Origin of the sequence: Pseudomonas fluorescens (assembly GCF_005938625.1) — a bacterium.
Taxonomy (GTDB): Bacteria; Pseudomonadota; Gammaproteobacteria; order Pseudomonadales; family Pseudomonadaceae; genus Aquipseudomonas; species Aquipseudomonas fluorescens_BD.
In genome coordinates, this window is sequence record NZ_VCNJ01000023.1 from 1 (window position 1) to 57,671 (window position 57,671).

At 58.3% G+C, this 57,671-nt stretch carries 50 protein-coding genes (1 of these 50 running past the window's edge); 20 read left to right on the forward strand and 30 right to left on the reverse strand.

Annotation, left to right across the window (positions count from 1 at the left end; genetic code table 11):
- The first annotated feature begins 356 nt into the window (after nucleotides 1-356).
- Nucleotides 357-665 carry a YecR family lipoprotein gene (gene yecR, locus FGA82_RS14545; RefSeq protein WP_008082757.1) on the forward strand — a complete coding sequence of 103 codons (309 nt, stop codon included), beginning with the start codon at nucleotides 357-359 and terminating at the stop codon, nucleotides 663-665.
- Nucleotides 666-772: 107 nt separating this feature from the next.
- Here the strand turns inward: yecR and FGA82_RS14550 are convergent, their stop codons facing one another.
- On the reverse strand, nucleotides 773-2,395 hold the full coding sequence (locus FGA82_RS14550; RefSeq protein WP_141127591.1) for an ATP-binding response regulator: 1,623 nt from the start codon (nucleotides 2,393-2,395) through the stop codon (nucleotides 773-775).
- A 114-nt stretch (nucleotides 2,396-2,509) separates the two neighbouring features.
- Here FGA82_RS14550 and FGA82_RS14555 point away from each other — a divergent pair, with 114 nt between their 5' ends.
- Nucleotides 2,510-3,112: a LuxR C-terminal-related transcriptional regulator gene (locus FGA82_RS14555; RefSeq protein WP_141127592.1), complete on the forward strand. Its 603-nt coding sequence runs from the start codon at nucleotides 2,510-2,512 to the stop codon at nucleotides 3,110-3,112.
- A 93-nt stretch (nucleotides 3,113-3,205) separates the two neighbouring features.
- Here the strand turns inward: FGA82_RS14555 and FGA82_RS14565 are convergent, their stop codons facing one another.
- A complete protein-coding gene (locus FGA82_RS14565) occupies nucleotides 3,206-4,204 on the reverse strand; it encodes a bile acid:sodium symporter family protein (protein ID WP_141127593.1) in 999 nt (332 codons plus the stop codon).
- Between the two features lie 84 nt (nucleotides 4,205-4,288).
- On the opposite strand from FGA82_RS14565, the gene FGA82_RS14570 reads away from it, so the two are divergent.
- Nucleotides 4,289-5,077: an AraC family transcriptional regulator gene (locus FGA82_RS14570; protein WP_141127594.1), complete on the forward strand. Its 789-nt coding sequence runs from the start codon at nucleotides 4,289-4,291 to the stop codon at nucleotides 5,075-5,077.
- On the opposite strand, the gene FGA82_RS14575 is transcribed toward FGA82_RS14570, so the two are convergent.
- Entirely contained in the window at nucleotides 5,078-6,022 is a 945-nt protein-coding gene (locus tag FGA82_RS14575) for a Dyp-type peroxidase (protein ID WP_141127595.1), read from the reverse strand.
- Between the two features lie 164 nt (nucleotides 6,023-6,186).
- On the opposite strand from FGA82_RS14575, the gene FGA82_RS14580 reads away from it, so the two are divergent.
- Nucleotides 6,187-7,161, forward strand: coding sequence for a TerC family protein (locus tag FGA82_RS14580; RefSeq protein WP_141127596.1), 975 nt, complete (start codon nucleotides 6,187-6,189; stop codon nucleotides 7,159-7,161).
- A 126-nt stretch (nucleotides 7,162-7,287) separates the two neighbouring features.
- On the opposite strand, the gene FGA82_RS14590 is transcribed toward FGA82_RS14580, so the two are convergent.
- A complete protein-coding gene (locus FGA82_RS14590; RefSeq protein WP_141127597.1) occupies nucleotides 7,288-8,388 on the reverse strand; it encodes a polyamine ABC transporter substrate-binding protein in 1,101 nt (366 codons plus the stop codon).
- 249 nt (nucleotides 8,389-8,637) lie between these two features.
- Nucleotides 8,638-10,044: a purine-cytosine permease family protein gene (locus FGA82_RS14595; protein WP_141127598.1), complete on the reverse strand. Its 1,407-nt coding sequence runs from the start codon at nucleotides 10,042-10,044 to the stop codon at nucleotides 8,638-8,640.
- Between the two features lie 324 nt (nucleotides 10,045-10,368).
- Between FGA82_RS14595 and FGA82_RS14600 the strand changes: the two genes are divergently transcribed.
- Nucleotides 10,369-10,854 (forward strand): flavin reductase family protein, encoded by a 486-nt coding sequence (locus tag FGA82_RS14600; protein WP_016987069.1) that lies wholly within the window; start codon nucleotides 10,369-10,371, stop codon nucleotides 10,852-10,854.
- A gap of 152 nt (nucleotides 10,855-11,006) precedes the next feature.
- The gene (locus FGA82_RS14605) at nucleotides 11,007-12,050 is read left to right on the forward strand and encodes an LLM class flavin-dependent oxidoreductase (protein WP_077573303.1); all 1,044 of its coding nucleotides are present in this window, start codon (nucleotides 11,007-11,009) and stop codon (nucleotides 12,048-12,050) included.
- A 115-nt stretch (nucleotides 12,051-12,165) separates the two neighbouring features.
- On the opposite strand, the gene FGA82_RS14610 is transcribed toward FGA82_RS14605, so the two are convergent.
- The 14 genes from FGA82_RS14610 to FGA82_RS14670 form a co-directional block, all read right to left on the reverse strand.
- Nucleotides 12,166-12,657: a hypothetical protein gene (locus tag FGA82_RS14610; protein WP_141127599.1), complete on the reverse strand. Its 492-nt coding sequence runs from the start codon at nucleotides 12,655-12,657 to the stop codon at nucleotides 12,166-12,168.
- 37 nt (nucleotides 12,658-12,694) lie between these two features.
- Nucleotides 12,695-13,018, reverse strand: a complete 324-nt coding sequence (locus tag FGA82_RS14615) for a hypothetical protein (RefSeq protein ID WP_141127600.1) — start codon at nucleotides 13,016-13,018, stop codon at nucleotides 12,695-12,697.
- 218 nt (nucleotides 13,019-13,236) lie between these two features.
- Nucleotides 13,237-13,473: a hypothetical protein gene (locus FGA82_RS14620; protein WP_141127601.1), complete on the reverse strand. Its 237-nt coding sequence runs from the start codon at nucleotides 13,471-13,473 to the stop codon at nucleotides 13,237-13,239.
- 70 nt (nucleotides 13,474-13,543) lie between these two features.
- Nucleotides 13,544-13,939 (reverse strand): hypothetical protein, encoded by a 396-nt coding sequence (locus tag FGA82_RS14625; protein ID WP_141127602.1) that lies wholly within the window; start codon nucleotides 13,937-13,939, stop codon nucleotides 13,544-13,546.
- A gap of 224 nt (nucleotides 13,940-14,163) precedes the next feature.
- Entirely contained in the window at nucleotides 14,164-14,697 is a 534-nt protein-coding gene (locus tag FGA82_RS14630) for a hypothetical protein (protein ID WP_141127603.1), read from the reverse strand.
- The gene (locus tag FGA82_RS32105; protein ID WP_171057290.1) at nucleotides 14,694-14,864 is read right to left on the reverse strand and encodes a hypothetical protein; all 171 of its coding nucleotides are present in this window, start codon (nucleotides 14,862-14,864) and stop codon (nucleotides 14,694-14,696) included. The genes FGA82_RS14630 and FGA82_RS32105 overlap by 4 nt, the downstream gene beginning before the upstream one ends.
- Before the next feature lie 152 nt (nucleotides 14,865-15,016).
- Nucleotides 15,017-15,550, reverse strand: coding sequence for a hypothetical protein (locus FGA82_RS14635; RefSeq protein ID WP_141127604.1), 534 nt, complete (start codon nucleotides 15,548-15,550; stop codon nucleotides 15,017-15,019).
- Nucleotides 15,547-16,887, reverse strand: a complete 1,341-nt coding sequence (locus tag FGA82_RS32450; protein ID WP_249384247.1) for a hypothetical protein — start codon at nucleotides 16,885-16,887, stop codon at nucleotides 15,547-15,549. The genes FGA82_RS14635 and FGA82_RS32450 overlap by 4 nt, the downstream gene beginning before the upstream one ends.
- A 203-nt stretch (nucleotides 16,888-17,090) precedes the next feature.
- Nucleotides 17,091-17,624 carry a hypothetical protein gene (locus tag FGA82_RS14645; protein ID WP_141127605.1) on the reverse strand — a complete coding sequence of 178 codons (534 nt, stop codon included), beginning with the start codon at nucleotides 17,622-17,624 and terminating at the stop codon, nucleotides 17,091-17,093.
- Nucleotides 17,621-28,195: a filamentous hemagglutinin N-terminal domain-containing protein gene (locus FGA82_RS14650; protein WP_141127606.1), complete on the reverse strand. Its 10,575-nt coding sequence runs from the start codon at nucleotides 28,193-28,195 to the stop codon at nucleotides 17,621-17,623. The genes FGA82_RS14645 and FGA82_RS14650 overlap by 4 nt, the downstream gene beginning before the upstream one ends.
- A gap of 24 nt (nucleotides 28,196-28,219) precedes the next feature.
- Nucleotides 28,220-29,926 (reverse strand): ShlB/FhaC/HecB family hemolysin secretion/activation protein, encoded by a 1,707-nt coding sequence (locus tag FGA82_RS14655; protein ID WP_141127607.1) that lies wholly within the window; start codon nucleotides 29,924-29,926, stop codon nucleotides 28,220-28,222.
- 155 nt (nucleotides 29,927-30,081) lie between these two features.
- Nucleotides 30,082-30,492 (reverse strand): lipocalin family protein, encoded by a 411-nt coding sequence (locus FGA82_RS14660; RefSeq protein ID WP_095050056.1) that lies wholly within the window; start codon nucleotides 30,490-30,492, stop codon nucleotides 30,082-30,084.
- Nucleotides 30,493-30,540: 48 nt separating this feature from the next.
- On the reverse strand, nucleotides 30,541-31,089 hold the full coding sequence (locus tag FGA82_RS14665; RefSeq protein ID WP_141127608.1) for a hypothetical protein: 549 nt from the start codon (nucleotides 31,087-31,089) through the stop codon (nucleotides 30,541-30,543).
- A 97-nt stretch (nucleotides 31,090-31,186) separates the two neighbouring features.
- Nucleotides 31,187-31,636 (reverse strand): winged helix-turn-helix transcriptional regulator, encoded by a 450-nt coding sequence (locus FGA82_RS14670; RefSeq protein ID WP_141127609.1) that lies wholly within the window; start codon nucleotides 31,634-31,636, stop codon nucleotides 31,187-31,189.
- A 176-nt stretch (nucleotides 31,637-31,812) separates the two neighbouring features.
- Between FGA82_RS14670 and FGA82_RS14675 the strand changes: the two genes are divergently transcribed.
- The 6 genes from FGA82_RS14675 to argE all read left to right on the forward strand — a co-directional run bounded on the left by FGA82_RS14675 (nucleotide 31,813) and on the right by argE (nucleotide 36,904).
- Nucleotides 31,813-32,631, forward strand: coding sequence for an alpha/beta fold hydrolase (locus FGA82_RS14675; protein ID WP_141127610.1), 819 nt, complete (start codon nucleotides 31,813-31,815; stop codon nucleotides 32,629-32,631).
- A 62-nt stretch (nucleotides 32,632-32,693) separates the two neighbouring features.
- Entirely contained in the window at nucleotides 32,694-32,960 is a 267-nt protein-coding gene (locus FGA82_RS14680) for a FecR/PupR family sigma factor regulator (protein WP_141127611.1), read from the forward strand.
- Between the two features lie 206 nt (nucleotides 32,961-33,166).
- Nucleotides 33,167-34,486 carry a flavin-containing monooxygenase gene (locus FGA82_RS14685; protein WP_141127612.1) on the forward strand — a complete coding sequence of 440 codons (1,320 nt, stop codon included), beginning with the start codon at nucleotides 33,167-33,169 and terminating at the stop codon, nucleotides 34,484-34,486.
- Nucleotides 34,487-34,544: 58 nt separating this feature from the next.
- The gene (locus tag FGA82_RS14690) at nucleotides 34,545-34,961 is read left to right on the forward strand and encodes a RidA family protein (RefSeq protein ID WP_099758743.1); all 417 of its coding nucleotides are present in this window, start codon (nucleotides 34,545-34,547) and stop codon (nucleotides 34,959-34,961) included.
- A gap of 120 nt (nucleotides 34,962-35,081) precedes the next feature.
- Nucleotides 35,082-35,759: a DUF1028 domain-containing protein gene (locus tag FGA82_RS14695; RefSeq protein WP_141127613.1), complete on the forward strand. Its 678-nt coding sequence runs from the start codon at nucleotides 35,082-35,084 to the stop codon at nucleotides 35,757-35,759.
- Nucleotides 35,756-36,904, forward strand: coding sequence for an acetylornithine deacetylase (argE, locus tag FGA82_RS14700; RefSeq protein WP_141127614.1), 1,149 nt, complete (start codon nucleotides 35,756-35,758; stop codon nucleotides 36,902-36,904). Before FGA82_RS14695 ends, argE begins: the two co-directional genes overlap by 4 nt.
- A gap of 18 nt (nucleotides 36,905-36,922) precedes the next feature.
- Here argE and FGA82_RS14705 read toward each other — a convergent pair whose 3' ends face one another.
- Nucleotides 36,923-37,834 (reverse strand): LysR family transcriptional regulator, encoded by a 912-nt coding sequence (locus FGA82_RS14705; RefSeq protein ID WP_141127615.1) that lies wholly within the window; start codon nucleotides 37,832-37,834, stop codon nucleotides 36,923-36,925.
- Nucleotides 37,835-38,069: 235 nt separating this feature from the next.
- Here FGA82_RS14705 and FGA82_RS14710 point away from each other — a divergent pair, with 235 nt between their 5' ends.
- Nucleotides 38,070-39,485 (forward strand): purine-cytosine permease family protein, encoded by a 1,416-nt coding sequence (locus FGA82_RS14710; protein WP_108226402.1) that lies wholly within the window; start codon nucleotides 38,070-38,072, stop codon nucleotides 39,483-39,485.
- A gap of 66 nt (nucleotides 39,486-39,551) precedes the next feature.
- On the opposite strand, the gene FGA82_RS14715 is transcribed toward FGA82_RS14710, so the two are convergent.
- Genes FGA82_RS14715 through FGA82_RS14725 form a run of 3 tightly spaced genes read right to left on the reverse strand, consistent with a single transcriptional unit; the run spans nucleotide 39,552 to nucleotide 41,756 of the window.
- On the reverse strand, nucleotides 39,552-40,415 hold the full coding sequence (locus FGA82_RS14715) for an NmrA family NAD(P)-binding protein (protein ID WP_141127616.1): 864 nt from the start codon (nucleotides 40,413-40,415) through the stop codon (nucleotides 39,552-39,554).
- A 34-nt stretch (nucleotides 40,416-40,449) separates the two neighbouring features.
- Entirely contained in the window at nucleotides 40,450-40,986 is a 537-nt protein-coding gene (locus FGA82_RS14720; RefSeq protein ID WP_141127617.1) for a carbonic anhydrase, read from the reverse strand.
- A 26-nt stretch (nucleotides 40,987-41,012) separates the two neighbouring features.
- Entirely contained in the window at nucleotides 41,013-41,756 is a 744-nt protein-coding gene (locus tag FGA82_RS14725; protein ID WP_141127618.1) for an SDR family NAD(P)-dependent oxidoreductase, read from the reverse strand.
- Between the two features lie 165 nt (nucleotides 41,757-41,921).
- Here FGA82_RS14725 and FGA82_RS14730 point away from each other — a divergent pair, with 165 nt between their 5' ends.
- Nucleotides 41,922-42,830: a LysR family transcriptional regulator gene (locus FGA82_RS14730; protein ID WP_141127619.1), complete on the forward strand. Its 909-nt coding sequence runs from the start codon at nucleotides 41,922-41,924 to the stop codon at nucleotides 42,828-42,830.
- 1 nt (nucleotide 42,831) lies between these two features.
- Nucleotides 42,832-43,455, forward strand: coding sequence for a glutathione S-transferase family protein (locus FGA82_RS14735; RefSeq protein WP_141127620.1), 624 nt, complete (start codon nucleotides 42,832-42,834; stop codon nucleotides 43,453-43,455).
- Nucleotides 43,456-43,516: 61 nt separating this feature from the next.
- Here the strand turns inward: FGA82_RS14735 and FGA82_RS14740 are convergent, their stop codons facing one another.
- The 3 genes from FGA82_RS14740 to ptrR all read right to left on the reverse strand — a co-directional run bounded on the left by FGA82_RS14740 (nucleotide 43,517) and on the right by ptrR (nucleotide 45,709).
- Nucleotides 43,517-43,945 (reverse strand): TOBE domain-containing protein, encoded by a 429-nt coding sequence (locus tag FGA82_RS14740; RefSeq protein WP_077573316.1) that lies wholly within the window; start codon nucleotides 43,943-43,945, stop codon nucleotides 43,517-43,519.
- Nucleotides 43,946-44,084: 139 nt separating this feature from the next.
- On the reverse strand, nucleotides 44,085-44,747 hold the full coding sequence (locus FGA82_RS14745) for a M24 family metallopeptidase (protein ID WP_141127621.1): 663 nt from the start codon (nucleotides 44,745-44,747) through the stop codon (nucleotides 44,085-44,087).
- Nucleotides 44,748-44,830: 83 nt separating this feature from the next.
- The gene (gene ptrR, locus FGA82_RS14750; protein WP_134174387.1) at nucleotides 44,831-45,709 is read right to left on the reverse strand and encodes a putrescine utilization regulator PtrR; all 879 of its coding nucleotides are present in this window, start codon (nucleotides 45,707-45,709) and stop codon (nucleotides 44,831-44,833) included.
- 103 nt (nucleotides 45,710-45,812) lie between these two features.
- Between ptrR and FGA82_RS14755 the strand changes: the two genes are divergently transcribed.
- Nucleotides 45,813-47,204: an aldehyde dehydrogenase family protein gene (locus FGA82_RS14755; RefSeq protein WP_141127622.1), complete on the forward strand. Its 1,392-nt coding sequence runs from the start codon at nucleotides 45,813-45,815 to the stop codon at nucleotides 47,202-47,204.
- A 314-nt stretch (nucleotides 47,205-47,518) separates the two neighbouring features.
- On the opposite strand, the gene FGA82_RS14765 is transcribed toward FGA82_RS14755, so the two are convergent.
- Nucleotides 47,519-49,063 carry an MFS transporter gene (locus FGA82_RS14765; protein ID WP_141127624.1) on the reverse strand — a complete coding sequence of 515 codons (1,545 nt, stop codon included), beginning with the start codon at nucleotides 49,061-49,063 and terminating at the stop codon, nucleotides 47,519-47,521.
- Between the two features lie 130 nt (nucleotides 49,064-49,193).
- Nucleotides 49,194-50,024 (reverse strand): oxidoreductase, encoded by an 831-nt coding sequence (locus FGA82_RS14770; RefSeq protein ID WP_141127625.1) that lies wholly within the window; start codon nucleotides 50,022-50,024, stop codon nucleotides 49,194-49,196.
- A 130-nt stretch (nucleotides 50,025-50,154) separates the two neighbouring features.
- On the opposite strand from FGA82_RS14770, the gene FGA82_RS14775 reads away from it, so the two are divergent.
- Complete coding sequence (locus tag FGA82_RS14775) at nucleotides 50,155-51,045, forward strand: LysR family transcriptional regulator (protein ID WP_141127626.1); 891 nt, start codon at nucleotides 50,155-50,157, stop codon at nucleotides 51,043-51,045.
- Between the two features lie 3 nt (nucleotides 51,046-51,048).
- Here FGA82_RS14775 and FGA82_RS14780 read toward each other — a convergent pair whose 3' ends face one another.
- Complete coding sequence (locus tag FGA82_RS14780; protein WP_141127627.1) at nucleotides 51,049-52,218, reverse strand: DUF1624 domain-containing protein; 1,170 nt, start codon at nucleotides 52,216-52,218, stop codon at nucleotides 51,049-51,051.
- Nucleotides 52,219-52,436: 218 nt separating this feature from the next.
- Between FGA82_RS14780 and FGA82_RS14785 the strand changes: the two genes are divergently transcribed.
- A complete protein-coding gene (locus FGA82_RS14785; protein ID WP_141127628.1) occupies nucleotides 52,437-53,033 on the forward strand; it encodes a paraquat-inducible protein A in 597 nt (198 codons plus the stop codon).
- Nucleotides 53,030-53,716 carry a paraquat-inducible protein A gene (locus tag FGA82_RS14790; protein WP_141127629.1) on the forward strand — a complete coding sequence of 229 codons (687 nt, stop codon included), beginning with the start codon at nucleotides 53,030-53,032 and terminating at the stop codon, nucleotides 53,714-53,716. The genes FGA82_RS14785 and FGA82_RS14790 overlap by 4 nt, the downstream gene beginning before the upstream one ends.
- On the opposite strand, the gene ydiJ is transcribed toward FGA82_RS14790, so the two are convergent.
- Complete coding sequence (gene ydiJ, locus FGA82_RS14795) at nucleotides 53,649-56,675, reverse strand: D-2-hydroxyglutarate dehydrogenase YdiJ (RefSeq protein ID WP_141127630.1); 3,027 nt, start codon at nucleotides 56,673-56,675, stop codon at nucleotides 53,649-53,651. The two genes, FGA82_RS14790 and ydiJ, sit on opposite strands and share 68 nt — an antisense overlap.
- A 157-nt stretch (nucleotides 56,676-56,832) precedes the next feature.
- On the opposite strand from ydiJ, the gene FGA82_RS14800 reads away from it, so the two are divergent.
- Nucleotides 56,833-57,671, forward strand: the 5' portion of a protein-coding gene (locus FGA82_RS14800; protein ID WP_141127631.1) for a LysR substrate-binding domain-containing protein. The gene runs 46 nt beyond the window's last position; the window shows 839 of its 885 coding nt (coding positions 1-839); it begins with the start codon at nucleotides 56,833-56,835; the stop codon falls past the right edge of the window.

Here is a 57,671-nt window from a genome sequence, read left to right on the forward strand (position 1 = left end):
TGACGGGGCCGATCATGTCGGCGCGGGCGCGCTGGCGGCTGATGGCGCTGATCGTACCGGGGTCAACCGGGTGGCCTATTCGCGGGTCGGCGTTGGCTCTGACCGGGTCGCCTCCGCATTGATGACAGGCAGTTATTCCGACCAGTTCAACAGCCCTCAGTGATCTTCCCTTGGCCCAACGGGCGGTTCCCACGAGCCGCCTGTTGAGCATCGCACTAGCACATTTGTGCTAATCGACCGCCCTGCCACCTGGCGTTATATTCCCCCGCAACCCCCGATGCTCCTCAACGTTGCCTGTTCGCAACGTGCGGGATCGTTGTGCCTGGAAATCAGAACGACACCAAGGAAGAAACACCATGAAATCCCTAATCGCCACACTCACTCTCAGCGCCTTGTTCCTCACCGGCTGCGCCACGCCAAAACAATGGGAAGCCACCGGCGGCAGCAAAAACGATGGCGTCGTCCAGGTCTCCTATGAACTAGGCCAATTCGAAAGCGGCCAGACCAGCGCCGAACAAGGCCTGACCGTCGCCGCACAACGCTGCAAGACCTGGGGCTACAAAAACGCCGAGGTCACCGGTTCCGAGAAAAACATCTGCCGCACCATGGGGCAATACAACTGCCTGCAGACCACTATCACGCAGGACTACCTCTGCAAACGCTGAACACGCACTAACCCTGTAGGAGCTGTCGAGTGCAACGAGGCTGCGATCTTTTGATTTTGATCCTGATCCTGAAAAGAAGATCAAAAGATCGCAGCGTGCCGCAGCTCCTACAGGGGTTGGGTTTGCGGTTGGTGATCGCGCAAGTCTCGCAAAGTTGAGCGCAGCTCGGCCGGCCGTACCGGTTTGGACAGGATGGCGATATCGCGGTCGTGCAGGGCTGCCTGTATTTTTTCGACGTCATGCCCGGTGATGATCATTGCCGGAACCGCCCAGCCCCGTTGGCTGCGCACATCATCGATGCATTCGATACCAGTGGCGTGGGTGCCAAGGTCATAGTCGGCAACGATGATGTCGCAGTCGGTGAGCAGATTCCGCGCCGTCAGCTCCGCCTGTACCACACAGCCCCAGCGTTCCAGCAACGCTGACGTCGCCAGCAGCACGTTGCGATCATCCTCCACCAGACACACCTTCAGCCCGGTCAGCAAACCGACCTGACGCGCCTCATCCCGATTGACCGCCAAATGCGGCGCAGCAGCGATCGGCAACCCGTACAAGCTCACCGCCGTTCCCCGCCCGAGCCGCGAGCGCAGGGCCACGTTCACACCGATCAACTCACCCAAACGCTTGACGATCGACAGCCCCAACCCAACGCCTTCGACGTCTTTGTCGCGCACTTGCCGCACCCGGTAAAACTCCTCGAACACCTTGCCCAGATGCTCCTCGGCAATGCCGTTGCCTTGGTCATAAATCACGATGGCCAGCCCTGCCCCGCACCGGCGCACGCCGATCAATACTGGCCGCTGCGCACCGTATTTAAAGCAGTTGGAAAGCACGTTCTGCACCATGGTCGCGAGCAACGCCGGATCTGTGCGCACCCAATATTCACAGGGGCGCAAACGCAACTCCACTCCAGCCCAACGCGCTGCTTCAGCGTTCTGGCGGATCAGCTCCGCCAGCCATTCGCCCAGATTCACACTCTGCAGTTTGGGTAGAACCCGGCCGTTATCGAGGGTGTACAGGTCGAGAATCGAGCGAAACAACTGCGAGACGTTAAGCAACGAACGGTCGATATTGTCGACCAGCCGCCGCTCCTCATCACCCAAGCGTGACTCACGCAGGCAAGCGGTAAACAGGCCAATCGAATGAATCGGCTGACGCAGATCATGACTGGCCTGGGCAAGAAACCGCGACTTCTCCAGATTCGCCGCGACCGCTTCTTCGGAGGCTTTACGTGTGCGCTCCAACAGCAGATGCGCATAGAACGGGATCACCGTGCTGGTGAGCATCAGCATCAACACCATGAACGGTTGTGCCTGCCACACCGGGGTCAGGCGATAAACACACAGCAGCGCCAGCAACGCCAATGCCGTGGCGATCGCCAGATAACGCGAGCCATAGCGCATGCCGTTACCAAGGTTGACCCAAATGATCACCGCATACAGTGGCAACGCCATCTCGCCGCCCACCACCAGACCAAAGCAGGTGCCGGTGTAATCGTGGATCATGGCGAAAATCCGTCGCGCCGGGTAATGCCCAGGCCAGTGCGCAATCGCCTGACGCAGGGCGATCGAGGCCAACAAAAACAGGATGATGTAGGTAATGATCGGCAGGTACGTATCGAAGCGCTGGCCCGGCAAAAAGCCCAGTATCAGCATATAAACCACGGCGATACTGGCGATGATGATGCGCAGATTGGCCTGGTCGAGTTCGGTGTTTTTCTCGAACTTCATGGGAAACGTCCTTGTGCGGCAATCGTCAAAATCAGAAGGAACCTACAGGCAACCCTTGCGCTCGGTGCTAATGTGCAGGCCTTAAGCAACGCCTGACCCAGGGAGGGTCATGCCATGACATGCCGAATTATCATAGCCGACGATCACCCGTTGTTTCGCGAGGCGATGCTGCGCACGGTTCAGCATTTGTTGCCCGAAGCCGTTATCGACGAAGCCGGCGATCTCGACGCCGTGATGACGCTGCTGCCTTTGGGTGATGAACCGGACACATTGATTCTCGACCTGCGCTTCCCCGGACTCACCTGTGTGAGCCAGCTCGGCGAACTGCGTCGGCGCCTGCCGCGCACCACGTTGATCGTAGTGTCGATGGTCGATGATGAGTCGCTGATCAGTGAAGTCATGGCCTGCGGTATCGACGGTTTCATCGGTAAGAACATTGCCCCGGATGAAATCGGTCCGGCGATTCTGGCGATTCGCGAAGGTGAAGTATTGGTGAAGTTCGCGCCGTCAGGCCTGCTGCCGCTGGAAACCGGCGCCGCCCTCACACCTCGTCAGCAAGACGTACTGCGCTTGATCGCCCAAGGCAAGACCAACAAGGAAATCGCCCGTGAACTGGATATCTCACCGTTCACGGTGCGCATTCATGTGTCTTCGTTGTTGCGCACGTTAAACGTGCCCTCGCGGGCGGCAGCCGTGAAATACGCAGGAACTCTGTAGGAGCTGCCGCAGGCTGCGATCTTTTGACTTTGTTTTTAAAAGACAAGATCAAAAGATCGCAGCCTTCGGCAGCTCCTACACGTAGACGGTGTGTTATGGGTCGACTTGCGCCATCAACTCTGGCACCGATTCCGGCCGTTTCGCATAGCGCTGAGCGAGCACCGCACAGACCATCAACTGAATCTGATGGAACAGCATCAACGGCAGAATCAACACGCCGATGGTGCCGCCGGCAAACAGTACCTGCGCCATCGGCACGCCGGTGGCCAGACTCTTTTTCGAGCCGCAGAACAGAATGGTGATGCGGTCTTCCTGGCTGAAGCCGAACGCCTTGCCCAGCAACGTCGAGGCCAGCAGCACCAGCGCCAGCAGAATGCAGCAGACCACCACCAGCCCGAGCAGATCGACCAGCGGAATCTGATGCCAGATGCCTTCGTTGACCGCCTCGCTGAACGCGCCGTAAACCACCAACAGAATCGAGCCCTGATCGACGAACTTCAGCCAGTTCTTGTTGCGCCCGACCCACGCGCCGATCCAGCGCCGAGCGATCTGCCCGGCAATGAATGGCAGCAGCAATTGCACGCTGATTTTCAGGATCGCATCCAGCGTCGAACCGCCATCACCGTGAACGTCGAGCAGCAGCGTCACCAACAACGGCGTGAGGAAAATCCCGAACAAACTCGACGCCGCCGCGCTGCAGATCGCCGCCGGAATATTACCGCGCGCCAGCGATGTGAAGGCGATCGCCGACTGTACCGTGGCCGGCAACGCGCACAGGTAAAGCATGCCCATATACAGCTTGTCGCCGATCAGTGGTGACAGCAGCGGTTTCAGCGCCAGGCCCAGTAACGGGAAAAGGACAAACGTCAGGCCGAACACCAGCAAATGCAGGCGCCAGTGGCCGGCGCCGGCAATGATCGATTCGCGGGATAGCTTGGCGCCGTGCAGGAAAAACAGCAGGGCGATGGCGATGTTGGTCAGCCAGCCGAAGCCGACGGCGACCTGGCCGCTGGCCGGCAGGAAACTGGCCAGCAGCACGACGCCAATCAGCGTCAGGGTAAAGTTGTCGGGCAAAAAACGTGGGCGAGTCATGGTCGGTTCATCCGGGGGTTGCCAGTGCGTGTCGACGACTCTAACGTGACTGCCAATTACCGACTAACGCCGAAGGGCCACAAGATGCCGCCTAAAGGACATGACAAAAGCGTGCGCCGCAGCATTCCCGGGCTGCCCAGTTTGCCGCGTCCACTGTACGGGCGCACCGAATCGCTGCCCAATCGCGCCCTGACCCGACGCCACAGTCACCCATGGGTGCAGTTGTCCTATGCGATTCAGGGTGTGCTGGAAATCCAGACCAGCGCCGGCCGCTTTGTCGCCCCGCCGGAGCGCGCCGTGTGGATCCCGGCGGGCGTGCCGCATCGCGTGTTCAGCTCGCCGCACACGGAAATGCGCAGCCTGTACATCGATTGCAGCGTCGCCGGATGGGCGCTGGAGCGCTGTCATGTGCTCGGCGTCAGCGATCTGCTCAGGGAGCTGATCCGCGCGTTCAGTCAGGTTCCGGTGGAATACGACCAGAGCGGCCCGCATGGACGCCTCGCCCAAGTGATCCTCGATCAACTGGCCGAAGCACCGAAGATCGACCTGATGCTGCCGCTGCCGCAAGACGCCCGCTTGAAGCAGATCTATCAGAGCCTGGAACAACATCCGGAACAGCAGACCACGTTGAGCCATTGGAGCGAGAAGTTCGGCGTCACCGAAAAAACCCTCACGCGCCTGTTTCTACGCGACACCGGCCTGACCTTCCGCGCTTGGCGGCAGCGCTTGCGCCTGCTTGGCGCACTGACGCCGCTGGAAAAAGGTGAACGCGTCACCGACGTCGCGCTGGCATGCGGTTACGACTCGACGTCGGCGTTTATCGCGGCGTTTCGTCAGCAGTTTGGCGAAACACCGGGGGAGTTTTTTCGCTGATCAGCGATCCGCCAGTTCTTCCAGCAAATCGGCCGACGGCACGAAATACAGGCTGCCGGTGACCGCCGTGCTGAAGTCCAGCAACTTGTCGTAATTGCCCGGTGGCTTGCCGACAAACATGTTTTCCAGCATTTGCTCCATCGGCTCCGGCGAGCGCGCATAGCCGATGAAGAACGTGCCGAACTCCCCGGCTCCCGGCCGGCCGAACGGCATGTTGTCACGGAGGATTTTCACTTCCTCGCCATCAGCGTTGGTGATGGTGGTCAGCGCGCTGTGCGAGTTGCTCGGTTTGACCGCGTCATCCAGTTCGATATCGGAGAGCTTGGTGCGACCAATCACGCGTTCCTGAGCTTCAACACTCAAACCGTTCCACGCGGTCATGTTGTGCAGGTATTTCTGCACCAACACATAACTGCCGCCGCTAAAATCCGGATCTTCGTCACCGACGATGGTGAAGTTGACCGCTTTGCGCCCGACCGGGTTTTCCGTGCCGTCGACAAAACCGATGATGCTGCGCATGTCGAAATAGCGGAAACCCTGCACCTCATCGACCACCGTCACTGCATCGCCGAGGGCCGCCATGATTTGCGTGGCCAGTTCAAAACACAGGTCCATTTGATCGGCGCGAATGTGCAGCAGCAGATCACCCGGGGTTGCCGGGGCATGGCGCCCTTCCCCGCCAAATTCGCGGAAACCGTGCAGCGACGCGGGGCGCGGATTGCCAAACAGGCGATCCCAAGCGTTCGAGGAAAAGCCGCAGATGCACGTCAGATTGCCTGTCGGTACGCGCTTGCCAACCGAGCGCACCAGCCCGGCGACATCGCCGCACCAGTCTTTGACGGTTTGCGCAGCATCAGCCCCCGCATTCAGCGTCGCGACGATGAAAATTGCGCTACTGGTGATCGGGCTGCACACCGCTTGAGGTTCGAGAATGTCGGTATTCATCGCTGGAAATGTTGCTCCGTAAAAATTGCCCGAGCTGTTAACGAGGGCAGATAGTTCGTTTTTAACGAACTGTTGCGCAGAAATAAACGATTTTTCTTTGCCGCAAACTCGTCGCTAGCATGGCCTCGTCTGACCCCAATCCAAGAATAGACAGGGAGCGTGACATGCCAGCCACCAACATCAATATCGGCGAACCATGGATGTGGGGCGCCTTCATCGTCTTCGTACTTGCCATGCTGGCATTGGACCTGTTTGTCTTCGGTGGGCGCAAGGCGCATCGGGTCTCAGTGCGCGAAGCCTTGTCTTGGGTCATCGCCTGGTGCCTGTTGGCGCTGAGTTTCGCGGCACTGCTCTGGTGGTACCTGCACGGTGCGTTCGGCGCCGAGATCGCCCGGGAGAAGACCCTCGAATTCCTCACCGGTTATCTGATCGAGCAGTCACTGTCGATCGACAACATGTTCGTTTTCGTGATGATCTTCAGCTACTTCGCCGTACCGCCGGAGTTGCAGCGCCGAGTGCTGCTGTACGGCGTACTCGGAGCGATCGTGATGCGCGCGGTGATGATTTTTGCCGGGGTGTGGCTGGTGTCGCAGTTCGAATGGCTGCTGTATGCGTTTGGGGTGTTCCTGATCTTCACCGGGATCAAGATGCTGGTGTTTGCCGACCACCAGCCGGATCTGGACAAGAATCCGTTGCTGCGTTGGGTGCGCGGGCATATGCGCATCACCAGCAGCTTTCATGGCGAACGCTTTTTCGTCCTGCAGAACGGCGTGCGCTGGGCCACACCAATGTTTTTGGTGCTGGTGTTGATCGAGGCCAGTGATTTGATGTTCGCGGTCGACAGCATCCCGGCAATCTTCGCCGTGACGACTGATCCGTTCATTGTGTTCACTTCGAATATCTTCGCGATCATGGGATTGCGCGCGCTGTATTTCCTGCTGGCGGACATGGCGGACCGCTTTCACTTGCTCAAGTATGGGCTGGCGATTGTGCTGGTGTTTATCGGCGGCAAGATGGTGTTGATGCCGTGGTTGCACATGCCGGTGGAATGGTCGTTGGCGGTGGTGGGTGGGGTGATTCTAAGTTCGGTTTTGCTGAGTCTGGTGATGACCAAAGATGCCGAACGCCGCACTGAATGACACCCTACATAAACCTGTGGGAGCGAGCTTGCTCGCGAAAGCGCTGTGTCATTCAACGATGATGCTGAATGATCCGACGCCTTCGCGAGCAAGCTCGCTCCCACAGGGATTTCATTTGGTCGATAGTTATTTATCGGACTTGATACTGGTCCACACCCGTGTGCGCACACGCTCAAGTTTCTGCGGCAATGGCTGCACGACGTAGAGGTTTTTCAGCGCTTCCGGGGTCGGTGTCAGGTTCGGGTTGTCGGTGATTTCCTTGTTGATCAGCGGTATCGAATCCTTGTTCGCATTCGGGTAGCCGAGGAAGTCACTGATCGGCGCGATCACCTTCGGATCGAGCAGGTTGTTGAGGAATTCATGCGCCTCGGCGACGTTCTTCGCGCTCTTCGGAATGGCGAAGGTATCGAACCAGATCGGCGCGCCCTCCTTCGGCAAGCGCCAGTCAACTACCACACCGTTACCGGCCTCTTTGGCGCGGTTGCCGAACTGATAGAAGCTGCCGGAGTAACCGATGGCCACGCAGATGTCACCGTTGGCGATGTCGGTCATGTATTTGGCCGAGTTGAAATAGGTCACATACGGGCGAACCTTAAGCATCAACTCCTTGGCCTTTTCATAATCGGCGGGGTTCTGGCTGTTCGGGTCGAGGCCCAGATAATGCAGAGCCAGCGGGAGGATTTCCGTCGGCGAATCCAGCATCGCCACGCCACAGGATTTGAGCTTTTCCATGTTCTCCGGTTTGAACACCAGATCCCAGCTGTCCACCGGCGCGTTATCGCCCAGTGCGGCTTTGACTTTGGCCGGGTTGAAGCCAATCAGCACGGTGCCGACCATGTAAGGCACGCCGTACTGGTTGCCCGGATCGTTCTTGCCCAGCAGTTTCAACAACTCCGGATCCTGGTGACTCCAGTTCGGCAGTTTCGATTTATCCAGTTTCTGAAAGACGCCAGCCTTGATCTGCGTTTCAAGGAACTGGTTCGACGGCACCACCAGGTCGTAACCGGAGTTGCCGGTCAGCAGTTTGGCTTCCAGGGATTCGTTGGTGTCGAAGGTGTCCCAGGTCACTTTGATGCCGCTTTTTGCAGCGAAATCCTTGGGCACGGACGGCAGGATGTAATCCGCCCAGTTGTACACGCGCAGTTCGCGTTGCTCAGCCTGGACGGCGCCGGCCAGCAGCGTCAGTCCACACACAGTGGCACCCAGAATGCGTTTCATCGTGACCATGGTTATTCCCCAAAAGGCAGCGTGAGATCGATGGTTTTTATGTTCTGTACACGGCAGCGGCTGTAAAGGTAGCCAAGGGTAAAAAAGGTTCAGCGTCTGGTTATGGTTTTGATTCTTGCTGACAGCGTAGCTGGAGCCCAGTGGGGGATGGGCCAAAAGGGGATCGATATGGCCAATTTGATTGACCGCCGGGATGCGGAAACAACAATGCCCGGCGAATGGCCGGGCATTGTGGTGAAGCGGATCAGGTCAATCGGTGTAACCCAACCTCGCCGCCCTGCTCTGCTGAGTCTGGCCGCGTGTCGCCAGGCAGTAATACAACGGAACGGTGACCACCAGGCCGACCAGCCAGGACAGGTCCGCACCCTCAACCAGATTGGCGTAAGGCCCGACGTACAGCGAGGTATTGGCGAATGGCAGTTGCACGAGGATGCCGATGAAATAAGCAATGATCGCGTGCAGATTGAAGCGCCCGTAAACCCCGCCATCGGCGCGGAAGATCGAGGTGATGTCGTAGCAGCCGCGCTTGATCAGGTAGAAGTCGATCAGGTTGATCGACGCCCACGGCACCAGCACCAGCAACAGCGCCAGAATCAAACCGATGAACTCGGAAATGAAATCCGCCGATGCGCCCAGCGCAACCACGCAGCAACCCGCGAGTACCACGCTCGACAACGCTACGCGCACCTTGATGCTCGGCGTCCATTGGCTGGCGAAGGTCTGGATCGAGGTGATGATCGAGAGTACCGCGCCATACAGGTTCAACGCGTTGTGACTGATGATATTAAGCAGAAACAACACCATCAGAATCGGCCCCAGCCAACCAGTCGATTGCTTGACCGCGACCATCGCTTCGGTGCCTTCCGGGGTCGCCAGCACGGCCACCGCGCCGAAGCTGAACGACAGAATCGTCCCCAGCGTCGCGCCCAGATAAGTCGCCCAGAACGGCTTGGCAATGCCGATATCCGCTGGCAGGTAACGCGAGTAATCGGACACGTACGGCGAGAAACTGATCTGCCAGATGATCCCCAGCGACACCGTCGCCAGCCAACCGGACAAGTTGAAACTGCCGCGAGTGAGGAAGTCCGCCGGCAAGTCATGGGCAAAGATATAGATGAAACCGGCGAGCAACGCACTGCCCATCACCCAGGTGCCAATGCGGTTCAGCGTGTGGATGAAGTTGTAGCCGATCACACCAATCGCCGTGGCCGCCAGTGCGCCGATCAGAATGCTCAACGGCGCCGGCACCGACGGCGCAATGCCGACGATGGATTTACCCGCCAGGACGATGTTGGAAATAAAGAAACCGATGTAGATCAGTGCGGCGAAAAACACGATCAACAGCGCACCATAACGCCCAAACTGGCCACGACTCTGGACCATCTGCGGAATGCCCATGCGCGGGCCTTGCGCCGAGGCCAGCGCAATCACCACACCACCGATCATGTGCCCCAGCGCAATCGCCAGCAGCCCCCATAACAAATCAAGATGGAACACCTGAACCACCATGGCGCCGGTGACGATGGGCAGGGGCGCAATGTTGGTGCTGAACCAAAGAGTGAATAGGTCGCGGGCCTTCCCGTGGCGTTCCGCGAGTGGGACGTAGTCGACCGTATGGTTCTCGATCAACGGATCTTGCCGGGACATCTGGGACATATGCATGAACTCGAGTTTGTCTGTTCTTATCGTTGTATGAAGCCAAACCGGGGGGACTCTCTGGCCGCCCCTCAGATGAAGACCATATTATGGTATTCCAAACAATTCACAAGACTGATCCGTAGTTTGCGACGTCAACTGATACGCCATCCTTACTGAAACTGCGGCTTGCAGACCAGTCGAAAGCCCCGTAAATGCTGAGTTTCCGACGAACGCGGCACGTTTATCGGTTCAGCTGAAAAGCCCTTGCAAAGATTGAATACTGGTATACCATCAGACCAACAAGCACATAAAAACAGCAACACATCACCCGAGGACCGACCAATGATCGATGCCGCCATCTACAAACAAGTCATGGGCTCGTTCCCGTCCGGCGTAACCGTTATCACCACCTTGGACGATGACGGTCAGATCGTCGGCCTGACTGCCAGCGCATTCAGCTCGCTGTCGATGGACCCGGCGCTGGTGCTGTTCTGCCCTAACTACAGCTCTGATTCCTACCCGGTACTGATCAAGAACAAGCGCTTTGCCATTCACGTTCTGTCCGGCGGCCAGCAAAGCGAAGCCTACGCCTTCGCCCGCAAAGGCAAGGACAAGGCGCAAGGCATCGAATGGACCTTGAGCGAACTGGGTAACCCGATACTGGCCAACGCGACAGCTATCATCGAATGTGAGCTGTGGCGCGAATACGAAGGTGGCGACCACGCCATCATGGTTGGCGCGGTGAAGAACCTGATCGTCCCCGAGCAAATCGCCGGGCCGCTGGTGTACTGCCACGGCAAGATGGGCGCCCTGCCCGTCCTGGCCTGATCGTCAGCCCCGCACAATTCAACTGTAGGAGTGAGCCTGCTCGCGATAGCGATTTATCCGATGTCGATATGTTTTCTGACACACCGCCATCGCGAGCAGGCTCGCTCCTACAAGTTTTGTAGCCTCAACAACAAAAGATCCGAGGAAGCGTCATGAAATTTTCCCTGTTCATCCACATGGAACGCTGGGACGAAAGCGTCAGCCACCGCCAACTGTTCGAAGACCTCACCGAACTGACACTGATGGCCGAGGCCGGCGGTTTCAGCACCGTGTGGATCGGCGAACACCACGCGATGGAATACACCATCTCGCCAAGCCCGATGCCATTGCTCGCCTACCTCGCCGCGAAAACCACCACCATCCACCTCGGCGCCGGCACCATCATCGCGCCGTTCTGGCACCCGCTGCGGGTCGCCGGTGAATGTGCGCTGCTCGACGTCATCAGCAATGGCCGCATGGAAGTCGGCCTGGCCCGTGGCGCCTATCAGGTTGAATTCGATCGCATGGCCGGCGGCATGCCCGCTTCATCTGGTGGCCAGGCTTTGCGCGAAATGGTCCCGGTGGTCCGCGCCCTGTGGCAAGGCGACTACGCCCACGACGGCGACATCTGGAAATTCCCCACCTCGACCAGCGTACCGAAGCCGATCCAGCAGCCGAACCCGCCGATGTGGATCGCCGCCCGCGACCCGGATTCGCACAACTTCGCCGTGGCCAACGGCTGCAACGTGATGGTCACGCCGCTGATGAAGGGCGACGAAGAAGTCCTCGACCTGAAGAACAAGTTCCAGACCGCGCTGGACAACAACCCCGACGTGCCGCGTCCGCAATTGATGGTGCTGCGCCATACCCACGTGCACACCGCCGATAATCCGGACGGCTGGAAAGTCGGCGCGAAAGCCATCTCACGTTTCTATCGCACCTTCGATGCGTGGTTCGGCAACAAGCAGACCCCGGTCAATGGCTTTCTCGCGCCGAGCCCGGAAGAGAAGTTTGCCGGGCGCCCGGAGTTTGAACTGGAGAGTTTGCACAAGACGGCGATGATCGGGACGCCGGAAGAGATCATTCCGCGGATCAAGTACTACCAGGAACTGGGGGTGGACGAGTTCAGTTTCTGGTGTGACAACAGCTTGCCGCATGAGGAGAAGAAGAAATCGTTGGAGCTGTTTATCAAGCATGTGGTGCCGGCGTTTCGGTGAATCACTGCTGATTGTTTGTCCCAAATAAAAAAGCCCCGAGCAGTTCGGGGCTTTTTATTTTAAATGGGGAAAATGCATATTCCTGCCTGCGAACTCAACCATTTTTAAAGCAACTTCACACTCGCGCCAATAAACGACGTGCACGCTCGGACATTTCAGCGTTATCAACTTTGGCCAGCAATCGCAATTTTTCTCTAGCCTTATCGGTACCAATCTCGTGTAAAGCATAAATGCATTTCACACCCAGAGCATGCTCGGAAGCGATATACGGATAGCAGGTCAGCGCCGTCTTGAATAAATAGTCGACCGCCCCAGGGTATCTGAAACCCTTCAATTCCCTTGCAATATTCTCGTGACTGATGTGCCAGTCTTCAACGAGTAAACGGCATAACACATCCGCACAATCCTGAGTGAAACCGAAAACCGCACCGAATATCAGCAAGCATTCCACACTGTCTGCGTCTTCAAATTCAAGCGCAGTTTCCAGTTCAGCACGCAGGTAATCTTCGGGGATCTCCCCACCCTCAAATAGAGACTCAAGAAAACAGTCTTTTGAGATCCGATGCGACACCAGATCAATCATCAAGTCCTGCTGTTGTTGATTCATAGCCCGCCTCCGAAAAACTGCTCTCATCGCCAGATTTCTATTCATATCCAGGAAAATCAGGCGTGATTTCACAAACAACACCCGCTGACACAAGAATATTTCTAGCCTGTAAGACCTCCTGCGCCTGACCGCTGAATGCCAGAGTGTCACCTTGCTGGAGTGTAATCCTGGATAGTAAATAATTTTTACCTGTCACCTCGGAGACAGCCTTTACCTGCGCTTGATTCCGATAGTCGCCGCGACAGCGAACTTCATACCTGCACCTATCCAGCTGGATGCCAGGCATATTCGTTGTCACCACCGCCCAGTCACACTGATCGCAGCGTGTTCCCTGGGTGCCACCTTCTTTGATGACGATCAAGTTGCCTCCACACTGCTCGCACTTCACTCCATAGGACTCATTCATTAGGGGCTACTACAGTCAATAATCCGAAGATTCGCCTCTTCTGCAGATCCGCATCGCCTATCCACCGTTCATCGGCTTGAAGTCATCAATGGCTGGTGTTTTGCGTCGGTCCTTACTGTATCGGCGTCCTGCACATCAACTCCACCAAAACGTTGCACACGTTGCTTTTTCTATCAAGACGCCCACTGGGTTTTTTCAGGAAACTCGCCACTCACGAAAAAACGAGCCAATTTCATACCGACCCTATCTGACCATTGACCTTTCGCATCGAATGGACACTCCTTTAGAATAGCAATAGTTCCCTTTATTTTATCCAGCCTTATCAAACCCACCTCCATCCCCCGGCCAAACGTATACTCAACATATTCCTCAGTCTCTGCAGTTCTATCCATCTCTATATAAAACGCCATATCGGCTACTCGACTCAACAACTGAACAATAAACAGGTAAAAAACAAAACTAACACCCCCACTTTTACCTCTATCCTAAACAAGCTTTATATTTCAGCAAAACAGAACGACAGGAAAGAACAGCGTCGTCTACGTCATATAAAATACAAGACCAAGCTTTGGCAAAGTTCAAAAAAACCTTCAAGTACATTAATTTGGCATGCTCAGTATGATCAAGATTAATCTCCACCATCACCTGCGGCACGCTCCCCAAGACATCCTTCCATTCTTGAAGATCGTCGGCATCATAAAATTCTTCAACAACATCCTTTGAATGAAGAGCCAACCAAATATCTGAATCACCCTCACTGATGCCGCCCCGAAAAGGCATGCCGGAACTTACATACCCACCACTGGACAATATGACTTCTTTAAAGTCTTCAATGGTCAATTGCGTTGATGAAAAAATCATTGCCGACAAGGACATGATACTCCCCCCAAAAAAGATCAGACCAGGGGACAGAACACGTTTTTGGAGTACTTTCCAAACGTGGTCAATCCCCATCTATCCCCATTTATCTCCTCATAAATGGTCACTGTTGGAGCTTCAAAGCGTGCGGGCAACGTTACTTCGACATTTTGGAAAAACGGGGACAGACCATGTTTTTGGAGTACTTTCTTAACGTGACCTGTCCCAATTTATCCCCGCAGCTAATAACGAATCCACTTTCCAGTAGAAATCAACTGCGGACTATTCGGATCAACCAAATAAAGCCACTCTGGATCATGCCCTACGGTTCCAACCAAAACACCTAGTGAATTTGGATGCTCGGGCATCGCACCTGAATGTACAGCGCCTATATAACTGCCTTCGCCATAAGGATTGTGCAACTGAAAACGCAATGCACCATCAACATTGTAGATCGCAGCGTTGTGAGGACACCCGAAGAACCAAGGTGCTTCAGAATAGTTAAACCTGGATGGCTCTTCATTAAAAACGACCAGCACTCCAGTCCTATCTGGCAATATGCATGGGATGCCCGCAGCAGAAAACAAAACTTCCGAACCGGCATCAGAAACTATGTATTTTCTTATCTCTACAACCTTACTCACACGCACATACTTAACTTGCGCCATTCCAACTTCAAAATCAGTTCTACGCCCCTGCCAATCGTAAAAATCTTCAAAGATCGTTCCATCAGCATGCACCACCTCATTCCTTATACACGCAACAAGATCAATCATTTCAACAACCTCAAACTATCAATATTGACATTATAAAGCTCAGGATTCGTACGAGGGGTTTTATCCATAAAGTTAACTTGATGCGCTCCGCCAGCGAGACGCTTCTCTTGCGTGGCATCCCACATATCGCCCGCAGTCCCTTCACGAATGCCTACACCCGGTTTCACGGTAAATTCCAATAAAAAGGGGACAGACCACGTTTTCGGAATGTTTTCTAAACGTGGTCTGTCCCCATTTTATCCTCATCAGGCGCAGAGCCTGGAGTAGGTTTGTGGGGATCCCTCAGGGTCTGTCCCCATTTACCCCATTTACCCTCCAACTAATAACGAATCCACTTTCCAGTAGAAATCAACTCAGAGCTATTCGGATCAACCAAATAAAGCCACTCTGGGTCATGCCCTACGGTGCCAACCAAAACACCTAACGCCTTTGGGTTTGCGGGCGTTGAAGTATAGTGCACAGCACCAATATAGCTTCCCACACCATGAGCGCTTTTTAATTGAAAGCGTAAGGAACCATCAGAGTTATAAATCGCCGCATTATTTGGACAGTTAAAAAACCAAGGAAATTCAGACATTCCAAATTTTGATGGCACCTCATTGAAAACGACCAAAACCCCTGTTCTATCAGCAAGAATATAAGGCATCTCACTGACCGGAAGACGTAGTTCAACTCCGTTTTCAAAGGCCAAATATCGCTCAAAACGTACGACGGCGTGCTTTTGCGCATACAGCATTATATTTTTAGTATCTTCGAAACTGGTACATACCCCGTCCCAGCTGACAAACTGCTCAAAAAGTAGTCCATCATCGAATTCCCATTTTGTTCTAATTTCACTAATCAACTGACTCACTGCAACGACCTCACCGACCCCATGTTAACCTCATACAATTCTGGATTAGTTCGGGGGGACTTATCCATAAAGTTCACCTGATGCCCACCACCAGGCAAGCGAGCTTCGTTCTTCGCATCCCACATATCACCAACAGTTCCTTCACGAATTCCGACTCCTGGTTTCACCGTAAATTCGACTTGGAATAATGGACCCTCTTTGAACTCTTCAGAAACTGCAAGTTTATTTCGAACGTCTGCCACAGATTTTATAGGAGTTTCCGTGGCCCAACCTCCAAGAAGGGAGGACGGATTCTTGCCTTGAGCGACCGCCTCCTGCATCCGATCATATTGTAGTTTGTTTATAGTCATCGTCATGGTGCGCGGCTGATCCACTACCCTATCCGTCACCATTGTCCCCTCCATCCAAGCCGGACGCTGTGTTCCCCAGTATGGAAGATCAATTCCGTCGGCCTGCTGACTCAAGAGGCGATCATTCGCTACCTTCTCACCATCAACACGCGGAAGACCATCACGATCCGTTACCTGTCCAGCGTTGATATTTTCCGCACGATGCTCTTTCCCTGGGACAAAGTCACGCTGGGCAGACAACCCAAAACCTTCTGCATCGCGAGTCGCATTGAATTCAACTTTATCGACTGCCGAGGTGCTGCCTGGGAGGCTCCCTCCCTTCTTGCCACCTGAAGTCAACAGAAGCTCCCCACTTCCCTCCAGGTATTTTCCGGCGCCCTTGAGCAGCGCTATTTCCATTGCAGCCTTTGCAGCTTCCGTTCCGTAATCTCGAAGCGGATTCACGTCACCCGGGTAGGTCGCACTGCTGAAAGAGTCGAGTACTTTGCTTCCCTGGCTGTATTCATATGGCGCAAACAACTCCCCGGTGGCTTGCCATCCATCAGCGAACGATGCAACGCCTCCCAGCCCGGACAACGCCGGAATCGCGCAACCAACGGCGGTTACACACGCCGGGCTGGACACTATCGCGCCGCCAAATCCTGCGGCAGCCCCTATAGCACCCAGTACCGCTCGACTGGCATTTGCCGATTGCCTGAGATTTTTGTCGTTGAGCAACAAGTCGTCGTTGACCTGATCCCATTTCGAATACTCGTCAAAGGCTCCCGTAGCGAACAGCGCACCCTGAGCATCTTTGAAACCTTTACCATCAGTTTCCAATGCTTTGATGGTTTCATACTGCGGATCATCGGGCGGAACCGAAGCACTGCAATGAACCAAGGCACAGGCCGCCTTGAGTTGATAAGCTTTATCAGGGTTCTCTTTCTGCAGTTTTTCCAATGCCAACGTTTCTTTTTGATGAAGCTGACGGTTGTATTCGTCAGCCATCAAAGCGACCCACGATGCCTTGTTGACATCTCCGCCGGCCAGTCCAGCGGCGGTCAAACCGACAATCTGGGAAAATGCCTGGCGTAGCTCAGGTTGAATAAAACGGGGACAGACCACATTTTCAGAGCGCTTTCTAAACGTGGTCTGTCCCCATTTATATGTGTCCCCATTTATATGCTAAATCAATAGAACCAACTCATTGACTAATAGCGAACCCACTTCCCCGTAGATATCAGTTTCGGACTATTGGGATCAATCGAACAAAGCCATTCTGGCTGATGTCCTAACGAACCGACCAAGACACCTAAAGATTCAGGATAATTTTGCGATGCGGAGTGGTGTACCGCACCAATATAACTACCTATTCCATACGGACTTTGTAGTTGGAATCGCAATGAACCGTCAGCATTATAGATAGCTGCATTATTAGGACACTCAAAAAACCAAGGAGCAATGGAGCAGCTGAGTTTTGTTGGTTTCGCTTCAAAAATCACCAGTACGCCAGTCCTATCTGAAAGAATATGGGGAATCTCCTCCACTGGGATGCTAATTTCAACGTCATCATCCAGAATCAATAAGCGCTTAAAGCCTTTAAGCGTAAGATTTTTCGTAATCGCCATATTTTTTTTAATTTCATCAAAACTGGTTCGCGCACCATCCCAGCGGACAAATTGTTCAAAGCCCGCCCCACCCTCGAACTCCCAAATCGTTCTAACCTCTTTAATTAGTTGTTTCATTGCAACGCCCTCACTGACCCCATATCAACTTGGTATAACTCAGGATTAGTTCGAGGTGACTTATCCATAAAATTCACCTGATGCCCGCCACCAGGCAATCGAACACCATTGGTCGCATCCCACATATCGCCGACTGTTCCCTCACGAATTCCTGGTCCTGGCTTAACAGTAAATGTAACTTGATACAATGGACCTTCTTTGAACTCCTCGGACACCGCGAGTTTATTTCTAACGTCTGCTACAGAATTTATAGGCGTATCCGTGGCCCATCCGCCTAGAGAGGTGGCCGGATTCCTGCCAAACGCCTCACTTTCTAGCATTTTCGCATACTGATCTTCATTTATAGTCATCGTCATAGTGCGCGGCTGATCCACTACCTTATCTCTCACGATCGTCCCCTCCTTCCAAGCTGGACGTTGTGTACCCCAATAAGGAGGTTTTACGCCGCCTGCCTGCTCAGTCAGTAGCAGATCATTCGCCGTTTTCTCACCATCAACACGCGGAAGACCATCACGATCCGTTACCTGTCCAGCGTTGATATTTTCCGCACGATGCTCTTTCCCCGGGACAAAGTCACGCTGAGCAGACAGCCCAAAGCCCTCTGCATCGCGAGTAGCATTGAATTCAACTTTATCGACTGCCGAGGTGCTGCCTGGGAGACTCCCTCCCTTCTTGCCACCTGAAGTTAACAGCAGCTCCCCACTTCCCTCTAGGTATTTTCCGGCGCCCTTGAGCAGCAACATCTCCACTGCAGCTTTCGCAGCTTCCGTACCGTAATCACGAAGCGGGTTCACATCGCCCGGATAGGTTTCACTGCTGAAGGACGCGAGCACCCTGTCGCCCTGGGTGTATTCATATGGTGCAAACAGTCTTCCAGTAGCTTCCCAGCTCTCCAGAAAGGAGGCTGCACCCGCTGCCGCGGACATGCCAGGCAGGGCGCAACCAACAAGAGTCACGCAGGCCGGGCTTGTGATTATCGCGCCGCTGTAACCTGCAACAGCGCCCGCGGCTCCTAATATCGCTCGGCCGGCGTTGCCTGTGCGTTGAGCACTTTCTTCATTGCGCAGCAGGCCGTCGTTGACCTGATCCCATTTCGAATACTCGTCAAAGGCTCCCGTAGCGAACAGCGCACCCTGAGCATCTTTGAAACCTTTACCATCAGTTTCCAATGCTTTGATGGTTTCATACTGCGGATCATCGGGCGGAACCGAAGCACTGCAATGAACCAAGGCACAGGCCGCCGCCTTGAGTTGATAAGCTTTATCAGGGTTCTCTTTCTGCAGTTTTTCCAATGCCAACGTTTCTTTTTGATGAAGCTGACGGTTGTATTCGTCAGCCATCAAAGCGACCCACGATGCCTTGTTGACATCTCCACCGGCCAGTCCAGCGGCGGTCAAACCGACAATCTGGGAAAATGCCTGGCGTAGCTCAGGTTGGGTGTCGAACGTGGAGTTGAGTACGCTGGCCATAGCCTGGCTGGCGCCTGCAGCCACCGCGCCGGTTTTGAAATCGCCACCGGTTGCACTGGAGATCGCGCCCCCCATCAACGCATGCATCGCAGTGCGAGCCACGCCCCCCTCGGCCCACATCGCCATACCGGTTGTATCACCCGCATCCTTTGCTGCCTGCCAGTGATTTTGGGAATAGCCCCCGACAAAGTTGAACGCGGTGGCAGCGGCCACGTTGCCGGCCTGCGAAACCAGCCCTTCCTTCAAGTTATCGCTGTAACTGCCCCCACCAATCACGGTTTTTATGGCCCCGCCAGCGATCCCCTGAGCACCCGCATGAACCGCGAAACCACCGATACCTTGAAGAGTATTTAGGTCAAATCCTTTTGTAAGGTTGTTGAACGGCACCGTGTGGCCGCCGAGTTGTGGATCGATCACACCCTTTGTAACGCCAGCTGTGAGACCCGAAATCGCTGCACTTTTCAGATTATCCTTACTAAAGGTTTCCTTAACTACAGCCCCTAGATTGCCTTTGTTATTGATCGTGCTAACGGCTGCGGTGCTGGCCATGGTGGTCAACACGGCTGAGGCCATCACGTTCCCCAACCCTGCCGCAGTGGCAGCAGTAGCGGCCGAGGTTGCCGTTGCAGCAGTGGCCGCCGATGCCGCCGCCATAGTGCCGCTAGCGCTCGCCCCCATTGCCGTACTGGCAGACGCAACCGCTGTACTGGCAGCACCTGCCGTCAGCACGGTGACGATAATAATGATCACCAACATCGCGCCCTGACCAAGGCTTGAGCTGCTGTATTTGAACGAGTCGTGGGTTTCCTTGATCAGTTTCCAGTCGACGTCACCGCGCTTCTCGGCTTCTTTCAGCCACGCCAGTTGTGGATCTGCCTTCACCATTACATCGATGGTCTGGCTGATCGATTTCTGGTTGATCTGTTTGATGTCGATGTTCAGGCCATCAACCGCGTTGATCACCAATTGCCCTTTGGCCAGCAACTGGCTTTGGCGCAAGGTCTCGTCGGTTTTGCCTTTGCCCGACATCGAGTTCCAGGCGAGGCTGGTATTGCTTTTTGTGTGACTCTCCTGATGCAGGTCTTTCACGCCCTCGAACGTGACGGCTCCGCCACTGCTGATAACCAGGTCGTTTCCGCTATCGAGTTTGGCCGCCTGATAATGCTGATCGCCGCCACTGGCGAGCAGCATGCTGCCGCCGGAGGTGATTTCGCTGCTGATGTTCTTCACATCAGTGACTTCGTCATGCTTGGTTTTCTTTTTGCCGAAGCTACCTTTCTTCTTCATGTCATACAGCGAGTAATCGGTATCCTGCGCAGCCAGGATATCCAGACGATCACCCGCTACCAGGTAGGCTTCATCGCCAGCAGTGACACGACTGGACACCACGGCGAGGTTTTGCCCCGCCGCCAGCGACACGTCGCCACCCGCCGTAATGCCGGACATGACCTGACTGACATGGTCTTCCTGACGGGTGACTTTCTTGCTTTTGGACAGCGAGTGTTGTTCGTCCGCCGCCGAGCTGATCAGCATGTTCTCAGCCGCTGACATCGCCACATCACGCTTGGCATCGATCTCACTGGCGATGACAGCGATGTCACGCTTGGCGTCGGCCTTGAAGTCACGCCCGGCATCGATGTCGGCGCCCAACTGAGTGATGTCGCTGCGGTTGTGCTTCGCGTCCATGTACACGCTGTTGGTGACTTGCACGGACGACACGTTGACGTCGCGGCCGGCGTTCATTGTCATGTCGCGGCCGCTTTGCATGACGCCGCCGACGATATTGATGTCTTGCGCCGCTTTGACGGTCAGGTCATTGGCGGCTTCGATGCGGGCTGCGTTATCGGCATAGTCATTATGTTGCTTGGCATATCGAGTGCTGTTGTCGGACGAGGTAAGGGTCCGCTCGTTGATCACATCACCCGTGCGCGTGGTCAGGCTGACATCGCGTCCGGCGATGATGCCGCCGGCCTTGTTGACGATGTTGTTGGTCGCCAACAGATCCAGACGATTACCCGCCTCGATTGATCCACTATTGACCAAATCCTTGCCCGCCGTCGCCGACAGGTTACTGGTCGCTTTCAAGGTGCCGACGTTATCCAGATTCTCACCGGCAATCAGCGTCACATCATTACCGGCAATCAACGCCCCGGTAGGGCCGAGACGGCCGCTGGCTTGCGCCAGATACACCACCGGCACCAACACTTTCTCGCCGTTCACTTCGTGCTCTTCGAGCCAGACGATGTCGTGCGTCAGCGCGGCGACTTGCTGCGAGGTGAGGCCGACGCCGACCGACAGGTTGAGCGCGTCCTTGCTGGCGATGGCGTTGTTCATCAGGTACTTGAACATGCCCTCGTTGGAGGTCTGGCCGTCGAGGAAAGCCTGACCGGTGCGAGCGGTGACGGCTTGCTGGATCAGGCGTTGTTCATAGAGGCCGTCGCCCAGGCGTTTGGCGCTCTGGTCGGGGTTGTAGCCGAGTTTTTCCAGCAGGTAATCCGAGCTCATGAACGACTTGAGGTCGGTGAGTACCGGGTTGGTTTCGATCAGATATTTGTGTGCGATGGACGGCGCCTTGGTATCCGGCAGGCCGGTAACGCGGGTGACCGGACGGCTGTCATCACCAGTGCTCGAGGTTCGATGGAACGTATCGACCGCACGAGTGCCGTCGGAAACCTGAGCCGGGGCGTCGACAAACAGATTGCGCGGACCGCCACTGGTGGCGACGGCCAAATGATCCTGAGCGCTGATGGCTTCACTGCCAACTGTCCAGGTGGGCGCGGGCCCATTGCCGGACGATGCAGTGCTGATGCCCTGCCCGCTCAAACGGAACAGGCCGTTCTCGCCGGTGGGCAAGGAAAAGCCGGGCAAGCTCAGCGGATTGACTTGCTGTTGGGCGAGGTCTGGCGGCAGTTGACTGTTGATGCGGACAACGGTGGTACCACTGTTCCCGACCTTGGTGTCAGCCACTTTATTGGTGCCGCCGTTTGAGCCGTAGTCCTCATGGATGACGGAGTTTTCAACCGCCCGAGTAGCCGTGATCGCGACTTTGCCGCCTGCCTGGATGACCGCGTTACGACCAGTGACTGTACTGGTGACACCGGTACTGTCGACGGCAGATTCTTTTGTATCGTCCGGTGTGCGCTGAGCCAGTTCGCTTGGGAGTGCAAGCAGGTTATTCGGGTCGTACCACGATGGCGTGTTCTTTTCAAAGCCCGGTTTTAGTCCGGTCAATCCTGCGCCGTATTTGCGCTGAGTGACGTCTTCGCCCGTTACGCTGTCTATAAGTGCGACATATTCATACGATTGACCAAGCTCACCGCCCTGCACAACCTCAGATGATTCAGGTTTGGCTTTGCGGATCTGACTTTGCGGATCCAGGTAATACTCATTCGGGAAGTCAGGGTTGTTTCGCTGGTTGTAAGGCATTACGACATTGGAGAAAAACCGCCAGGTCCCGCCGTCGGTCAGGTCAAACGAGTAGTAGCGTGTGACTTCGATGGTGCCGGTTTTTGCGCCAATGTTCTTCAGGTTGTCAGCGGTGATGGTGATGTTGCCGCCAGCAGCCACGGTACTTTTGCTGTTGAGAAAGGTACCGCCCTGGAAAACGAAATCTTTACCGACGTTAAGCACGGCAGACGCGCTGGTATCGCTGTCAGTACTTTGGTAGGTCTCACGTGCAGCAATGTAGATGCTGTAGTTATCCCCGACGCAATCACCGCAACTTCCGGCAATAACCCCCGAAACAAGCTTGCGGTCACCCGACATGATCGGGCCTTCCGTACGGTTCTCGAACACATCGGCATTCAGCGTAAAGCCACCCCCGCTCTCCATCGAACCGGAAATGTTATAGACCCCGGCAGCCCGCGCTGCGCCGCCATATCCACCGATCAGCACATTGCCCAGACCGTAGAAATCGCCGTGCTGGTTGGTCAGCGTGCTGACGCCGAGTGTCATGTTGTTGCCGCTGAAAATCAGCCCGCGATCGTTGAGCAATGTGGGCGTGTTGATGAACAGGTTCTGCGCCGCCCCCAAGCTACCGTAGTTGGCAACGCTGCCGGCGTTGACGGTCAGGTCTTCGCTAGAGGAAATGCGTGCCGAGTTGATCAGTTGTCCACCGACGCTGATGGTCGACGTCGCGCCGGCGGCGAAACTGCCGCCCGCACCGAGGTTCATTTGTGCAGCGGAGAGATAAGTGCCGCGCTGACTGCTCAGGCGACCGCTACCCGCATAGGTTCCGCCCAACTGCATATCGATGGAGCCATCACTGGCGATCAAGCCGTTGTTGGTCCAGTTGCCGCCACGGGCCTGCAAAGACTCCGAAGCCAGCAGTTTACCGCTGGCGCTCTGGCTGAATTCGCGCACGTTCACGTTCAGGCGACCGGCCTGAATCGCGCTGGTGTTGTTCCAGCTATCGGCATTGAGTTCCAGCAAACCGCCGGTCACGATGCTGCCGCCGGCACCCAGCACATTGGCCGTGGAGATATCGAACTTGCCGCGCCCAACGTGGTTGAGTTGCCCGCCGCTGTTGAGGAAGCTGCCGACCGCCAGGGTCAGGTCCGTGTTAGCGGTTTCCAATACGCCATTGCGGTTGTCGAGCAGGCCGCCAAGCTGAAATTCGGTCTTGCCGGAGGTGCCCAGCGAGCGCAGACGACCGTTCTGGTTATCGACAGAATTGGCTTTGACGTTCAGTTGTGTGTTGCTTTCGATAACGCCCGCGCCATTGCGCAGTGCCCCGCTGAGGCCGAAGTCGATGCGCTCGGCGGCGATCTGCCCACCGCTGTTATCAAGGCTTGCACCCGTAACGCCCAGAAGCCCTTTGGCGTAAAGCACACCACTGCCGTTATCCAGCGCCGCCGTGGTAATGCTGCTGTCTGTCGCTTGCGCCGAGATCCGCCCGCCGTTGTTGTTCAGGCCAGCCAATGCCGACAGCGTCAGGCTCTGCGCCTGAATGATGCCACCCTGACGGTTGTTGTTCAGGTCGAAACCATTGCGCAGGACGCCAACCGTGCGCGCCTCCAAGGCACCTTTGATGCTGGAAAGCGTGCCGCCACGGTTATCGATGTTGGCCGCGGTGATCAGCACATCGCCGTTCTGGGCAATGACTTTGCCGCTCTGGTTGTCGAAATCGCCGCTGATCTCAAGGGTCAGACCGCTGTCGCTCTGGATTGAGCCTTTGCCGTTGAGCAGCCTGGCCGCGTGCAGTTGCACATCGGCATTCTTGCTGTAGATCAGGCCATCGGCACTGTTGCTGACGGCGCCCGTTGCGGTGATCAGCAACTGGTCATTGGCGGCGACGGTGCCCTTGTTGCTGTTGTCCAGCGAACCGGTGCGCAGGTCGAGGTTTTTCTGGCTGGCGAGCTGACCGTTCTGATTGCGCAGATCGGTCACGCCCTTGATCAGCATCGGCCCGGCACCCGCGAGTTTGCCGGCGTTGTTGTTCAGCTGGCCACTCAGGTTGAGGTTGATCGCGTCGTTGCCGGCGATCTGTCCGCCGCTGTTGTCGAGGCTTGAAGCCGTGGCATTGATGACCTGCTGCGCATTGATCACGCCGCCGATATTGCTGAACGCGGTGCTGACGATATCCAGCGCCGCACCGCTGGCAATCAGGCCACCCTGATTGTTATTAAGCGCACCGGCCAGCGTCAGGGTCTGCCCCGCTCCACTGCTGAGGTTGCCCTTGTCGCTGTTATCGAGAGTGCCGGCGTTGATGCTCAGATTGCCCTGAGCGACCACCGCGCCCGCGCCGCCGTTGAGCAGCTTGCCGCTGAGATCAACGCTGACATCGGCGTATTTGCTCGACAGCGTGCCGCCGTCGCGGTTGTCGAGGCTGTTGCCGTTCACCGCCAGCGCTTGCCAGCCGGACAGCAGACCTTTCTGGTTGATCAAATCCGTGCCGCGCACCAACAGTTTTTCACCGCTGATGATTTTGCCGGCGCTGTTATTCATCGCTCGGCCGATCAAGTCAAAACCGAGGTTGCTGGAGACTTCGCCGTTCTGGTTATTCAGATCGCGCAGGCGCTTGAGGGTCAGCGGACCTTTGGCAGTGAGCAGACCGTTCTGGTTGTCGAGGTCGCCATTGGCCAGATCCACTGTGACGGATTTTTCACCCAGCAGTCGTCCGCCGTTTTGAGTCAGCGAGGTCAGCGCCAGGTCAATGTCGCCATTAGCGGAAACTTCGCCCCCGTTGCTCGAGTCGAGCCCCGTCGCAGTCAGCGTCAGATTGCCCTTACTGTTGATCAAGCCTTCGCCGTCGTTGCGCAACTGGCCGTCGACGTTCAGCTCAAGATCACCACGGCTGATCAAGCTGCCGCCGCTGTTGTTCACATTCCCCGCGCGGGCATCGATGGCTGCTGCTCCGATCATGCCTTTGACGTTATCCAGCGCCGCCGCGATGCGCAGGGTCAGCCCCTGATTACTCAAGAGATTGCCGCCGCTGTTATCAAGGTTTTGCGCGGTCAGTGTGAACGCTTCCGCGCTGGAGATCGTGCCGCCCTGGTTGTTGACGCCGTTGAGTTGCTTGAGCAGCAGCGCGCCGGGGGTGTTGATCGAACCACCGTTGTTCAGTTGCCCATGATTCAGATCCAGGCTCAGGCGCGTGTTGCTGAACAGCTTGCCACCCTGTTGATCGAGTCCTTTGACCGACGCCGTCAGCGCGCCCTGACTGCCGATACTGCCAGCACCATTGTTGGTGACTTGCCCGGCGACGAGGTCCAGGGTGTCGGCACTGCTGAGCAAGCCCTCGCTGTTATCGAATGCGCCGGTGGTAACGGTGACTGCACCTTTACCGCTGAGCGTGCCCTGCTGTCGGTTGTCGAGGCTGCCGCTGTCAATGAGGAGCGCACCGTCGGTGACAACCTTGCCACCCAGGTTATCGAGGCCACCACGGCTGACGAGGTTCAAATCAGAGGCACTGGAGAAGATGCCCAGATTATTTATCAGCTGCGCGGCGTTGACTGTCAGCGTCGCTTCACTGCTGACTTTGCCCTGAGCGTTATCGAAAGCATCGTCGACGGTCAACTGCATGGCTTGCTGGCTGCGCAATTCCCCGCCGTTGTTGGCCAGCGTGCGCCCGTGCAGCGTGAACCGCGTGGCCGCATCGATCAGGCCCTTGTTGCGGTTGAGCACTTGATCAACCGTCAGCGTCGCTGACTTGCTGGCGAAAACCTTGCCGCCATCGCTGTTGTCGAGTTTTTTGCCGGTGAGCAGCAGGTCGCTGTTGGTGCTGATTTCGCCACCGCGATTATCCAGCTCAGCGACCGTCAGGGTCATGGCGCTGGTCGACCCGAGCAGGCCATTCTGACGGTTATCGAGTTGATCGGCATTGAGCTTAAGCATGCCAGTGGCGATCAATTTGCCTTTCTGGTTGTTGACGTTCTGCGCCTGAACGCTGACATCCGACTTGCCGACGAGGTTGCCGCTGCGGTTGTCCAGAGACTTGGCGGTGAGCGTGAGTTGGCCGTCGGCAATCACCGTACCGAGCTGGTTATCCAGGGCCTGGTCGGCAGTCAGCTGCAACGCGTTGCGGCTGCTGATCAGGCCTGCCTGATTGACCAGTGTGCCAACCGAAACGCTTGTTGCACCTTTGGCGGTGATCGCACCTTTGTCGCGGTTGTCGAGCAAGCCATCGACGCGCACCGTCAGCCCGCTATCGCTGACCAATGAACCGGCATCGCGGTTATCGAGACTGGCCGCTTTGAGATTGACCATTGCACCGGAACCGAGCACGCCGCCACGGTTGTCCAGCGCCGCGCTGAGATCGATGTTCAAGCCCAGATCGCCGAGCATCCGGCCGTTGCGGTTGTCCAGAACCCCACCGCCGATGGCAATGGCTTTGGCGTTGAGCGTACCGTTCTGGTTGTTCAGGATGGCCGCGTTGACCGTAAGATTGCGGCTGGCGAGCAAGCTCTTGCCGGTGTTGTCCAGATGCTGCGCGGTCAGGCTCAGATCGCCACTGGCATTGCGACTGCCGTCGGTGTTGACGCCCGCTTCGATGGTGCCGGCATTCGTCAGTCGACCACCAGCGCTGAGGCTAATGCTGTCGCGGGCGGCGAGGGTCTGACGGTTGGTCAGGTTGCCTTGAGCCTGCACATTGAGCGCGGTGCCTGCATAGATCGCGCTTTGGGTATCGAGGCTCGCAGCCTTGACGGTGACGGCGCCGGTGGCCGAGGTTTCTGCGAGGCTCAACTGCCCGTTAGCGTCGAGCTGAATATCACCGCCGCTGGCAATCAGTTTGCCGTCGAGTTTCACCCCGACCCCGGCCTCGGTGCCGACCAGTTTGATCGCGCCGGCGTACATGCCGCCCAGCGCCGAGGAGTCGATGGCCAGTTGCGGTTTGGCGCTACCGTCATCGGCCCGCGCCGTGGCATTCAGAGTTTGTGCGTTGACGTCGTTGCGCCCGGCGACGATCGTCAGGTTCTGCGCCTGAATCTCGGCGTTGATCTTCGCGCTGCGGGTGATGATTTCGAAACGGTCGACGTTGGTCGCGTTAAGGCCCGCGCCCTCGATCGCCACCGCCCCCTGATCAACCTGAAAGCGATCCAGTCGGCCGTTATCGAGCACCGGTTTGCCGGTGGTCAGTGTGACGCGCGGCGAATTGATGAACCCGCAACCGTTGCAGGTGATGCCATAAGGGTTGGCAACAATGACCCGCGCCGACTGCCCCGCCACTTCGGTGTAACCGCGCAACTGGCTCGGATTGCCACTGATGACTTCGTTGAGAATCGCCTGTGCCGAACCGCTGTTTTTCAGGTTCGGGTTATCGACGATATGCCCGCCCAATTGCGTGATCGTATTCTGCGTCGAGCCGTTATTGAGGATCAGTCCTTGCGCGCCGACGTTGTAGTCGTGGAACTGGTTATGCGACAGCCCGCTGGCATTGGGCGTGGCGATATTGATGATCGGCACGCCGTTGCCGGCGCGGTCCAGCGAGGTGTTCGGGTTGGCCACCACGATGCCGTCGGCCTGCGCCCACATCGGTTGCCAGAACATGACGTTCGCCAAGAGAAACGCCAGCCCGCGTTTCGGCATACCCAAGAAGTGTTCGCGGTTTTTTTCGGCAGCAGCAGGCTGACCGGCCAGAAAGGCCGGTTGAAGGATGTCCATTTCAGAATCTCGGGGCGGGCGGTATTAGAGGAAGAAATCCAGGCGGAAGTAAATCGGTGCTTCACGCTCGGTCAGCGCATCCGGTCGTTCCAGGGAATGGGCAAACGTCACCCCGGCGGACAGGTACTTGCCACGGGCAAACAGGTCCAGCGAATTGCTCGACATGCGCCCGTGCTGATCGCCGTTGTAGCGACCGTTCTGGATCACGCCCTGGTCGTAACCGAGGCTTGTGCCGTATTCAGCGAACACTGGTTGCAGCCACTCGACTGTCACCGGACGACTCCAGCGCAGGTCATTGCGCCAGTAACCACCGCTGTCACCGGACAGTGATTGATCCTTGTAACCACGAATCGACGACGAGCCGCCAAGGCTGGTGCGTTGCGGGCTGAACAACACGTCTTCACTGCGCTGACCGGTCATCAGGCTACTGAAACTGAACGACTCTCCCCAGAGTTTGAATGGCTGCAAATAACTCAGGGTGGCGGTGTATTTGCGATAGCGCGCATTCGGCTCGCCCGGGCCCGGATCATGACTGCCTTGAGCGTCGAACGCGCCGATGCCTTCCTGCATGCCGGCGTCAAAGTTGACGAAGGCACTGCCGACACGGCGACCGTGGTTGAAGCCGAACTGCGCTTCGCTGATGCGGTTGCTGCTCAGTTTGAGCTTGCTGTCTTCGATGAAATTATTGGTGCGCAAGTACGACAGGCCAGCGCTGAGCGAGGTCTTGCTGACGGCGTCGCGGTGGATCACCCGCTCGGCGCGCAACTGATGGTTTTCGCTGTCGCCGGTCTGTTTGAAGTTGTAGAGGTTGGCGGCGATTTGCGAGCGGTACTCGCTCTGACTGTAGGTGTAACTGAACGTCCACCAGCCCCACGGCAAGCTGTAATTGAGCATGGCGTTACGGGAGGTGTGCTGATGATCCGTCATCGCATCGTGACCACCGCGCAGGCTCAACTGATCTGCCAGGCCGAGCGGACTGTCCCAGTCAAACGTGGTGCCCCACTGCTGTTCGCCGGTGCTGCGCTGGCCGTCGTTGTTGCGCGACAGCCCTACTCGCCATGGCTTCTGCGGCGTGTTGGTGACCAGCACTGCACTGCCGCCGACATTCTGCCCGGGCGCCAGCTCCATTTTTGCCTGATTGGATGGCAGACGATTGAGCTGATCGACCATCTGCTCGATCTCGCGCAGATTGACCAGGTCACCGGTTTTGCCGGGGAAAGCCATGGCCAGTTCGCGCTCCGAGAGCTGGCTGTTTTCCGCGCCTTTCATGCCTTCAAGTTTGCCTTCGACCACCAGCACTTGCAGATGCCCGGTGGACAGATCCTGCTGTGGCAGGTAGGCGCGGCTGGTGACCAGGCCTTTCTCGATGTAGTGATCGGTGATGACTTTGAGCAGCTCGTTGAGCTGCGGCACACCGAGGCATTCACCGATATAGGGTTTGAGCAGACGAGTCTTGTCGCGCTCGGAAAGACTGTCGGCCCCTTTGAGTTCGATGTCTTTGATCGGGAAACAGCGGGTATCGGTGGGGGCTGCCGGTTGCGCAGGCTTGGCGTCCTTGCCGGGCAGGTCCTTGAGTTCTTCGAGGCGCCGCTGCTGCTCTTCGAGCAGGCGGTTCTGGCGGTCACGGATAAGGTCAGTGTCACCGGGGGTAGGAGCGGCGACGGCAATCTGAAGTGGAGACAGGCACAGCAAAGCTACGCACAACCTCGCCACGAGGGCGGGTGAGGACATGTTCGATCCCTCGAGACGAAAGTGACATCAAAATAGTGGCGCGATATTAGATGGCCATCATTTTGACGTCAAACAATCGTTTCGACCTTTTGTCGGGATTGTATCGAGGATTGAACAAACGGGGCCGTTGCAGCCCCGCAATGCTTCTGACTGGCTTACCCGCGAATACGGTGCTCATCAAAAGCATAATCTTCCTGGCAATCCGCCGAAGGGCCTTTCTCCACATTGACGTAATGCACTGTGTCAGCATCAGTAAGCTTGTAGGTGTAAACATCAGGCGCAGCGACGCCATTGGTTCTCAGCACACTTTTGCCATTGGTAGCTGTCCAGGTGCCATGCTCGGTTTGCACCTTCTGTGTCTGCTTGGCGTCGCGGAAAAAGGTGATGGAGAAAGTACCGTCGGCGTTGAACTGGTTTTTCCAGGACATGAACTGGCATTTGCCGTTTTCGTCGCGCTGACCTTTCCATGAACCGACCAGCGATGGGTCAACGACCGGCTTATTAGTGGCGCAGCCAGACAATGTCGCGGCCAGAATAATAAGTGCCAGGGAGAGATTCCGTTTCACAGGGTGTTTCCTTTTTTTCGATAAATTCAGTGCGCTGTGCGTGCCGACTCAACTCTTTACGAGCGTGCGCTGCCGGGGCTGAGTAACGTCATAAACGTGCTGTTCACAATGCTCACCGCTGAACTGGAACTCCACCTGGTAGACCTTGCCACGCTCGGGAGTGAAAACAGTGGTCAGCGGCCCGCAGGTATAAATACCTCCCGTAACCCGGCCGTTCGAATACCCCGAAATTTCAAAGGGCTTATCGGCATCCGCTTGTGCCTCCACTTGCGGGAAGCGCTTGACCGTGGCGCTGTTCGCCACTTCATTGAGTTTGGCGATCCAGCCGAAAACATGGCCCCGACCTGAATCGACGACGGTGCCAAGAACCTCCATTCGACGGTCAGGATCATCCGCGCGCCGGATGGAAAACTCCACCGGATGGGTGCCACCGGAGGCTTTCATGATGACCTTGGCGTGCTGGTCATCCGTTGCCACTTTGTTCTGGCCTAGTTGAACACCATCTTTCAGCAGGCTTGGAGAAGAATCCCGAACATTGGAATGGCAGCCTGCCAGCGTAAAAATCACAGCCAGAGGCAGTAATGCGCGTTTATTCACGGACGAAGTTTCTCGATTAAGGACGGGCGCCAAGAATGACATCAAAATAGTGGCGCGATATTAGTTGGCCATCATTTTGGCGTCAAACCTTTGTTGGTCAGTGCTCAACACCCAGTCGCGTCGCAACGTCCTCCGGAGCCAGCGACCGACCATCGGCCGAGATCAATTCCAGCTTGCGAATCGGCTGACGATCCTTTGCATCAACCATCACCGACCCCGGCTCACCGGGCGCGTACATGAACTCGCCGCCCCACTGCGACAGCGCGACGATCACGGTCTGCAAGGCTTTGCCACGCTCTGTCAGCACGTATTCCTTATAGGCGCCGCCGTCGGCGGCGGGCATTGCCTGCAGGATCCCCTGCTCCACCAGCCCCTTGAGGCGCGCGCTGAGCATGTTTTTCGCGATATCCAGACTCTTCTGGAAATCATTGAAACGCCGGATGCCGTCCAGCGCGTCACGAATGATCAGCAACGACCACCAGTCGCCGATCAGGTCCAGCGTCCGGGCGACCGGGCAGGCATTGCCCTGCAAACTTTTGCGTTTCACGTAAACGTACTCCCTCTCAGTGGCCGAACGTGTAGCTTCGGGTTGCATCATACAACTCTGCAGCAACCCACGACTGTTCCGGCGCAAAACCAGCACCTGCATACAAGTAGCCGAATCGCTTTGCGCTGATAGTGAATGCCGCCATTTCGGCAGCGAACCCTGAAGCAGGAGTTTCCATGAGCACTTTCACCACGCAAGACGGCACCGAGATTTACTTCAAGGATTGGGGCAGCGGTAAACCCGTGCTGTTCAGCCACGGCTGGCCGCTGGATGCCGACATGTGGGAATACCAGATGGAATACCTGAGCAGCCGTGGCTATCGCACCATCGCGTTCGATCGCCGTGGCTTTGGCCGTTCCGACCAGCCGTGGACCGGTTACGACTACAACACCTTCGCCGATGACATCGCGCAACTGATCAACCATCTGGACTTGCGCGACGTGACACTGGTGGGCTTTTCCATGGGCGGCGGCGACGTCAGCCGCTACATTGCCCGGCATGGCAGCGAGCGCGTTGCCGGTCTGGTGTTGTTGGGCGCGGTGACGCCACTGTTCGGCAAGAAAGCCGACTTCCCACAGGGCGTCGACACCTCGGTGTTCGACGGCATCAAGGCGGGCCTGCTGCAGGATCGCGCGCAATTCATCGCCGATTTCGCCGCGCCGTTCTATGGCACCAACCAAGGCCAGAAAGTCTCTGACGGCGTGCTCACGCAAACGCTGAATGTCGCCCTGCTGGCGTCGCTCAAAGGCACGGTGGATTGCGTCACGGCGTTCTCGGAAACCGACTTCCGCCCAGACATGGCCAAGATCGACGTGCCGACGCTGGTGATCCATGGTGACGGTGATCAGATCGTGCCGTTCGAAACCACTGGCAAACAGGCTGCCGCACAAATCAAAGGCGCCGAGTTGAAGGTCTACGCAGGGGCGCCACATGGCTTTGCGGTGACGCATGCGCAGGCCTTGAATGAGGATTTGCTAGCGTTTCTCAAACGCTGAAAATTCGGCATAAAAAAAGTCCGTCGGCATCGCTTGACGGACTTTTTTGTTACCCTCGTTCAATGACCCCTTCCGACCTCAACGAAATGGACGAAGACATCTCTCTGCAAGCCGCCGATTGGTGCATGCGTCTGCACGATGATGACTGTCCGCCGGCTGTACGCGAGGATTTCCAGCGCTGGGTACAACTCGACCCGCGCCATGCTTTCGAATACGAAAAAATGCTCGAAATCTGGGATCTCAGCGGCCAATTGCCGGATGAGCCCGAGACGGCGAAAAAACTCCTCACCGGTCATGGGCTGGCGCCACAACGCAAGCGTGAAATTTAAGAGTCAGGTTCACCCCGACCTTCCCGCATCCAGAGCTGCAACCCGCACTTTTAAAGGCTTTCGCCCCTCTGCATCAGAATTTTATCTTCACATCCCAGCTTAATAATATTTTACCGATATCCCCCCTCTCCCTAGTCTGACCTCAAGCCAAACGGACAAGCCAACAGCGGCCCGAATCCCACTGCCTTGCTAGGAAGGATGTAGAGATGACCCCTGAAATAATAAAAACAGACACGCTGATCGTGGGTGCCGGCCAAGCGGGCGTGGCAATGAGCGAGCACCTGAGCAAACTCGGTGTGCCGCACCTGGTGCTGGAGCGCAATCGCATTGCCGAACGCTGGCGCACCGGACGCTGGGACTCACTGGTTGCCAACGGTCCGGCGTGGCACGATCGTTTTCCCGGCCTGGAATTCGATGACGTCGATCCCGACGGGTTCGCCCCGAAAGAACGTGTAGCCGACTACTTCGAAGCCTACGCGAAGAAATTCAATGCGCCGATCCGCACCGGTGTGGAAGTGAAAAGCGTGGTGCGCAATGTCGGACGCCCGGGTTTCACTGTCGAGACCTCCGAAGGCGTGATCGAAGCCAGCCGCGTAGTCGCCGCGACCGGGCCGTTTCAGAAACCGGTGATCCCGGCGATTGCCCCGCAAGACAAACGTCTGCTGCAAATCCACTCCGCTGACTACCGCAATCCACAGCAATTGCCGGCAGGCGCAGTGCTGGTGGTCGGTGCCGGTTCTTCCGGCGTACAGATCGCCGATGAACTGCAACGCTCCGGCAAGCAGGTTTATCTGTCGGTCGGCGCCCACGACCGCCCGCCTCGCGCTTACCGCAACCGGGATTTCTGCTGGTGGCTGGGTGTGCTCGGCGAGTGGGATCAAGCGGCGATGAAACCCGGTCGCGAGCATGTGACCATCGCGGTCAGCGGCGCCCATGGCGGTCGCACCATCGATTTCCGTGGTCTGGCCCATCGCGGCATGACCCTGGTCGGCGTCACCGAATCGTTCAATAACGGCGTGGTGACCTTCAAGCAGGATCTGCTCGGTAACCTCACTCGTGGCGACGAAAACTATCTGGCGTTGCTCGATGCTGCCGACGCCTACATCGAGCGCAACGGTCTGGACCTGCCGGAAGAACCTGAGGCCCGCGAAACCTATCCGGACCCCGAGTGCGTGAAAAATCCGCTGGCCGATCTGGATTTGGCCAAGGCTGGCGTCACGTCGATCATCTGGGCCACCGGGTTTGCCGTGGATTATTCGTGGTTGCAGGTCGCGGCGTTCGATGACAAGGGCAAGCCTGTGCATCAGCGCGGCGTGTCGAGCGAGCCGGGGGTGTATTTCCTCGGGCTGCCGTGGCAGTCGCGCCGGGGTTCGTCATTTATCTGGGGTGTGTGGCACGACGCCAAGCATGTTGCCGATCACATCGCCACCCAGCGCAAGTATCTCGACTATCGCGATGCCGAGCAGCGTGAAGCCGCGCTGCATTCGAGCAGCAACAACAAAACCGCCGATACCGTCGACGCTTGATTGCCTTTTTCGCTCCGGCGCCGATTGCGCCGGGGCACGCCATCTTCAGGAGTTTCACATGAGCCAGCCAACCCACACGCGCATCCGCATGTTCAACACCAAAGACACCTACCCGAACCAGACGCTGGACAACGATCTGTGCCAGGCCGTTCGCGCCGGCAACACCGTGTATGTGCGCGGTCAGGTCGGCACTGATTTCGACGGCAATCTGATCGGTCTGGGTGATCCGCGTGCGCAGGCTGAACAGGCCATGCGCAACGTCAAGCAACTGCTGGAAGAAGCCGGCAGCGACATGAGCCATATCGTCAAAACCACTACTTACCTGATCGACCCGCGCTATCGCGAGGCGGTGTATGGCGAAGTCGGCAAGTGGCTCAAGGGGGTGTTCCCGATTTCGACCGGACTGGTGGTGTCGGCGCTGGGGCAGCCGCAGTGGCTGATGGAAATTGATGTGATTGCGGTGATTCCTGAGTAAGGCATCACACCGAGTCGCGGCCTTCGCGAGCAAGCTCGCTCCCACATTTGGAATGCATTTCATTGTGGGAGCGAGCTTGCTCGCGAAGAGGCCAGTCCAGACACACAAGGAGTTCATTAAATGACCTTTTCAATCGCAGCCCGCTGCGCCGAAACCGGCCAGTTCGGTGTCGCCATCAGTTCCTCCAGCATCGCCGTCGGCGCGCGCTGCCCGTGGCTGCTGCCCGGCGTCGGCGCCGTGTCGAGCCAGAACATCACCCTGCCGTCCCTCGGCCCGGAAGTCCTCGCGCTGATGGAGCAAGGTCTGGCACCCGACGATGCGCTGGACAAGGTGCTCACGCGCAACGGCTACAGCCAATATCGGCAGATCACCGCGATCAACCACCTCGGCCAGACCGCACATTTCAGCGGAGCGCAAACCCTCGGCGTGCACAACGCCGTGACCGGCGAACAATGCGTCGCCGCCGGCAACATGCTCGCCGGGCGTTCGGTGATCGAAGCGATGGTCAGTGCTTTTGAGGACGGCGAAGGTCAACTCGCCGATCGTTTGCTCAAGGCCCTGCACGCTGCACAAGCGCTCGGTGGCGAAGCCGGCCCGGTGCATTCGGCCGCTGTCGTGGTGGTCGGCGAGCAGACCTGGCCGATCGTCAACCTGCGCGTCGACTGGGCTGATGAAGACCCGATCGGCCAGCTGCAAAAGCTCTGGGATGCCTACGAACCGCAGCTTCAGGACTACATCGACCGCGCCCTCGATCCGGCGAAAGCGCCGGGCTATGGCGTGGCCGGGGACGAGCGATGAACAGCGTCGAGTTGCTCAAGGCGCTGGTGGCGTTCGACACCACCAGCCGTGAATCCAACTTGCAATTGATCGAATTCGTCCGCGACTACCTCGCGGGTTTCGACGTGCCGTGTGCGCTGATCTATAACGATGAGCGCAGCAAAGCCAACCTGTTCGCCACGATCGGCCCGCAGGATCAACCAGGCATTGTGCTGTCCGGGCACACTGATGTGGTGCCGGTCGATGGCCAGCCGTGGACGCTGCCGCCGTTCGAACTGACCGAGCGCGACGGCAAACTGTTTGGCCGCGGTACCGCGGACATGAAGGGTTATATCGCTTGCGTGCTAGCCCTGGTGCCGTCGCTGGTTAAAACGCCGCTGCGCATGCCGGTGCACATTGCCCTGTCTTATGACGAAGAAGTCGGCTGCCTCGGCGTGCGCTCGTTGCTTGAGGTCTTGCAGCAACGCCCGGTCAAGCCGTTGCTGTGCATCATCGGCGAGCCGACCGAGCTGAAACCGGTGCTCGGCCACAAGGGCAAACTGGCAATGCGCTGCGATGTGCACGGCCATCCGTGCCATTCGGCCTATGCGCCACTCGGCGTCAATGCCATCGAATACGCCGCCGAACTGATCGGCGAACTGGGTCGGCTCGGCCAGCAGTTGAAAGCGCCGGAGCATCACGATGCGCGCTTCGATCCGCCCTACAGCACGGTGCAAACCGGGGTGATCAGCGGCGGCAAAGCCTTGAACATCGTGCCTGCCGATTGCCGTTTCGACTTCGAAATCCGCGCCCTGCCCTCGCAAGATCCGGCCCTCGTCGCCGAAGCACTGAAAGCCTACGCCGAACGCGAAGTGTTGCCGCGTATGCGCGCGGTCAGTGCGCAGAGTGATATCCGCTTCAGCGCCTTGTCGGCGTATCCGGGGTTGGCCACCGATGCGCAAAGCCAGGCGGCGGAATTGATTTCAGCGTTCTGCGGCTCAAAGGATTTCGGCACTGTAGCGTTTGGTACAGAAGGTGGACTGTTCGATGCGGTGGGCATTCCCACTGTGATCTGCGGCCCCGGCAGCATGGACCAGGGCCACAAGCCCGACGAGTTTGTCAGCCTCGATCAGTTGCGGGCGTGCGATGCCATGCTGCAACGGATGCTGGCGTTTATCAGCCTCTGACCAGCGGCTCGACGGCACTCACGAGTGCAGTCGGGCCAACTCTTCGCGGCAATGATCGACAAACAACTGCGCCGGTTTGGTCAGTTGCACCCGGCGCAGCCAGGCCGCCGACAATCCCGAACCGGTGACGTTTTCCGCCAGAGGCACACAGACGACTTGCTGGCCGTCGTAGGTGTAGTCGCTGAATGGTTTGGTCACCAGAATCGAAAAGCCGAAACCGTTGCCGACCATGCCGCGCACCATTTCGATCGACGGTGAGCTGAAGACGATATTCGGCGTCAGCCCGCGCTCTTCGAAGATGCTCACGAAATAGGTGCGGCTCGGCACTACATCGAGCAGGATCATCGGCTCCAGCACCAGATCATCCAGCGAGACCTTGGCCTGTTGCGCGAAGCGATGGCTGGACGGCAGCAACGCATATGGCTGTTGCGGCGGCATCAGCGGCGTGGTTTCGATGGTGCTGTCGAGGTCGTGTTCGAACAGCATCGCCACATCGATGCTGCCAGCGGTCAGGGCCTGCACCAGCTCTTGTTGCTCGCCATCACGAATGCGGATTTCCACCCCCGGCCAGCGCGCCTTGAACCCGGCGATCAGGCGCGGCAGGTACAGCGGCGCGACGGTTTCGAAACAGCCGATATCGATCTGCCCCGCCACCACGTCGTTGTCGGCCAAGGCGTTCTGTTCGAACTCATGGGCCACCCGCAGCAGTTCCAGCGCCTTGCGATAGAACCGCGAGCCACTGGGCGTCAGCGAAACTCCTTGCGCGTGGTGACGAATGAACAGCTGCACACCGAAGCTTTCTTCCAGGTGTTTGATCGCGGTGGAAACCGACGGCTGCGCGATGTACAGCTTGCGCGAGGCCTCGGCGACGCTGCCGCAGTCGGCGGTAGTGACGAAGTACTTGAGCTGGCGCAGGTTGTAGGCGGCCATGTGAGTCTCCAAAAGAGCGCGGGTGTTCGCCCTGTTTCCCTGGCGCACGATCAGGTTTGAACATACCGGACGCCCGCGCCATCCGAAGCATATTTTTTTTAAGGTCTGAAGCAACAAACTTACTAATTTATCTATCCCGACGCTTTGCACATGATCACTTCAACAAGAAATGCGCCGCCCGTGCCGGCGCTTGCCGAAGTACGTCCACGTACTCATCCTTGCCTTGGAGTTCGTCATGGCTACCCCTGCAGCATCCTCCGCTCCGCTGATTGAAAAACACACGATAGGATACGTGCCCCCCGAAGATCGCCACGGAAAGGTCAGGGATCTGTTCACGCTCTGGTTCGGCGGCAACATCGCGCCGTTGCCCATCGTCACCGGTGCGCTGGGCGTGCAGTTGTTTCACTTGAATCTGCTCTGGGGCATCGTCGCGATTCTCGTCGGCCACCTGGTCGGCGGTGTGCTGATGGCGCTGCACTCGGCGCAAGGCCCGCAGATGGGTATTCCGCAGATGATCCAGAGCCGCGCGCAGTTCGGCTCTCTCGGCGCGTTGCTGGTGGTGTTGATTGCCGGCGTCATGTACATCGGCTTTTTCGCCTCAAACATCGTGCTGGCCGGCAAGTCGTTGCACGGCGTGGTCGACAGCGTTCCAGTGCCGGTCGGCATCGTCATCGGTGCGTTCGGCTCGGGGATCATCGGCATCATCGGCTACCGCTTCATCCATGTGCTCAACCGCATTGGCACCTGGGTGCTGGGGATCGGCATCGTCGTCGGTTTCGGCTACATCTTCACCCACATTCAGACTGACGATTTCCTCACTCGCGGCAGCTTCAACCTGTCCGGTTGGCTGGCAACGGTGTCATTGGCGGCGTTGTGGCAGATCGCGTTTGCACCCTACGTGTCCGACTATTCGCGTTACTTGCCGGCCGATGTCAAAGTCTCGTCGACGTTCTGGACGACCTATCTGGGTTCGGCGCTCGGTTCGAGTCTGGCATTCATCTTCGGTGCCGTCGCCGTGCTCGCCACACCGGTGGGCATGGACACCATGGACGCAGTAAAACTCGCCACCGGCTCTATTGGCCCGCTGATGCTGGTGCTGTTCCTGCTCAGCGTGATCAGCCACAACGCCCTCAACCTGTACGGCGCGGTGTTGTCGTTGATCACCCTGGTACAGACTTTCGCCTACCGCTGGATTCCTACCGCCAAGAGCCGCGCGGTAATCTCGATCATCGTCTTGCTGGCCTGCTGCTTTGCCGCCGTCGGCGCCTCGAAAGACTTTATCGGCCACTTCGTCGACATGGTGCTGGTGTTGCTGGTAGTGCTGGTGCCGTGGACGGCGATCAACCTGATCGACTTCTATGCGATCCACAAAGGCCAGTACGACATCCAGTCGATCTTCCAGGTCGACGGCGGCATCTACGGTCGCTACAACCCGCAGGCGTTGCTGGCTTACGCGATCGGCATCGCCGTGCAGATCCCGTTCATGAACACGCCGCTGTACGTCGGCCCGGTGTCGGCGCACATCAATGGCGCGGATCTGTCATGGCTGGTGGGGTTGCTGGTGACCTCGCCGTTGTATTTCTGGCTGGCTAACCGCGACACGTCTTATCGTCGGCGGATGATGGGCGGGAAACTGGCGAGCAGTCTGTAAACGGCTTTTTCTGAACGCACCAAGGGCCGGAACGCTATGCAGCGATCCGACCCTTTTTCGTTACCTTCAGATGAAGCGCTGGCGGTGCTCCTCGATGAATTGCGCCGGCGTCTGCAATGGCTGGCCGATGATCGCGGCACCTGTGTCGTCGAGTCCTTCCAGACGCTTTTCGCGCTGGTCGATTTTCACCGCGTTGAAGTGCACGGCAAACGCTGGATCAGCATCGACGCCGAGCAGCCGCACAAACTCTTCGACTTCCACCTGTTCGAAACGCACTTCCTTGCCCAACGTGCTGCCCAACAGCGCGGCGAGTTCGCGGTGGCTGTACTCGATCGGGCCGTGCAGCGCATAGGCCTGACCGCCATGGCCGGCAGGCTTGAGCAGAACATTGGTCACCACCAGCGCGATGTCACTCGCGGCCATGGGCGCAAAACGGCTGTCGGCGTCGAACGGTGTCAGGTAGCGTCCGTCGCGAATAAAGTCGGCGATGTAGAGCATCCATTGGGCGAAGAACGTCACGCGCAGATGCGTGGATGGAATGCCCGACCAAGTGAAAATCTGTTCCGACATCCAATGGTTCAACGTCGCCTGACTGCGCGCATCGGGCCGCGATTGTTTGTGCGACATGTTGACGATGTGCTTGACCCCCTGTTCCTTCGCGGCTTGAGCAAACAGCGCCGCCGCTTCGACCAGACCATCGCTCAACGGATAGCAAAAGTAGGCACCGTCCACCCCTTCCATGGCCGGGCGCAACGACTTGAGGTCGCGCAAGTTACCGAGGTGAATCTCGGCGCCCATGTCCTTGAGCTTTTGCGAGCGTTCATCCTCGCGACGCACCAGGGCCTTGACCTGGTGGCCGCGCTCAAGCAGGGCTTTGACGGTTGGCGCGCCAGTGTCGCCGGTAGAACCTGTTATCAAAAACGTACTCATCGTATTTCTCCAGTTCAACGTTATGAAAGTTCTGCTAAGGGCGCAGGCGGCTGGCCGGCACCACGGTCTCGACGAGCCCCGTCGCGACGTCGTAGACCAGACCGCTGACACTGAAACCAGCAGGCAACTGTGGGTTGGCTTGCAGCGCCGCGACATCGATGGCAACGGCCATATGCGGGTCGCTAATCGCCAGTGCCGGTAATTGCTCCTCGGCTACGCCCATGTATTGCGCCAGCAGCGCCGGTGCGTGGTGCAGGCAACCGCGAATGCCGCAGTCGGTGTGGTGCAGGATGATCAGGTGCCAGCCCTCACCGAGCGGCGCACCGCCGGCCTGAGAAACGCGGCCCAGGATCGTCAGGGTTTCAAACAGTGCCGGGGTGACTCGTCCCCCGACATTGCGGATCACCGCGGCCTCGCCGGGTTGCAGGCCGAGCACCTCCACCGGGTCGACACGCGGATCGACGCATCCGACGATCAGCGTGCGCTGTGAAGGAATGATCTTCAGTTCGGCCGAGAAGCCGCTGGCGGCAAACGCAGCATTGCGTTCGAGCAGGGTTTGCAGGAAGTCCATGGCACACCTCGATCAAGGATGGGCAATCAGCCGCGTTGTGGCAGACGTGTCGACATCAGCGCCTGAAGTTTTTGCGGATCAGCGGTGAATGCCTGATGAATGCTGCGCGACTGGGCACCGGCGATGACCTCATCGTTGATGCCGGCTTCGATTGCATCCAGCGCATCCGTGACCACTTCGAGCGGGCTCAGACGCGGTTCCGGGAGCTTCGCGCCCATTGCCGTTTCAGTCTGCACCGCCAGCACGCCGACCACCTGAACACCCTGCTCGCCCAACTCGGCACGCAAACTGCGGGTCAGCGACAGGCCGGCGGCTTTCGAGGCGGAGTAGGTTGCCGCCATTGGCAGACTGACCAGAGAAAGCATCGACAACATGTTCAACACCGCACCACCCGAGGCCGCCAGAACCGGTGCAAACGCCCTGGTCAGTGCCAACGGGCCGAAGTAATTCACTTCCATTTCCAGACGGGCGTCGAGCATGTCCGGCGCGCTGATCGCGCCATCAAACGCGGCATACCCGGCGTTATTGATCAGCAGCGTGACATCGGCGGCCACGCTGGCAGCGGCAGCCACCTGATCCGGGTCAGTGACGTCGAGCGGCAGCGGCACCAGGCGGCGATCGCCGCTCTTGAGCAGGTCGGTCAGCGAAGCGGTATCACGAACTGCGACGTAGACCTTGGCGGCGCCTCGCTTGAGCAGTTCTTCGGCGAAGGTACGACCGATGCCGCGGTTGGCACCGGTGACCAGGGCAATGGAATGGGCGATTTGCATGGTGTATTCCTCGAATGTCGATAAGGCCAAGTGGGCGGAGGCGGCAGCGGTGCCGCGTTTGCGATGTGGCCAATATCAACCCTCCGATCCATGCTCGGTAGCCAGTGAATTGGGCTAAGATTTATCTCGATCCAGCATCAATCCTCCGCACGCACGGGAACCGGCATGCCACTCAAAGACCTTCACAGCCTGCGGCTCTACACCCGCGTTGCGCGCCTGGGCAGTTTTTCGGCCGCCGCCCGCGAGGCGGGCCTGACGCAATCCCAAGTGTCGAGAATGATCGCCGAACTGGAAGCCAGCCTCGGCACTCGGCTGCTGTCGCGCACCACCCGCGCGGTGGTAGCGACCGAGGCGGGCCTGGAATTCCTGGCGCGGATGGAGCCGATTCTCGCCGCTGTCGACGATGCCGAAAACAGCGTGCGCGAAACCGGTGAATTGCGCGGTTTGCTGCGCATCGGCATGCCGTCGACGATGGCCATTCGCGTGGTGATCCCGCGCCTGTCGGCGTTCACCGAACGTCACCCGCAACTGCACCTCGAACTGATGCTCGAAGATCAATGGCAGGACATGGTCAAGGAAGCGGTCGATGTCGGGATTCGGGTCGGCAAGTTGCCGGATCTGGCCGGCACGGCAAAACTGATCGGCAGCATGCAGCGGATCGTCGTGGCATCTGCCGCTTATCTCGCACGATCAGGTCCACCGGAACGCCCCGAAGACCTTGAACAGCATCGGATCATCGGCGGCCCGGCGTCGGCGCATGCTTCATCGTGGCAATTCGAGCGTGACGGTGAAATCACGTCTGTGAGCCTGAGCTCGCAGATTTCGGTGAACGACACCGCCGGCGCGTTGGCGGCTGCCGTGGGTGGTTTGGGTGTCACCTCGACCACGTCATGGGCCTGTGCGCAGGAATTGCACGACGGCACGCTGCTGCAACTGTTACCGACATGGAAAATGGCCGACCTGCCGGTTCACGCCTATTTCCCCATGGGCCGCGCGACACGGCTGGCGGCGCGCGCATTCGCTGACTTTCTCGCCAGCGCACTCGAACAATCACCCACCCTTTCAGAGCAATGACATGTTGCGAATACTCGGTAAGGCCTCATCGATCAACGTGCGCAAAGTGCTATGGACCTGCGCAGAACTGCACATTCCCTTTGAGCGCGAAGACTGGGGCTCGGGGTTCAAATCGACGAATACGCAGGAGTTCCTCGCCTTGAATCCCTGCGCCATGGTGCCGGTAATTCAGGACGCAGACTTCACGTTGTGGGAATCGAACACGATTATTCGTTATCTGGTGTCGCGCTACGGCGGCGCGCAGCTGTATCCGCTTGAGCCGGTGGCCCGGGCGCGGGTCGATCAATGGATCGACTGGCAGGCTTCGGAGCTGAATCGCTCGTGGTCGTACGCCTTCATGTCACTGGTGCGCAAGTCGCCGGATTATCAGGACAGCGCTGCGCTCGCCGTCGGGATCGAAGAATGGTCGAAGAACATGCAGATCCTTGATCGACAGTTGCAATCGACCGGTGCTTACGTCAGTGGCGAAGAGTTTTCACTGGCAGATATCCCGACCGGACTGTCAGTGAACCGCTGGTTCGAAACACCGCTTGAGCATTCGCATCTGCCCGCCGTCCGCGCCTACTACGAGCGCTTGAACCAACGCGAAGGCTATCGCCTGTACGGGCGAAACGGCACGCCATAACGCAAAAAACCGCTGATCCCGAATCGCGGAATCAGCGGTTTTTATTTGCCTGAAAAGTAAATCAGGCTGGCACGCCCAGAATGATGTGCGAAGCCTTGATCACCGCAGTCGCGCTGACGCCCTTGGCCAGGCCCAGCTCGGCGACGGCATCACGGGTCACGATCGAGTAAACCTTCGAACCACCAGCCAGTTCGATCACCACTTCAGCGTTGACAGCACCGTCCGTCACGCTCAGCACTTTACCTTCCAGGCAGTTGCGCGCCGAGAGGCGGATGTCGCTGGACTCGGTCATCAGCATGACCCATGGCGCCTTGACCAGCGCGACGGCTTCTTTGCCGACGGCGATGCCGAGGTTCTTGATGCTTTCCATGGTCACGACTGCAACCAGTTGCTCACCGCCAGCCAGGGTCAGTACCACTTCGGCGTTGACCGCACCGGCCTGAACATTGCTGACTTTGCCTTTGAATACGTTGCGTGCACTGACTTTCATGATGGACGTCCTGTTTTTTGACTTTGTAGTTAGGAAACGGCGTGCATCATCGAAGTTTGCGCTATATAAAAACAACTACAGCGCTGCGCTCTGTTGTCACGCTCCTACATAAAAGCACGCTCTGAAAAACCGGCACGAATCAAATCAGCAAATCTTCATAAAACGCGCCGAATGGCCGCGAGGGATGGGCGATCTGGATTTCCAGAATCCACACGCCGGCATTCGGTGCCTGTTCGAAATCACCCAGATCGCCGCCCCGGTGAATCGCATGAGGAAAATCGCTGACCCGATGGCCCTTGATGTTCAGGTTCAGCACCCAGCCCATCGCCTCGGCCTGATCACTGGCGTAGCGATAAAGCTCCACCCCGGAAACACCCTGGCGCCATAAGGCTTCAACTCTGTCGAACAGTTCTTTCGAGGCCGCCGCGCAAGCGATCATTTCCGGGTCGGATCCGGTGGTGAATGTCGCGCCCGCGTCACCTTCATGGCCCTGCCAGACCACACCCATGTCGATGAAGAAAATATCCTCTTCACCCAGCACCGGATCGCCATCGGAACGCTGTTTGAAGGTCTTCAGCGTGTTGGCGCCGAAGCGGATCAGCAGCGGGTGCCAGATGCGGTCCATGCCCAATTCGGCGAGAATTTCCTTGCCGCGAGCTGTTGCTTCGGATTCGAGCATGCCCGGCTTGATCACCTCGGCGATGGCGTCGACGGCTTTCCAGGTCAACTGTTGCGCGTGGCGCATGGTTTCCAGCACAAAACGTTCGCCGACCGCTTCTTTACCGCTCAGGGCTGTGGTCATTTCCTTGTTCCTCATGGCTGCGCTGTATAGTTTTTTATATTGCGAAACGCCGATAAAGATACAGCCATGACACAAAGTGTCAATTACTCTTCTGCACGCACCACGCCGCGCTCTTCGAGCAAGCGCACAAACATGCTCAGGCTGCGCGACACCGTGCCCCGGCGCCACACCAGCCAAGTGGTCAGGTAGCGAAAATCCGCCGCCAGCGGCCAGACACTGACGGTCGCGCTGCCGGGCATGCTCTGCAGCATTTTGCGCGGCATCAGCGCCAGGCCGGCACCCGCGCTGACGCAGGCAAGCATGCCGTGATAGGACTCCATTTCAAAGATCTTGCCCGGCACCGCCGCGTCGGTACTGAACCATTTTTCAAAATGGTGACGGTAGGAACAGTTGGAACGGAAGGCATAAATGTTCTCGCCATTTACATCTGCCGCGCGCTTGACGGGTGCGTGATTGATCGGGGCGATGATGACCATTTCTTCCTCGAATGCCGGCACGCCTTCCAGGGTCGGATGCAGCACCGGGCCATCGACAAATGCCGCCGCGAGTCGTCCGGACAGCACGCCGTCGATCATCGTGCCGGACGGCCCGGTGGACAGGTCGAGATCGACTTTCGGGTGCAGTTGGTTGTACGCCGCGAGCAATTCGGGGATGCGCACCGCTGCTGTACTTTCCAGTGAACCCAAAGGAAACGCGCCCTGCGGTTCTTCGCCCGCCACCGTCGCCCGGGCCTCCTGCACCAGATCGAGAATGCGCCGCGCGTACTCAAGAAAACTCCAACCCGCCGGCGACAGGCGCAGACGACTTTTCTCGCGAATGAACAGATCGACACCCAAATCCTGCTCAAGCTGCTTGATCCGCGTAGTCAGGTTCGACGGCACGCGGTGGATCTGCGCGGCGGCGGCGCTGATGCTGCCGTGTTCGGCAACGGCTTTGAAGATTTCCAGCTGCACCAGATCCACAGTCATTCTCCAATCGTGAAAGAAACGATCTTTATTATTCAGTTTCCAGAAAACAAACACCACCCTACTCTAGGCTCATCCGACGAACCTGCAGGACGACGCCATGAGCCAGATTTCCAGCCAGACCCACGCCATCTCTATCAATCCCGCCAACGGTGAGCAGATCGGCCACTACGCCTTTGAATCCGCTGCTGCCCTCGACGCCGCGCTGACTCGCGCCGCGTATGGCTTTGGCAAGTGGAAGCGCAAGCCGCTGCAGGATCGCTCGCGTTTATTGACCGCCCTCGCCGGTGCGCTGCGTGAAACCAGCGAAGCCATGGCCACGATGATCACCCAGGAAATGGGCAAGCCAATTGCCCAGGCCCGCGGCGAAATCGAAAAATGCGCCAAGCTCTGCGAGTGGTACGCCGAGAATGGCCCGGCCATGCTCGACGCTGAACCGACGCAAGTTGAAGGAGGCAAGGCGCGCATTGAGTACCGCCCGCTCGGCCCGATTCTCGCGGTCATGCCGTGGAACTTCCCGATCTGGCAAGTGCTGCGCGGTGCCGTGCCGGCGCTGATCGCTGGCAACACTTACGTGCTCAAGCATGCGCCGAACGTTATGGGCAGCGCCTATCTGCTGCGCGACGCGTTCACTCGCGCCGGTTTCGCTGATGGCGTGTTTGAAGTGATCAACGTCACTCCGGAAGGCGTTTCCACCGCGATTGCCGACCCGCGCATCGCCGCTGTAACGCTGACCGGCAGCGTGCGTGCCGGTATGGCGATCGGTGCTCAGGCCGGTGCCGCGTTGAAGAAATGCGTGTTGGAACTGGGCGGTTCCGATCCATTCATCGTGCTCAACGATGCTGATATCGACGAAGCCGTGCAGGCAGCAGTCATCGGTCGCTATCAGAACTCGGGTCAAGTCTGCGCAGCGGCCAAGCGTTTGATCATCGAAGAAGGCGTGGTTGAAGAATTCACCCGCAAATTCGTCGAAGCCACGCGTAAGTTGAAGGTCGGGGATCCGTTGTCCGCCGAGACCTACATCGGTCCGATGGCGCGTTTCGACCTGCGCGATGAACTCGACCAGCAAGTACGCGACACCCTGGAAGAAGGCGCCACCCTGCTGCTCGGTGGTGGCAAGTCCGAAGGACCGGGCAACTACTATGAGCCAACCGTGCTGGCCGATGTCACTGACCGCATGACCTCGTTCAAACAGGAACTGTTCGGCCCGGTCGCCTCAATCATAACCGCCCGCGATTGCGCGCATGCTGTGGCTTTGGCCAACGACAGCGAATTCGGCCTGACCGCGACCATTTACACCGCCAACGTGGCACTGGCCCAGCAGTTGACCAGCGAACTGGACACTGGCGGCGTGTTCATCAATGGCTACTCCGCCAGCGATCCGCGCGTGACCTTTGGCGGCGTGAAGAAGAGTGGTTTCGGTCGCGAACTGTCGCACTTCGGCGTGCGCGAGTTCTGCAACGCGCAGACCGTTTGGCTGGATCGCAAATAACCCAGACACCTGGAAAACCTGTGGGAGCTGGCCAGCTCTCACAATACTCGGCAGTGCTGTCACTTTCTTTGCTCACACAAAACCCTGTAGGAGTGAGCCTGCTCGCGATGAGGCCGGCCCAGTCACCATCTCCATTGTCTGAACCACCGACATCGCGAGCAGGCTCACTCCTACATTGATCGGTGTAATCCCCATCATTCCTGCCCGACACAAAAACCTGTGGGAGCTGGCTTGCCAGCGATGGCGATGCATCAGCCGATATTTATGCCGACTGATACTCCGCTTTCGCGAGCAGGCTCGCTCCCACATTGGGTTTATGCGGCAGCCTGTTGCGGCTCTGCGACACTGCGGTCCTTGCTCAACAACCCCAGCACTACCGCCGCCGACACCAGCGTGATCACCGTCAGGATGTGCAGCAGATACTGAAACGCCGCAGCATATCCTTGCACCAGACGTTCATTGGCCAGTCCGGGAACCGTGTTGATCGCATGGGCCATATCACCCGAGGTCACCCGGTGCGCGGTCTCGGCAATCAGTGACGCCTCAGCGCTGCCCGCCACTGCGTGCACGGCACTCGACAGATCAGCGTGGAGCAATGACGCCAGCACTGCCGCGACAACCGCCAGGGCAATCCCCTCACCCGCCACGCGCACGGTGCTGAAGATGCCCGCTGCCATACCGGCGCGCTCTTTCGGCACGACGCTGACCGACAAACCATCCATCAACCCCCACGGCAAACCGGCGCCTACACCGATCAACAGCATCGGCACCACCAGCGAGAATTTCGCTTCACCGACGTTGTACAGGCTCAGCCAATGCAGGCCCACGGCGGCAATCAGGAACCCGGCACCAGACAAAATGCCGGCAGAAACAAAACGCGCCAGCGAGCCCGCCAGCATCGGCACCACCAGCATCGGTGCGGACAACGCCAGTAACAGCAGACCGGCGTCGATCTCGCTCAAGCCCTCAACGCCGATGAAGCGCAGTGGCAACATCACCACCAGTACGATGTAGCAGAAACAGGTGCCGATCGGCAGCATCTGCACGCCAATGAAGCGCGGATAACGGAACAGGGTGAGATCGAGCATCGGCCGTTCGACACGCATTTCGACGATCACAAAAGCGGTCAACAACACGGCCGAAGCGCCCAGCAAACCGAGCACCAGCGGACTGTCCCAACCACTGTCCGGCGCCTGGATAAGGCCAAACGTGAACAGCGCCAACATTGCGCTGAACAGCAGCGTACCCGGCCAGTCCAGCCCTTTGGCATCGGGGTCGCGGGTTTCGCGCATGCGCGGCAGACCGAAGACCATCGCGATCACGCCGATCAACGCGGTAAAGACAAAAATCGCCCGCCAGTTGAAGGCCTCGATCAACGCCCCGGCCACCAAGGGTCCGAATGCCAGACCTATGCCGAACGTCGTACCAAGCACGCTGTACGCGCGGGTCCGGGCATGGCCTTCGAACTCCTGCGCCAATGCCGCCGAACCGCTGGCCAGCGCCGCTGCCCCCGCCACACCTTGAACGGCACGCAACACGTCCAGCCAGAACACCGAAGGCGCCAGACTCTGCGCGATCGAGGCGGCAGTGAACAGCAGCATGCCGAAGGTGAACAGGCGTTTGCGTCCATACACATCAGCCAATGCGCCGGCGGCCATCAGCAGACTGCCGAACGACAACATGAACGCATTGGTGATCCAGGTCAGCGCCACCGGGCTGCCGCCCAGATCGCGACCAATGGCCGGCGTCGCCACTGCGCCGCCGGTAAAACTGAGCGGCAGAACCAGTGCCGAGAGGCACACGGCCGCGAGTATGAGCAACTTGTCGCGCGCTCCGTGCGGCTGAGTCATAGCGTTCATCATTCCATCCTTTGAGAATCAAAAAGCTGCATCACGCAGCGAATAAGGCGCGAAATACACAGAAAAATCCACCGAAGTTTGCGCACGAAAGAGCTGAGAGCGAGCAGCCTCGCTCTCACAGCTCTGGCGTTCAGTTGGCGAAGTCGGTGGACAGTGCCAGCTCATTCCACTCGGCGAGTTCTTGCGCCACCAGCCGATTCTTCGCCTCGATCCGCGCCACAGTGTCACTGCCCAGCGCCAAGCGCTGCGGCGGGTTCGGCGCATTGACCAGCGCCAGTATTGCCTCGGCAAACTTCAGCGGATCACCCGGTTGCGCATGGTTGGCCGTCTCGGCCAACGCACGCATCTTGCCGACGGTTTCGGCGTAGTCCGGCAGCACCAACGCGGTTTTGATCAGCGACTGCTCATCAAGGAAATCGGTGCGAAAGAAACCCGGCTCGACCACCGTGGCTTGAATGCCCAGCGGCGCCAGTTCCTGATGCAACGCTTCGGTGATGCCTTCGACGGCAAATTTGGTCGAGCCGTAAACGCCCCAGCCCATGTAAGCCTGATAGCCGCCGATCGACGAGATGTTGATCACTCGCCCACTGCGTTGCGCCCGCATATGCGGCAACACCGCGCGGGTAACGTTGAGCAGGCCGAACACGTTGGTCGCGAACAGGCGCTCGGTCTCGCCGGCGCTGGTTTCTTCGACGGCGCCGAGCACACCAAAACCGGCGTTGTTGATCAGCACATCGATGCGGCCAAAACGTTTGATCCCTGCGGCGACGGCTTGATTTGCCTGATCTTCGCGGGTGACGTCGAGGCGCACCGCCAGCAGGTTCGCCTGATCGCCGAGGCGGTCAGTGATGTCTTGCGGGTTGCGCGCGGTAGCGATCACCGCGTCACCGGCACGCAGGGCCTGCTCGGCGATGAGAATGCCAAAACCACGGGAAGCACCAGTAATGAACCAGGTACGCATAACAACTCCTCCTGTCTGCGACCCTGGCGGTGGTGCCGGGTCTTCTTGATGAGTTGATGCGACTTTAAAGCCGTGTTACTGATGCGATAATCCCAACAATTTTGCATGACTTTGTGAAAGGTATTCACAGATGAAATCACCGTCGGCGGCGGATCTCAGCGTTTTCCTGTGCACCGCGCAGTACCTGAACTTCAGTAAAGCCGCCATCGAACTCGGCCTCACGCCGTCCGCCCTGAGCCATTCGGTGAAGGCGCTGGAAAACCGCCTCGGCGTGCGCCTGTTCAATCGCACCACCCGCAGCGTGGCGTTGACCGAGGCTGGCGAGCGCCTGTACGCGCGATTGAAACCGGCCTTTCGGGACATCGACGATGCACTTGAAGACCTCAACCATTTCCGCGACAAACCTTCGGGCAATCTGCGCATCACCTGCGGGCGGCAAGCCTGCGAACTGGTGTTGCTGCCGATTGCCAGTGAGTTTTTGCAGGTGTATCCGGATATTCGACTGGAAGTGGTCGAGAGCGATGCGCTGCTGGATATCGTCGCCAACGGCTTCGATGCAGGCGTGCGCTTCGGTGATCGCCTGGAGGCCGATATGGTGTCGCTGCCGATTGGCCCGACAATGCGCTCGGTGGTGGTCGGTTCACCGGCATTTTTCGAACGCCATGCGGCACCGCAAAAACCCGAGGACCTGCATGGACTGCCGTGCATCCGCCACCGTTTTCCCAGCGGCTCGATGTACCGCTGGGAACTTGAACGCGGCGCCATCGCCCAGGAAATCGAAGTCAACGGCCCGCTGACCCTCGGCGATGTCAGCCTGATGGTCGGGCCCGCCCTGCAAGGGCTGGGCCTGGCCTATGTGTTCGAAGACATGGTCAGCGAACACCTCGCCAGCGGGCGTCTGGTGCAAGTGTTGGCTGACTGGTGCCCGTACTATCCGGGTCTGCACCTGTACTACCCGAGCCGCCGTCATGTGCCGGCAGCGCTGAAAGCGTTTATCGACTTCGTGCGCAACCGGCACTAGCGCTTACAGGTACTTCAACCAGGCAATGTCGCGGCGGCGGGCCTTCAATGTCGAGAACCAGCGCACGGCCGGGAACAGCGCAATCGACAGAAGCGCTGCCGCCAACCAGATGGCCGCAACTGACGAGAAGCCGAAATAGCTGCCCTGATTCAACCCAAACAGCGCCACGCCAATCAGGTACAAAACCTTCAACGCGTACAGATGCAGCAGATAGAAAAACATCGGCGCCGAACCGAACACGGTCAGCCAGCGAATCCAGCGACGATTCTGCAAGCGTTCGAATGCCAATAGCAGTAACAACCCAGCGCTCACGGTCAGCGCGATAAACAGCAACGACGGTGGGTACTTGGTGATGTTGAAAAAGCTCATCAGGGTTTGCACCGACGTGTCGCCCACGGCCCACGGTTTCTCGCCATAGCCGTTGATCAGCCGCAGCCCGACAAAGCCAAGCAGTCCTGCACTCCCCGCGATCAGCAGTTGCCACTGACGCAAACCCGCTTCAACGCCGCGAGCAAACCACGGCCCCAGCGCATAACCGAGACCGATCACACCGATCCACGGCAGCAACGGATAGGAGGTGCGCAGGCGCAGAGTGTCGCTGACGTCGATCCAGCCGCGATCATGCAAAATCGCCCACGGCACATGCAGCGCCGACTCCACCGGAAAATGCACAGTGTCGAGCAGGTTGTGTCCGGCGATGATCGTCAGGCTCAACGTCAGCAACAGCCAGCGCGGCAGCCAGACCAGCAGCGACAAGGTGATCATGCTCAAGCCGATCGCCCAGATCACTTGCAGATAAATCACACTCGGTGGCAACTGGAACGTCCATGCGAAGTTCACCAACGTGAATTCCAGCACCACCAGAAACAGACCGCGCTTGAACAGAAACGCACTGACATCGGCCTTGCTCGCGTACTTTTCACCGAACAACCACGCCGACAACCCGGTCAGCAACACAAACACCGGCGCGCACAGATGCGCCAGGGTGCGACTGAAAAACAGCGTCGGTTCAGTGCTGGCAATGTCCATCGGGTCGCTGACCTGGCGGTGCAGCAAGAAGGTTTCGCGCACGTGGTCCAACAGCATGAACAGAATCACCAGGCCTCTGAGGGCGTCTATGGACAGCAGCCGGCCAGTGGTCAATGGGGCAGAACGAGGGAGCACAATCGTCATGAGCGTTTCGCAATCGAAGGGATAACAGCGGGCGCCCAAAAGGAGCACCCCTAAAAATTAGCGTTACCTTATAACAATAAACGGCAAAAACCCAAGCTCAATCGATAGTGATTCTCAAAAAAACGTCGGTTGATCTGGACGCACAAGTTGCCCAATAGCCTCAGGCTTCTATAGTGATCAAGTCCCCTGCCCTTGCGGCTTGCTGTCGAGCGTTGTCCATGGTCAACACCGAACACCTGATCATTTGCGAGCACTGCGACTGCGTGTACGAAAAAGTCGTGCTGGCCAAACATCAGAAAACTACCTGCGTGCGTTGCGGCGGCGTCCTCCAGCGTTTCAACGGTTTGACCGTCGAACAGCGCCTGGCCCTGACCTTCACCGCTGCGATGCTGTGGCTGTTTGCCAATTTTTATCCGGTGATGAGCATCAGCCTCAAAGGCCTGAAAAACAGCGCGACACTGTGGGATTCGGTGCTGGCGCTGAGTCAGGGGCCGATCACCTTCATGGCAATGGTGGCGGCAATTTCGATCATCATCGCCCCGGCGTTTCAACTGGTGCTGCTGGTCTGGGTGCTGAGCTTCGCGTTGTCATCGCGACGTGCTCCGGGCTTCAAGCTGTGCATGCGCTGGCTGGAAACCCTGCGGCCGTGGAGCATGCTTGAGGTGTGCCTGCTGGGGGCAATGGTCGCGGTGTTCAAACTGGCGGGATTGCTCGACGTGTTACCCGGCATCGGCCTGTTCGCACTGGCCGTGCTCAGCTTGATGATGATCAGGATTGCCGGCCGCGATATCCGCGACCTCTGGGACATTCTATGAAACGGCCCCCGACTGCCAGCGAACTCAATCTGTGCCTGTGCCACAGCTGTGGCCTGGCCTGCGACATGACCGACGAGCCGCATGAATGCCCGCGTTGCGACGCGCCGTTGCACCGGCGCAAGACCAACTCGCTGGCGCGCACCTGGGCCTACATGCTTGCGGCGCTGGCGTTTTACGTGCCAGCCAATCTGCTGCCGGTGATGAACACCACCATGCTCGGCAGCGGTGCCGACAGCACGATCATGAGCGGCGTGCTGGAGTTCTGGGAGCACGGCGCGTGGGACATTGCGCTGATCATTTTCATCGCCAGTATCGCCGTGCCAGGAGTCAAGTTCGTCGCCCTGACGCTACTGCTGATGACCGTGCAACGCGACAGCGCCTGGGCGCGCAAGGAGCGCTCGAAGCTCTACCGCTTCGTCGAGCTGATCGGCTATTGGTCGATGCTCGACGTGCTGGTGGTGGCGCTGGTCGCGGCACTGGTGAAATTTCAGGCGCTGGGCGATATCGAGCCACGACCGGGCATTCTGTTTTTCGGCCTGGTCGTGGTGTTCACCATGCTCGCGGCAATGAGTTTCGATCCGCGCCTGATCTGGGACAAGGACACGGGCGGCGAGCTCAGCGACGCTGAACCTCAAGCAGCACCTGCAACGGATGACGCAGTGCCTGATCCGACTGGCGCTTGACCTGACTGCGGCAGGAATAACCGGTCGCCAGTGCTTCGCCCTCCTCCGCCGGCGCGTCTACCTGACGGGCCCACGACTGCTCGTAGATCACCGCTGAAGTTTCACGATTGCGCGCCTCGTGGCCATACGTGCCGGACATGCCGCAGCAACCGGTGGCTTGCGTGGCCAGCTTCAATCCTGCACGTTCGAACACCTGTTCCCACTGGCGAGTGGCGGCCGGGGCGTTGGTTTTCTCGGTGCAATGGGCAAGCAAGCGGAACGACGCAGTTTTGTCCTGAGGCAACTGCTCCGGCATGACCTTAAGCAACCACTCCTGCACCAACGCCACTTCCGGGCACTCCTGCATACCGGGGACTTTCAGGTACTCCTGGCGATACACCAGCGTCATCGCCGGATCGAGGCCAAGCAACGGCACACCCACATCGGCCAATTCACGCAACTGCCGAGCATTGCGCAGCGCCGCGCGGTTGAACGCCGAGAGGAAGCCCTGCACGTGAAGTGGTTTGCCGTTGGCGCTGAACGGTGCCAGATAGACCTGATAACCCAGACGCGAAATCAACTCGACCAGATCCGCCAACAATGGCGCTTCGAAGTAGCGGGTGAAGGCGTCCTGCACGATGACCACGCTGCGCTCGCGTTGCGCTGGGGTCAGCGCCGCCAAGGTCGAAGCCGTTGCCGGCTGTACCTGCCAACGGCGCATCGCCGCATGGAAATCAAAACGACTGAGCAACGGCACGTCGATCATGCCGCCGACCCGTTCCAGCAGGCTGCGAACGAATGAAGCGCCCATCAAACCGTTGTACAGCGCCGGAATCCGCGCCATGTGCGGGATGCTGTACTCCAGCGAGGCGATCAGATAATCCCGCGCCGGACGCAGATAACGGCTGTGATACAGCTCAAGAAAGCGCGAACGAAACTCCGGCACATTGACCTTCACCGGGCACTGCCCTGCACAGGATTTGCACGCCAGGCAACCGGCCATGGCGTCATAAACTTCGTGCGAGAAATCCTCGGACTGCGCACAGCTGTTGCGCCAGCGCTGCCACAAGTTGCTGAAAAACGCCGGCTTGCGAATGGCATCGGACAACACGTCGACACCCGCCTCGCCCTGCAAACGCAACCACTCACGAATCAACGACGCGCGGCCCTTGGGCGACTGAGCGCGCTCACGGGTGGCTTTCCACGACGGGCACATGGCGTCATCAGGGTCGAAGTTGTAGCAGGCGCCGTTGCCGTTGCAATGCATGGCCGCGCCGTAGCTCTGCCAGACTTTTTCGTCGATCTGCCGATCCAGTTCTCCACGCAATGTGACTTCGTCGATCTTCAGCAGCGCCGTGCCAGTGTTGGCCGGGGTGGCGATCTTGCCCGGGTTGAACTGGTTGAACGGGTCGAACGCGGCTTTCAAGGCTTGCAGGGCCGGATACAACTCGCCGAAGAATGCCGGGGCATATTCCGAGCGCAAGCCTTTGCCATGCTCGCCCCACAGCAGGCCGCCGTAAAGTTGGGTCAGCGCCGCGACACCGTCGGACACCGGACGTACCAGCGCCGCTTGCTGCGGGTCTTTCATGTCAAGAATCGGCCGCACGTGCAGCACGCCTGCATCGACGTGACCGAACATGCCGTACTGCAAACCGTGGCTGTCGAGCAGGTCGCGCAACTCGGCGATGTACTCGGCCAGGTGTTGCGGCGGCACGGCGGTGTCTTCGACAAACGGCTGCGGCCGCGCTTCACCGGCAACGTTGCCAAGCAGACCCACTGCACGTTTGCGCATGCCGTAGACCTTGTTCACCGCCGCATGACCGACCGCCAGCGTGTGGCCCAAACGCTCGACCGTGCGGTCGCTGCTCAAGTGGTCGACGAACGCTTCAACCCGGCGCTGCAAATCCTCCGGATCGTCGCCGCAGAACTCCACCAGATTGATCCCCAGGGTCGGGCGCTCGGCGCTTTCCGGGAAATACTCGGCGACGCCGTGCCAGACGATGTCCTGCATCGCCAGCAGCAAGACTTTCGAGTCGACGGTTTCGATCGACAGCGGCTTGAGCGCCATCAAGGCCCGCGCATCACGCAAGGCGTCCATGAACCCGGCGTAGCGGATGTTCACCAACATCGTGTGCTTGGGGATCGGCAACACGTTCAGCCGCGCCTCGACGACAAACCCCAGCGAGCCTTCCGCGCCGCACAGCACGCTGTTGAGGTTGAAGCGGTTGTCCGCCTCACGCAGGTGTGCGAGGTCATAACCGGTCAGGCAACGGTTGAGATCGGGGAAACGCTGTTTGATCAGATCACCCTGCTCATCAATGATCTGCCGCGCGCAGCGATAGACTTCGCCGACGCGATCGTCGCGGGCGCACAACGCTTCAAGCTCAGTTTCCTCAAGGGGCAAACCGTGCAGGCGCTCGCCGCCGCGCAAGACCATGTCGAGTTCGAGCACATGGTCGCGGGTCTTGCCGTAGGTGCAACTGCCCTGACCACTGGCATCCGTGTTGATCATGCCGCCGACGGTGGCGCGGTTGGAGGTCGACAGTTCCGGGGCGAAAAACAGCCCGGCGGATTTCAGTGCGGCGTTGAGCTGATCCTTGACCACCCCGGCCTGCACGCGCACCCAGCGTTCCTCTACGTTGATTTCAAGGATGCGGTTCATGTGCCGCGACAGATCGACGACGATGCCGTCAGTCAGCGATTGGCCATTGGTGCCGGTGCCGCCACCGCGCGGGGTGATCACCACTTGCTGATACGCCGGCTCGGCGATCAACCGCGCCACCCGCGCCACGTCATCGGCATCCAGCGGAAACACCGCCGCTTGCGGCAGGCGCTGATAGATCGAGTTGTCGGTTGCCAGCACCACGCGGCTGGCGTAATCGGCGCTGATTTCACCGCGAAAACCGCTGGCTTTCAGGGCTTTGAGGAACTGCTGGTAATCGCCGGTCAGGGCTTTGGCGGGGGACAGCTGGGCAATCATCGGTCAGGTTATCTCGGTCAAATCGGGCCGCGTGGCGGTGAACAGTTGTACGCAACGAATGATTGCGTCAGGCTCCGCCATCTCATGGTGCCCATGTTCATTGCTGGTGAACGTCGGGACAACCGTAAATTCGACCCGCTATTGATGATTTTTACGAATGAATCCGCGCACGCTCACCCCTTCCATGTCGTTATTGCTGGCCTTTGAGGCCGCCGCGCGCCATGAAAGCTACACCCGCGCCGCCCATGAACTGTCGCTGACGCAGAGTGCGGTCAGCCGTCAGGTGCAAATTCTCGAGAAGATGCTCGGCATGCGCTTGTTCAGCCGCGAAGGCCGGCAAGTGGTACTGACCGATGTCGGGCGCATGTATCAGCGCGAACTCGCCGAAGCGCTTGGGCAGATTCGCAGTGCGACGCTGCAGGCCATGGCGTTCGGCTCGGGCATTCACAGCTTGCGCCTGGCGACGCTGCCGACCTTCGGCTCGAAATGGCTACTGCCGCGCCTCAAGGATTTCTACACCGCGCACCCGGGCATGACCGTGCATTTGCATTCGCGTATCGCAGCGATCGACTTCGATACCAGCGAAATCGATGCAGCGATCTGTGTCGGTGGCGGTGACTGGCCGGGGCTGACCGCCCTGCCCCTGCACACCGAGGAACTGGTGGTAATCGCCAGTGCGCAGCTGTCCGCTGCAGAACGCGATAACGCCGAACAGCAAATAGCCGGGCAACTGCTGCTCAATGTCAGCAGCAATGCGCAGGCGTGGGCGGAATGGTTCAGCCATCACGGCTTGCCACACCGCAGCATGCGCATCGGGCCGAGCTTTGAAATGACCTCGCACTTGATTCAAGCGGTGCGGGCGAATATCGGTGTGGGGTTGGTGCCGCGAATTCTGGTCGAGGATGAGTTGTTGAATGGTGAACTGCTGCAACTGGGCGAGCCGATTACCAGTCGACGCAGCTATTACCTGGTGTATCCGCCGCGCAATGAGAATTT

Bases quoted from the DNA above. Each gene is read 5' to 3' on its own strand.
- FGA82_RS14680 (WP_141127611.1), top strand. From the start codon at position 32,694: ATGACCCCTTCCGACCTCAACGAAATGGACGAAGACATCTCTCTGCAA.
- FGA82_RS14625 (WP_141127602.1), bottom strand. From the start codon at position 13,939: ATGTCCTTGTCGGCAATGATTTTTTCATCAACGCAATTGACCATTGAA.
- FGA82_RS14770 (WP_141127625.1), bottom strand. From the start codon at position 50,024: ATGCGTACCTGGTTCATTACTGGTGCTTCCCGTGGTTTTGGCATTCTC.
- FGA82_RS14620 (WP_141127601.1), bottom strand. From the start codon at position 13,473: ATGGCGTTTTATATAGAGATGGATAGAACTGCAGAGACTGAGGAATAT.
- FGA82_RS14745 (WP_141127621.1), bottom strand. From the start codon at position 44,747: ATGACCACAGCCCTGAGCGGTAAAGAAGCGGTCGGCGAACGTTTTGTG.
- FGA82_RS14695 (WP_141127613.1), top strand. From the start codon at position 35,082: ATGACCTTTTCAATCGCAGCCCGCTGCGCCGAAACCGGCCAGTTCGGT.
- FGA82_RS14755 (WP_141127622.1), top strand. From the start codon at position 45,813: ATGAGCCAGATTTCCAGCCAGACCCACGCCATCTCTATCAATCCCGCC.
- FGA82_RS14710 (WP_108226402.1), top strand. From the start codon at position 38,070: ATGGCTACCCCTGCAGCATCCTCCGCTCCGCTGATTGAAAAACACACG.
- FGA82_RS14630 (WP_141127603.1), bottom strand. From the start codon at position 14,697: ATGATTGATCTTGTTGCGTGTATAAGGAATGAGGTGGTGCATGCTGAT.
- FGA82_RS14705 (WP_141127615.1), bottom strand. From the start codon at position 37,834: ATGGCCGCCTACAACCTGCGCCAGCTCAAGTACTTCGTCACTACCGCC.
- argE (WP_141127614.1), top strand. From the start codon at position 35,756: ATGAACAGCGTCGAGTTGCTCAAGGCGCTGGTGGCGTTCGACACCACC.
- FGA82_RS32450 (WP_249384247.1), bottom strand. From the start codon at position 16,887: ATGGCTGACGAATACAACCGTCAGCTTCATCAAAAAGAAACGTTGGCA.
- FGA82_RS14550 (WP_141127591.1), bottom strand. From the start codon at position 2,395: ATGAAGTTCGAGAAAAACACCGAACTCGACCAGGCCAATCTGCGCATC.
- FGA82_RS14610 (WP_141127599.1), bottom strand. From the start codon at position 12,657: ATGAATCAACAACAGCAGGACTTGATGATTGATCTGGTGTCGCATCGG.
- FGA82_RS14740 (WP_077573316.1), bottom strand. From the start codon at position 43,945: ATGAAAGTCAGTGCACGCAACGTATTCAAAGGCAAAGTCAGCAATGTT.
- FGA82_RS14720 (WP_141127617.1), bottom strand. From the start codon at position 40,986: ATGGACTTCCTGCAAACCCTGCTCGAACGCAATGCTGCGTTTGCCGCC.
- FGA82_RS14555 (WP_141127592.1), top strand. From the start codon at position 2,510: ATGACATGCCGAATTATCATAGCCGACGATCACCCGTTGTTTCGCGAG.
- FGA82_RS14580 (WP_141127596.1), top strand. From the start codon at position 6,187: ATGCCAGCCACCAACATCAATATCGGCGAACCATGGATGTGGGGCGCC.
- FGA82_RS14595 (WP_141127598.1), bottom strand. From the start codon at position 10,044: ATGTCCCAGATGTCCCGGCAAGATCCGTTGATCGAGAACCATACGGTC.
- FGA82_RS14675 (WP_141127610.1), top strand. From the start codon at position 31,813: ATGAGCACTTTCACCACGCAAGACGGCACCGAGATTTACTTCAAGGAT.
- FGA82_RS14790 (WP_141127629.1), top strand. From the start codon at position 53,030: ATGAAACGGCCCCCGACTGCCAGCGAACTCAATCTGTGCCTGTGCCAC.
- FGA82_RS14785 (WP_141127628.1), top strand. From the start codon at position 52,437: ATGGTCAACACCGAACACCTGATCATTTGCGAGCACTGCGACTGCGTG.
- FGA82_RS14765 (WP_141127624.1), bottom strand. From the start codon at position 49,063: ATGAACGCTATGACTCAGCCGCACGGAGCGCGCGACAAGTTGCTCATA.
- yecR (WP_008082757.1), top strand. From the start codon at position 357: ATGAAATCCCTAATCGCCACACTCACTCTCAGCGCCTTGTTCCTCACC.
- ydiJ (WP_141127630.1), bottom strand. From the start codon at position 56,675: ATGATTGCCCAGCTGTCCCCCGCCAAAGCCCTGACCGGCGATTACCAG.
- FGA82_RS14780 (WP_141127627.1), bottom strand. From the start codon at position 52,218: ATGACGATTGTGCTCCCTCGTTCTGCCCCATTGACCACTGGCCGGCTG.
- FGA82_RS14590 (WP_141127597.1), bottom strand. From the start codon at position 8,388: ATGGTCACGATGAAACGCATTCTGGGTGCCACTGTGTGTGGACTGACG.
- FGA82_RS14725 (WP_141127618.1), bottom strand. From the start codon at position 41,756: ATGCAAATCGCCCATTCCATTGCCCTGGTCACCGGTGCCAACCGCGGC.
- FGA82_RS14650 (WP_141127606.1), bottom strand. From the start codon at position 28,195: ATGGACATCCTTCAACCGGCCTTTCTGGCCGGTCAGCCTGCTGCTGCC.
- FGA82_RS14645 (WP_141127605.1), bottom strand. From the start codon at position 17,624: ATGAAACAACTAATTAAAGAGGTTAGAACGATTTGGGAGTTCGAGGGT.
- FGA82_RS14690 (WP_099758743.1), top strand. From the start codon at position 34,545: ATGAGCCAGCCAACCCACACGCGCATCCGCATGTTCAACACCAAAGAC.
- FGA82_RS14605 (WP_077573303.1), top strand. From the start codon at position 11,007: ATGAAATTTTCCCTGTTCATCCACATGGAACGCTGGGACGAAAGCGTC.
- FGA82_RS14655 (WP_141127607.1), bottom strand. From the start codon at position 29,926: ATGTCCTCACCCGCCCTCGTGGCGAGGTTGTGCGTAGCTTTGCTGTGC.
- FGA82_RS14735 (WP_141127620.1), top strand. From the start codon at position 42,832: ATGTTGCGAATACTCGGTAAGGCCTCATCGATCAACGTGCGCAAAGTG.
- FGA82_RS14730 (WP_141127619.1), top strand. From the start codon at position 41,922: ATGCCACTCAAAGACCTTCACAGCCTGCGGCTCTACACCCGCGTTGCG.
- FGA82_RS14570 (WP_141127594.1), top strand. From the start codon at position 4,289: ATGCCGCCTAAAGGACATGACAAAAGCGTGCGCCGCAGCATTCCCGGG.
- FGA82_RS14565 (WP_141127593.1), bottom strand. From the start codon at position 4,204: ATGACTCGCCCACGTTTTTTGCCCGACAACTTTACCCTGACGCTGATT.
- FGA82_RS14685 (WP_141127612.1), top strand. From the start codon at position 33,167: ATGACCCCTGAAATAATAAAAACAGACACGCTGATCGTGGGTGCCGGC.
- FGA82_RS14600 (WP_016987069.1), top strand. From the start codon at position 10,369: ATGATCGATGCCGCCATCTACAAACAAGTCATGGGCTCGTTCCCGTCC.
- FGA82_RS14575 (WP_141127595.1), bottom strand. From the start codon at position 6,022: ATGAATACCGACATTCTCGAACCTCAAGCGGTGTGCAGCCCGATCACC.
- FGA82_RS14715 (WP_141127616.1), bottom strand. From the start codon at position 40,415: ATGAGTACGTTTTTGATAACAGGTTCTACCGGCGACACTGGCGCGCCA.
- FGA82_RS14775 (WP_141127626.1), top strand. From the start codon at position 50,155: ATGAAATCACCGTCGGCGGCGGATCTCAGCGTTTTCCTGTGCACCGCG.